The organism is Streptomyces sp. DH24 (assembly GCF_029813775.1).
Classification (GTDB): domain Bacteria; phylum Actinomycetota; class Actinomycetes; order Streptomycetales; family Streptomycetaceae; genus Streptomyces.
Genome location: NZ_JARVKW010000014.1, coordinates 113,736 through 162,016 on the forward strand (window position 1 = coordinate 113,736; position 48,281 = coordinate 162,016).

The 48,281-nt window shown below is 72.5% G+C and carries 43 protein-coding genes and 1 pseudogene (1 of these 44 only partly in view); 26 read left to right on the plus strand and 18 right to left on the minus strand.

Going from position 1 to position 48,281, the window contains the following annotated elements:
* On the plus strand, positions 1 to 691 hold the 3' portion of the coding sequence (locus QC282_RS14155; protein ID WP_279549719.1) for a glycerate kinase. 428 nt of this gene lie to the left of the window's left edge; 691 of the gene's 1,119 nt are visible here — the last part of the coding sequence; its start codon lies off the left edge, out of view; it ends in the stop codon at positions 689 to 691.
* 168 nt (positions 692 to 859) lie between these two features.
* Here QC282_RS14155 and pssA read toward each other — a convergent pair whose 3' ends face one another.
* The 9 genes from pssA to QC282_RS14200 all read right to left on the minus strand — a co-directional run bounded on the left by pssA (position 860) and on the right by QC282_RS14200 (position 11,812).
* Positions 860 to 1,678, minus strand: coding sequence for a CDP-diacylglycerol--serine O-phosphatidyltransferase (gene pssA, locus QC282_RS14160; protein ID WP_279549720.1), 819 nt, complete (start codon positions 1,676 to 1,678; stop codon positions 860 to 862).
* 22 nt (positions 1,679 to 1,700) lie between these two features.
* Positions 1,701 to 2,357 carry a phosphatidylserine decarboxylase gene (locus QC282_RS14165; RefSeq protein ID WP_279549673.1) on the minus strand — a complete coding sequence of 219 codons (657 nt, stop codon included), beginning with the start codon at positions 2,355 to 2,357 and terminating at the stop codon, positions 1,701 to 1,703.
* Positions 2,358 to 2,529: 172 nt separating this feature from the next.
* Complete coding sequence (locus QC282_RS14170) at positions 2,530 to 3,735, minus strand: acyl-CoA dehydrogenase family protein (protein ID WP_279549674.1); 1,206 nt, start codon at positions 3,733 to 3,735, stop codon at positions 2,530 to 2,532.
* A gap of 2 nt (positions 3,736 to 3,737) precedes the next feature.
* Positions 3,738 to 4,250: a MaoC family dehydratase gene (locus QC282_RS14175; protein WP_279549675.1), complete on the minus strand. Its 513-nt coding sequence runs from the start codon at positions 4,248 to 4,250 to the stop codon at positions 3,738 to 3,740.
* Between the two features lie 5 nt (positions 4,251 to 4,255).
* On the minus strand, positions 4,256 to 5,275 hold the full coding sequence (locus tag QC282_RS14180) for a CoA ester lyase (RefSeq protein WP_279549676.1): 1,020 nt from the start codon (positions 5,273 to 5,275) through the stop codon (positions 4,256 to 4,258).
* Complete coding sequence (locus QC282_RS14185; protein WP_279549677.1) at positions 5,272 to 7,299, minus strand: protein meaA; 2,028 nt, start codon at positions 7,297 to 7,299, stop codon at positions 5,272 to 5,274. The genes QC282_RS14180 and QC282_RS14185 overlap by 4 nt, the downstream gene beginning before the upstream one ends.
* Before the next feature lie 10 nt (positions 7,300 to 7,309).
* Entirely contained in the window at positions 7,310 to 8,647 is a 1,338-nt protein-coding gene (ccrA, locus tag QC282_RS14190) for a crotonyl-CoA carboxylase/reductase (RefSeq protein ID WP_279549721.1), read from the minus strand.
* Between the two features lie 413 nt (positions 8,648 to 9,060).
* Positions 9,061 to 9,870, minus strand: coding sequence for a TetR family transcriptional regulator (locus tag QC282_RS14195; RefSeq protein ID WP_279549678.1), 810 nt, complete (start codon positions 9,868 to 9,870; stop codon positions 9,061 to 9,063).
* Between the two features lie 136 nt (positions 9,871 to 10,006).
* Positions 10,007 to 11,812: a 3-hydroxybutyryl-CoA dehydrogenase gene (locus tag QC282_RS14200; protein ID WP_279549679.1), complete on the minus strand. Its 1,806-nt coding sequence runs from the start codon at positions 11,810 to 11,812 to the stop codon at positions 10,007 to 10,009.
* A gap of 364 nt (positions 11,813 to 12,176) precedes the next feature.
* Here QC282_RS14200 and QC282_RS14205 point away from each other — a divergent pair, with 364 nt between their 5' ends.
* Positions 12,177 to 12,752 (plus strand): adenylosuccinate lyase, encoded by a 576-nt coding sequence (locus QC282_RS14205; RefSeq protein WP_279549680.1) that lies wholly within the window; start codon positions 12,177 to 12,179, stop codon positions 12,750 to 12,752.
* Between the two features lie 22 nt (positions 12,753 to 12,774).
* Here QC282_RS14205 and QC282_RS14210 read toward each other — a convergent pair whose 3' ends face one another.
* The 3 genes from QC282_RS14210 to QC282_RS14220 all read right to left on the minus strand — a co-directional run bounded on the left by QC282_RS14210 (position 12,775) and on the right by QC282_RS14220 (position 16,115).
* Positions 12,775 to 13,173 (minus strand): RidA family protein, encoded by a 399-nt coding sequence (locus QC282_RS14210; RefSeq protein WP_279549681.1) that lies wholly within the window; start codon positions 13,171 to 13,173, stop codon positions 12,775 to 12,777.
* A gap of 143 nt (positions 13,174 to 13,316) precedes the next feature.
* On the minus strand, positions 13,317 to 14,894 hold the full coding sequence (locus QC282_RS14215) for an alpha/beta hydrolase (protein WP_279549682.1): 1,578 nt from the start codon (positions 14,892 to 14,894) through the stop codon (positions 13,317 to 13,319).
* Positions 14,895 to 15,032: 138 nt separating this feature from the next.
* Entirely contained in the window at positions 15,033 to 16,115 is a 1,083-nt protein-coding gene (locus tag QC282_RS14220) for an Rv2578c family radical SAM protein (protein WP_279549683.1), read from the minus strand.
* A 169-nt stretch (positions 16,116 to 16,284) separates the two neighbouring features.
* On the opposite strand from QC282_RS14220, the gene QC282_RS14225 reads away from it, so the two are divergent.
* The 11 genes and pseudogenes from QC282_RS14225 to QC282_RS14275 all read left to right on the plus strand — a co-directional run bounded on the left by QC282_RS14225 (position 16,285) and on the right by QC282_RS14275 (position 32,787).
* Positions 16,285 to 16,728, plus strand: coding sequence for an SRPBCC family protein (locus tag QC282_RS14225; RefSeq protein WP_279549684.1), 444 nt, complete (start codon positions 16,285 to 16,287; stop codon positions 16,726 to 16,728).
* A gap of 217 nt (positions 16,729 to 16,945) precedes the next feature.
* Positions 16,946 to 19,351: an MFS transporter gene (locus QC282_RS14230; protein ID WP_279549685.1), complete on the plus strand. Its 2,406-nt coding sequence runs from the start codon at positions 16,946 to 16,948 to the stop codon at positions 19,349 to 19,351.
* A 261-nt stretch (positions 19,352 to 19,612) separates the two neighbouring features.
* Positions 19,613 to 22,105, plus strand: coding sequence for a SpoIIE family protein phosphatase (locus QC282_RS14235; protein WP_279549686.1), 2,493 nt, complete (start codon positions 19,613 to 19,615; stop codon positions 22,103 to 22,105).
* A 188-nt stretch (positions 22,106 to 22,293) separates the two neighbouring features.
* Positions 22,294 to 23,024: pseudogene (locus tag QC282_RS14240) on the plus strand (class I SAM-dependent methyltransferase).
* A 127-nt stretch (positions 23,025 to 23,151) separates the two neighbouring features.
* Positions 23,152 to 23,985: a M55 family metallopeptidase gene (locus QC282_RS14245; protein WP_279549687.1), complete on the plus strand. Its 834-nt coding sequence runs from the start codon at positions 23,152 to 23,154 to the stop codon at positions 23,983 to 23,985.
* Complete coding sequence (locus tag QC282_RS14250) at positions 23,978 to 25,282, plus strand: M20/M25/M40 family metallo-hydrolase (protein ID WP_279549688.1); 1,305 nt, start codon at positions 23,978 to 23,980, stop codon at positions 25,280 to 25,282. Before QC282_RS14245 ends, QC282_RS14250 begins: the two co-directional genes overlap by 8 nt.
* A gap of 21 nt (positions 25,283 to 25,303) precedes the next feature.
* A complete protein-coding gene (locus QC282_RS14255; RefSeq protein ID WP_279549689.1) occupies positions 25,304 to 27,268 on the plus strand; it encodes a prolyl oligopeptidase family serine peptidase in 1,965 nt (654 codons plus the stop codon).
* A complete protein-coding gene (locus QC282_RS14260) occupies positions 27,265 to 28,188 on the plus strand; it encodes an LD-carboxypeptidase (protein ID WP_279549690.1) in 924 nt (307 codons plus the stop codon). Before QC282_RS14255 ends, QC282_RS14260 begins: the two co-directional genes overlap by 4 nt.
* Positions 28,189 to 28,372: 184 nt before the next feature.
* On the plus strand, positions 28,373 to 30,160 hold the full coding sequence (locus QC282_RS14265) for a CocE/NonD family hydrolase (RefSeq protein WP_279549691.1): 1,788 nt from the start codon (positions 28,373 to 28,375) through the stop codon (positions 30,158 to 30,160).
* Positions 30,161 to 30,189: 29 nt separating this feature from the next.
* Positions 30,190 to 30,741 carry a GNAT family N-acetyltransferase gene (locus QC282_RS14270; protein WP_279549692.1) on the plus strand — a complete coding sequence of 184 codons (552 nt, stop codon included), beginning with the start codon at positions 30,190 to 30,192 and terminating at the stop codon, positions 30,739 to 30,741.
* Between the two features lie 66 nt (positions 30,742 to 30,807).
* On the plus strand, positions 30,808 to 32,787 hold the full coding sequence (locus QC282_RS14275; protein WP_279549693.1) for a DUF5107 domain-containing protein: 1,980 nt from the start codon (positions 30,808 to 30,810) through the stop codon (positions 32,785 to 32,787).
* A 33-nt stretch (positions 32,788 to 32,820) separates the two neighbouring features.
* Here QC282_RS14275 and QC282_RS14280 read toward each other — a convergent pair whose 3' ends face one another.
* The 3 genes from QC282_RS14280 to QC282_RS14290 all read right to left on the minus strand — a co-directional run bounded on the left by QC282_RS14280 (position 32,821) and on the right by QC282_RS14290 (position 35,339).
* Positions 32,821 to 33,168 (minus strand): VOC family protein, encoded by a 348-nt coding sequence (locus QC282_RS14280; RefSeq protein ID WP_279549694.1) that lies wholly within the window; start codon positions 33,166 to 33,168, stop codon positions 32,821 to 32,823.
* Between the two features lie 94 nt (positions 33,169 to 33,262).
* A complete protein-coding gene (locus QC282_RS14285; protein WP_279549695.1) occupies positions 33,263 to 34,354 on the minus strand; it encodes an enolase C-terminal domain-like protein in 1,092 nt (363 codons plus the stop codon).
* A 22-nt stretch (positions 34,355 to 34,376) separates the two neighbouring features.
* On the minus strand, positions 34,377 to 35,339 hold the full coding sequence (locus QC282_RS14290) for an LLM class F420-dependent oxidoreductase (protein WP_279549696.1): 963 nt from the start codon (positions 35,337 to 35,339) through the stop codon (positions 34,377 to 34,379).
* Positions 35,340 to 35,612: 273 nt separating this feature from the next.
* Between QC282_RS14290 and QC282_RS14295 the strand changes: the two genes are divergently transcribed.
* The 13 genes from QC282_RS14295 (at position 35,613) to QC282_RS14355 (ending at position 45,539) form a co-directional block, all read left to right on the plus strand.
* Entirely contained in the window at positions 35,613 to 37,412 is a 1,800-nt protein-coding gene (locus QC282_RS14295) for an NAD(P)/FAD-dependent oxidoreductase (RefSeq protein WP_279549697.1), read from the plus strand.
* On the plus strand, positions 37,409 to 39,262 hold the full coding sequence (locus QC282_RS14300; RefSeq protein ID WP_279549698.1) for a transketolase: 1,854 nt from the start codon (positions 37,409 to 37,411) through the stop codon (positions 39,260 to 39,262). The genes QC282_RS14295 and QC282_RS14300 overlap by 4 nt, the downstream gene beginning before the upstream one ends.
* Positions 39,259 to 40,185 carry a non-homologous end-joining DNA ligase gene (ligD, locus tag QC282_RS14305; RefSeq protein ID WP_279549699.1) on the plus strand — a complete coding sequence of 309 codons (927 nt, stop codon included), beginning with the start codon at positions 39,259 to 39,261 and terminating at the stop codon, positions 40,183 to 40,185. Before QC282_RS14300 ends, ligD begins: the two co-directional genes overlap by 4 nt.
* A gap of 62 nt (positions 40,186 to 40,247) precedes the next feature.
* On the plus strand, positions 40,248 to 40,637 hold the full coding sequence (locus tag QC282_RS14310; RefSeq protein ID WP_279549700.1) for a gas vesicle protein: 390 nt from the start codon (positions 40,248 to 40,250) through the stop codon (positions 40,635 to 40,637).
* Positions 40,638 to 40,688: 51 nt separating this feature from the next.
* The gene (locus tag QC282_RS14315; RefSeq protein WP_279549701.1) at positions 40,689 to 41,117 is read left to right on the plus strand and encodes a gas vesicle structural protein GvpA; all 429 of its coding nucleotides are present in this window, start codon (positions 40,689 to 40,691) and stop codon (positions 41,115 to 41,117) included.
* Positions 41,114 to 41,887, plus strand: a complete 774-nt coding sequence (locus tag QC282_RS14320) for a GvpL/GvpF family gas vesicle protein (RefSeq protein WP_279549702.1) — start codon at positions 41,114 to 41,116, stop codon at positions 41,885 to 41,887. The genes QC282_RS14315 and QC282_RS14320 overlap by 4 nt, the downstream gene beginning before the upstream one ends.
* 4 nt (positions 41,888 to 41,891) lie before the next feature.
* Positions 41,892 to 42,152, plus strand: coding sequence for a gas vesicle protein GvpG (locus QC282_RS14325; RefSeq protein ID WP_279549703.1), 261 nt, complete (start codon positions 41,892 to 41,894; stop codon positions 42,150 to 42,152).
* Positions 42,149 to 42,853 carry a DNA primase gene (locus QC282_RS14330; RefSeq protein ID WP_279549704.1) on the plus strand — a complete coding sequence of 235 codons (705 nt, stop codon included), beginning with the start codon at positions 42,149 to 42,151 and terminating at the stop codon, positions 42,851 to 42,853. The genes QC282_RS14325 and QC282_RS14330 overlap by 4 nt, the downstream gene beginning before the upstream one ends.
* The gene (locus QC282_RS14335; protein WP_279549705.1) at positions 42,850 to 43,938 is read left to right on the plus strand and encodes an SRPBCC family protein; all 1,089 of its coding nucleotides are present in this window, start codon (positions 42,850 to 42,852) and stop codon (positions 43,936 to 43,938) included. Before QC282_RS14330 ends, QC282_RS14335 begins: the two co-directional genes overlap by 4 nt.
* Complete coding sequence (locus QC282_RS14340; RefSeq protein WP_279549706.1) at positions 43,935 to 44,306, plus strand: gas vesicle protein; 372 nt, start codon at positions 43,935 to 43,937, stop codon at positions 44,304 to 44,306. Before QC282_RS14335 ends, QC282_RS14340 begins: the two co-directional genes overlap by 4 nt.
* Positions 44,306 to 45,073, plus strand: a complete 768-nt coding sequence (locus QC282_RS14345) for a GvpL/GvpF family gas vesicle protein (protein ID WP_279549707.1) — start codon at positions 44,306 to 44,308, stop codon at positions 45,071 to 45,073. Before QC282_RS14340 ends, QC282_RS14345 begins: the two co-directional genes overlap by 1 nt.
* Entirely contained in the window at positions 45,070 to 45,258 is a 189-nt protein-coding gene (locus QC282_RS14350; protein ID WP_279549708.1) for a gas vesicle protein, read from the plus strand. Before QC282_RS14345 ends, QC282_RS14350 begins: the two co-directional genes overlap by 4 nt.
* Positions 45,255 to 45,539: a gas vesicle protein K gene (locus tag QC282_RS14355; RefSeq protein ID WP_279549709.1), complete on the plus strand. Its 285-nt coding sequence runs from the start codon at positions 45,255 to 45,257 to the stop codon at positions 45,537 to 45,539. The genes QC282_RS14350 and QC282_RS14355 overlap by 4 nt, the downstream gene beginning before the upstream one ends.
* Before the next feature lie 13 nt (positions 45,540 to 45,552).
* Here QC282_RS14355 and QC282_RS14360 read toward each other — a convergent pair whose 3' ends face one another.
* From QC282_RS14360 to QC282_RS14370, 3 genes are all read right to left on the minus strand, one after another.
* Positions 45,553 to 45,723 (minus strand): hydrophobic protein, encoded by a 171-nt coding sequence (locus QC282_RS14360; RefSeq protein WP_279549710.1) that lies wholly within the window; start codon positions 45,721 to 45,723, stop codon positions 45,553 to 45,555.
* Positions 45,724 to 45,766: 43 nt separating this feature from the next.
* Positions 45,767 to 46,588, minus strand: coding sequence for a methyltransferase domain-containing protein (locus tag QC282_RS14365; protein WP_279549711.1), 822 nt, complete (start codon positions 46,586 to 46,588; stop codon positions 45,767 to 45,769).
* A 123-nt stretch (positions 46,589 to 46,711) separates the two neighbouring features.
* Positions 46,712 to 48,208, minus strand: coding sequence for a bifunctional phosphatase PAP2/diacylglycerol kinase family protein (locus tag QC282_RS14370; RefSeq protein WP_279549712.1), 1,497 nt, complete (start codon positions 48,206 to 48,208; stop codon positions 46,712 to 46,714).
* Positions 48,209 to 48,281 lie beyond the last annotated feature (73 nt).

Below are 48,281 nucleotides of genomic sequence, written 5' to 3' on the forward strand. Positions count from 1 at the left end.
ACTGGGCGCCCGGTTCCGCACCGCGGACGGTGAGAGCGTGCCGCCCGGTGGCGGCGGCCTCGCCGAGCTGGCCTCGGCCGATCTGTCCGGCCTCGATCCGCGTCTCGCGGACGTCGAGTTCGTGCTCGCGAGCGACGTCGACAACCCGCTGACCGGCCCGAAGGGCGCACCGGCCGTGTACGGGCCGCAGAAGGGCGCCTCCGCGGACGACGTGGCCGCGCTGGACGCGGCCCTCGCGCACTACGCCAAGGTCCTGGAGGAGGCGGTCGGCCCGCGGGCCGCCGAGTACGCCGCGTCGCCCGGCGCGGGCGCCGCCGGCGGCATCGGGTACGGCGCGCTGCTGGTGGGCGCCCGCTTCCGGCCCGGCATCGAGGTGATGCTCGACGTGCTGGGCTTCGCGTCCGCGCTGGAGGGCACGGAGCTGGTGATCACTGGCGAGGGGTCCCTCGACGAGCAGACCCTGCACGGCAAGGCGCCGGCGGGGGTCGCCACGGCGGCGCGTGCGGCGGGCAAGGACGTCGTGGCGGTCTGCGGACGGCTGGCACTGCCGCCCCAGGCGCTGGGGCGGGCCGGGATCCGGCGGGCCTACGCGCTGACGGACATCGAGCCGGACGTCGCGAAGTGCATCGCGGACGCGGGGCCGATCCTGGAGCGGGTGGCGGAGAACATCGCCAGGGACTTCCTGACCTGACCCGACCGTTTCACGCCCCTGGGCCGGCCGCACCCAGCCATCCGGCGTTTCGAGGACGAGGGCGCCGGGCCGATACGGCGTCCGGGGCGGAGCCTCCAGGTGGGTACGGAAAGGGCCCCGAACCCGTCACCCGGGTCCGGGGCCCTGCCCTGTTCGGCTCACGTGCCGCTACGGCAGCTGCGCCGCCCGTGCCTCGCGACGGTTGTCGCGGAAGTTGTTCACCCGGCGGGCCGTCGCGAACAGCGGAATCACCGCGCCCATGACCAGCTGCAGCGCGCAGCCCGTCTGGAGCAGCAGCTGCCCGCTCGGCGCGTCGAACGCCCATGCCGCCAGCAGGCCCATGCTGAGCACGATCCACGACAGCATGGCCACGGCGAGACGGCCCCGCGGCTTCGGGTACTCCACGCGGCTCACCATCAGCCAGGCCGTCCCGAGAATGGCCAGCAGCGTCGCCACGAAGGGCAGCTCCAGCAGCACGATCGAGACGACCGTCAGCGCGCCGAACGGCGACGGCATGCCCTGGAACGTGCCGTCCTTCACCGTGACGCAGGAGAACCGCGCAAGCCTCAGCACCACCGCCAGCAGCACCACGATCGCGCCGACCGCCGCCACCCGCTGGTGCGCGTCGTCGGCGACCATGCCGTAGACCAGGACGAAGTACGCCGGGGCCAGGCCGAAGCTGATCAGGTCGGAGAGGTTGTCCAGCTCCGCGCCCATGGGGGAGGAGCGCAGCTTGCGCGCCACCAGGCCGTCGAACAGGTCGAAGACCGCGGCGCACAGCATCAGGATGACCGCGGTGGCCGCGCTGTGGCGGGCCATGCCGGTCTCCTGGCTGCCCGTGAGGTGCGGGATGAGGATGCCGGTGGTGGTGAAGTACACCGCCATGAAGCCGCACGTGGCGTTGCCGAGCGTCAGGGTGTCCGCTATCGACAGGCGCAGCGAGAGCGGCATCTCCTCCTCGTCGTCCGCCTCGTCGGCGTCGGGCACCCAGCCCGCCTGAGTCTCCGGATCAATCACGGTCAATGCGAGTCACCCCAGCCACGGTCTTCTGACCGACCTCGACCGCCACCTCCACGCCTTCCGGGAGGTACAGGTCGACGCGGGAGCCGAACCGGATCAGACCGATCCGCTCGCCCTGCTCGACCTTCGTGCCCTGCGGAACGTACGGCACGATGCGGCGGGCCACCGCGCCGGCGATCTGGATCATCTCGATGTCACCGAGCTCGGTGTCGAAGTGCCAGACGACGCGCTCGTTGTTCTCGCTCTCCTTGTTGAAAGCGGGAACGAAGCCGCCGGGGATGTGCTCGACCGACGTCACCGTGCCGTCCAGCGGCGCGCGGTTGACGTGGACGTTGAGCGGGCTCATGAAAATCGCGACGCGCGTGCGGCCGTCCTTCCACGGCATGATGCTCTGCACCACACCGTCGGCGGGCGAGATGACCCGGCCCCGGGTGATCTCACGCTCGGGGTCGCGGAAGAACCACAGCATTCCCGCCGCCAGCGCGGTGGCGGGGACGGCGACGGCCTTGGCCGCGCCCGAGCGGCGGGCGCGGGCCAGGCTGAGGGCTGCGGTGGCGACGGTCGGAAGAAGCCACGGCGATGCTCCGCGCGCGAGGCGTACGCCGAAACGGCTGTCGCGAGGTGCAGAGGTTTGGCTGTCGGGCATGGATGACCTTCGTAGCGGATGATGCCGCGCTTCTTACGGGGGGACGGCGGCTTTCCGGCGATCGTAGCGGCTCCGGGCCGCAACTGGGTAAGCCAGGAAGCCGAGTCGGCGGCCGAAGACTGCTGACGGGGTGTGATTCTCTTCCCAAAGAAAACACCCCGTATCCGGACATCTAGCCCTGGAATCGATACTCTTCGAGCAGCCTGCGGCCGATGATCATTTTCTGGATCTCGGCGGTACCTTCACCGATGAGCAGCATCGGCGCCTCGCGGTAGAGACGCTCGATCTCGTACTCCTTGGAGAAGCCGTATCCACCGTGGATACGGAAGGCGTCCTCCACGACCTCTTTGCAGTATTCGGAGGCGAGATACTTCGCCATCCCTGCCTCAAGGTCGTTTCGTTCCCCCGAGTCCTTTTTGCGTGCGGCGTTCACCATCATCGCATGAGCGGCCTCCACCTTGGTAGCCATCTCGGCCAGCTTGAACTGGATGGCCTGGTGCTGGGCGATCTGCTTGCCGAACGTGTGGCGCTGCTGGGCGTACGACACGCCCAGCTCGAAGGCACGCTGCGCGACGCCGCAGCCACGCGCCGCGACGTTCACCCGACCGACCTCGACGCCGTCCATCATCTGGTAGAAGCCGCGGCCGGTGACCCCGCCGAGCACCCGATCGGCGGGAATGCGCAGGCCGTCCATGATGAGCTCGGTGGTGTCGACACCCTTGTAGCCCATCTTGTCGATCTTGCCGGGGATGGTCAGGCCGGGCCGGACCTCACCGAAGCCCGGCTCCTTCTCCACGAGGAAGGTCGTCATGGACTTGTGCGGCGCCGTGCCCTCGGGGTGTCCTTCGTCACTTCGCACCAGTACGGCCACCAGGGACGAGGTTCCGCCGTTCGTCAGCCACATCTTCTGGCCCGTCAGGACGTACTCGTCGCCGTCCCTGACCGCCTTCGACGTGATGGCCGACACGTCCGAGCCCAGCGCCGGCTCCGACATGGAGAACGCGCCGCGGATGTCGCCGGCCGCCATCCTCGGCAGGAAGTGGTCCTTCTGCTCCTGCGTGCCGTGCTGCTTGAGCATGTACGCCACGATGAAGTGGGTGTTGATGATGCCGGACACCGACATCCAGCCACGCGCGATCTCCTCCACGCACAGCGCGTAGGTGAGCAGCGACTCGCCCAGACCCCCGTACTCCTCGGGGATCATCAGACCGAACAGGCCGAGCTCCTTGAGCCCGTCGACGATCTGCTGCGGGTACTCGTCGCGGTGCTCCAGCTCGGTCGCGACGGGGATGATCTCCTTGTCCACGAAGTCCCGGACGGTGGAGAGGATCTCCTGCTGGACGTCCGTGAGGCCGTGGGTCTGGGCGAGACGCGCCATGACTACTTCTCCTGCTCCCTGAGCTCGGGGCGGCCGGGCTGTTCGCCGCCGCGCTCCTTGATGTACGTCTCGGTCGGCACCATGACCTTGCGGCGGAACACGCAGACGAGCGTGCCGTCCTGCTTGTAGCCCTTGGTCTCCACGTGCACGATGCCGCGGTCGTTCTTCGACTTCGACGGCCACTTGTCGAGCACCGTGGTCTCGCCGTAGACCGTGTCGCCGTGGAAGGTCGGCGCCACGTGCCTGAGCGACTCGATCTCCAGGTTGGCGATCGCCTTGCCGGAGATGTCCGGCACGGACATGCCGAGCAGCAGCGAGTAGACGTAGTTCCCCACGACGACGTTCCTGCCGAAGTCCGTCGTCTTCTCCGCGTAGTTGGTGTCCATGTGGAGCGGGTGGTGGTTCATGGTGAGGAGACAGAAGAGGTGGTCGTCGTACTCCGTGACCGTCTTCCCGGGCCAGTGCTTGTAGACCGCCCCGACCTCGAACTCCTCGTAGGTGCGTCCGAACTGCATGGCCGTCACGCCTCCGGGATCTCGAACGTGCTGGTGCGCCGCATGCCGGCGGCGCGTCCCTTGCCCGCGACGACCAGCGCCATCTTGCGGCTGGCCTCGTCGATCATCTCGTCGCCGAGCATCGCGGAGCCCTTCTTGCCGCCCGCCTCGGACGTGTAGTACTCGTACGCGTCCAGGATCAGCTCGGCGTGGTCGTAGTCCTCCTGCGACGGCGAGAAGATCTCGTTGGACGCCTCGACCTGGCCCGGGTGCAGCACCCACTTGCCGTCGAAGCCGAGGGCCGCGGCGCGCCGGGCGACCTCGCGGTAGCCGTCCACGTTGCGGATCTGGAGGTAGGGGCCGTCGATCGCCTGGAGGTTGTTGGCGCGGGCGGCCATCAGGATCTTCATCAGGATGTAGTGGTAGGCGTCCGCCGGGTAGCCGGGCGGCTGCTCGCCGACCACCAGGGACTTCATGTTGATCGACGCCATGAAGTCGGCCGGGCCGAAGATGATCGTCTCCACGCGCGGGGAGGCCTGCGCGATCTCGTTGACGTTGTTCAGGCCCTGCGCGTTCTCGATCTGCGCTTCGATGCCGATGCGGCCCACCTCGAAGCCCATCGTCTTCTCGATCTGCGTCAGCAGCAGGTCGAGCGCGACGATCTGCTGGGCGTCCTGGACCTTCGGCAGCATGATGCAGTCCAGGTTCGGGCCGGCGCCCTCCACGACCGTCACGACATCGCGGTACGTCCACTCGGTCGTCCAGTCGTTGACGCGGACCACGCGCGTCTTGCCCGTCCAGTCGCCCTCGTTGAGGAACTTGACGATGGTGTGCCGCGCCTCGGGCTTGGCGAGCGGCGCGCAGGCGTCCTCCAGGTCCAGGAAGACCTGGTCGGCGGGGAGGCCCTGGGCCTTCTCCAGGAAGCGCGGGTTCGAGCCCGGTACCGCCAGGCAGGAACGTCGAGGGCGAAGGCGGTCGACAGCGGGCGGGGCCGCGGCGGAGCCGCTCGCTGACGGGGTGGTGGTGGGCGACGGGCGGGCGGTCATGCGGGGACCTCCAGGGGGTCGAGCTTGTTCGCTGTGCGGATCTCGTCGACGATGCGGCCGATGATTCCGGTGATGTCGAAGTCCTTCGGGGTGAAGACCGCGGCCACTCCGGCGGCCCGCAGCTGATCGGCGTCACCGTTGGGGATGATGCCACCGGCGATCACCGGTATATCTGTGGCACCGGCCACACGCAGCCGCTCCAGCACGTCCGGCACCAGCTGCGCGTGGGACCCGGACAGGATCGACAGGCCGACCGCGTGCACGTCCTCCGCGAGGGCCGCGTCCACGATCTGCTCCGGGGTGAGCCGGATGCCCTGGTAGACCACCTCGAACCCGGCGTCGCGGGCCCGCACGGCGATCTGCTCGGCGCCGTTGGAGTGCCCGTCCAGGCCCGGCTTGCCGACCAGGAACCGCAGCTTGCCGACGCCGAGGTCCCGGGCCGTCAGCTCCACCTTGCGGCGCACCTCGGCCAGCTTGGAGCCCTGCTCGGCGGGCACGGCCACCGGCGCCGACGACACGCCCGTCGGGGCGCGGAACTCGCCGAACACCTCGCGCAGCGCCCCGGCCCACTCGCCGGTCGTGACGCCGGCGCGGGCGCACTCCAGGGTGGCCTCCATCAGGTTGGCGGTGCCGCGCGCGGCCTCCTTCAGCCTCTCCAGCGCCTTGCACGGGCGCGGGTGGTTGAAGGGCGGCTGGTAGCGGGTGTCCCGCCAGTGCTGCAGCGAGGCGATGACGCGGGCCTCGACCGCCGGGTCCACCGTCTGGATCGCGGTGTCCAGGTCGGCGGTCAGCGGGTTCGGCTCGGTGCCCTCGAAGATGTTGACGCCGACGATCTTCTCCTCGCCGGACTCGATCCGGGCCCGGCGCTCCGCGTGCGAGGCCACCAGCTGCGACTTCAGGTAGCCCGACTCGACGGCGGCCATCGCGCCGCCCATCTGCTGGATGTGGTCGATCTCGGCGAGCGCCGCCCCGACCAGTTCCTCGACCTTCGCCTCGACCACCTTCGAGCCCTCGAAGATGTCGTCGTACTCCAGCAGGTCGCTCTCGTACGCCAGGACCTGCTGGATGCGCAGTGACCACTGCTGGTCCCAGGGGCGCGGCAGGCCGAGGGCCTCGTTCCAGGCCGGCAGCTGCACGGCACGCGCGCGTGCGTCCTTGGAGAGGGTCACGGCCAGCATCTCCAGGACGATCCGCTGGACGTTGTTCTCCGGCTGCGCCTCGGTCAGACCGAGGGAGTTGACCTGGACGCCGTAGCGGAAGCGGCGGTGCTTGGGGTTCTCGATGCCGTACCGCTCGCGTGTGACCTTGTCCCAGATGCGGCCGAAGGCGCGCATCTTGCACATCTCCTCGACGAAGCGGACGCCCGCGTTCACGAAGAACGAGATGCGGCCGACGACGTCGCCCATGCGTTCCTGGGGCACCTGGCCGCTGTCGCGCACGGCGTCCAGCACGGCGATCGCGGTGGACATCGCGTACGCGATCTCCTGCACCGGCGTGGCGCCCGCCTCCTGCAGGTGGTAGCTGCAGATGTTGATCGGGTTCCACTTCGGCAGGTGGGAGACCGTGTACGCGATCATGTCCGTCGTCAGACGGAGGGAGGGGCCCGGCGGGAAGACGTGCGTCCCCCGCGACAGGTACTCCTTCACGATGTCGTTCTGCGTCGTGCCCTGGAGCTTGGTGACGTCCGCGCCCTGCTCCTCGGCGACGACCTGGTAGAGCGCCAGGAGCCACATGGCCGTGGCGTTGATCGTCATCGAGGTGTTCATCTGCTCCAGGGGGATGTCCTGGAACAGCCGCCGCATGTCACCGAGATGGGCCACCGGCACCCCGACCCGGCCGACCTCGCCGCGGGCGAGGACGTGGTCGGAGTCGTAGCCGGTCTGCGTCGGCAGGTCGAACGCGACCGACAGACCGGTCTGGCCCTTGGCGAGGTTGCGCCGGTACAGCTCGTTGGACGCCTCCGCGGTCGAGTGCCCCGCGTACGTCCGCATGAGCCACGGACGGTCCTTCTGACGCTCTGTCATCTACCGGCCCTCAGACGTTCCGGAAGCGGTTGATGGCGTCGACGTGCCGGGCGCGCATCTCCGGGTCGCGCACGCCCAGGCCCTCCTCGGGGGCCAGGCACAGCACGCCGACCTTGCCCTGGTGGAGGTTGCGGTGCACGTCGTAGGCGGCCTGCCCGGTGTCCTCGAGGGAGTAGACCTTGGACAGGGTCGGGTGGATCTTGCCCTTGGCGATGAGCCGGTTGGCCTCCCAGGCCTCGCGGTAGTTGGCGAAGTGCGAGCCGATGATCCGCTTCAGCGACATCCACAGGTAGCGGTTGTCGTACTCGTGCATGTAGCCCGAGGTGGAGGCGCAGGTGGTGATGGTGCCGCCCTTGCGGGTGACGTAGACGCTGGCGCCGAAGGTCTCGCGGCCGGGGTGCTCGAAGACGATGTCGATGTCCTCGCCGCCGGTGAGCTCGCGGATGCGCTTGCCGAAGCGCTTCCACTCCTTGGGGTCCTGGGTGTTCTCGTCCTTCCAGAACCTGTAGCCCTCGGCGGTGCGGTCGATGATCGCCTCCGCGCCCATCGCGCGGCAGATCTCCGCCTTCTGCGGCGAGGAGACGACACAGATCGGGTTGGCGCCGCCGGCCAGCGCGAACTGCGTGGCGTAGGAGCCGAGGCCGCCGCTGGCGCCCCAGATCAGGACGTTGTCGCCCTGCTTCATGCCGGCGCCGTTGCGGGAGACCAACTGGCGGTAGGCGGTGGAGTTGACCAGGCCAGGAGCGGCGGCCTCCTCCCAGCTCAGGTGCTTGGGCTTGGGCATCAGCTGGTTCGACTTGACCAGCGCGATCTCGGCGAGGCCGCCGAAGTTGGTCTCGAAGCCCCAGATGCGCTGCTCGGGGTCGAGCATCGTGTCGTTGTGGCCGTCCGAGGACTCCAGCTCGACGGACAGGCAGTGCGCGACGACCTCGTCGCCCGGCTGCCAGGCGTTGACGCCCGGGCCGGTGCGCAGGACGACGCCGGCGAGGTCGGAGCCGATGATGTGGTACGGCAGGTCGTGGCGCTTGGCCAGCTCGTTGGTGCGGCCGTAGCGCTCCAGGAACCCGAAGGTCGACAGCGGCTCGAAGATCGAGGTCCACACCGAGTTGTAGTTGACCGAGGAGGCCATCACGGCCACCAGGGCCTCGCCCGGGCCCAGTTCGGGCACCGGAACCTCGTCGAGGTGGATCGACTTGCGCGGGTCCTTCTCGCGGGTGGGCATGCCCGCGAACATCTCCGTCTCGTCCTTGTGCACGGTGATCGCGCGGTACGACTCGGGGATCGGCAGGGCGGCGAAGTCGGCCGAGGTGGAGTCGGGCGACTGGATCGCGTCGAGGATGTCCTTCACGGTCACGGTGTTGCCTCCGGCGGTGAGCGCCCCGAGGGAAGGGCGCTGAGGGTTACGTCGGTGCTGCTGAGGGTTTTTTCGGGGTGCCGTCGGTTCGGCCGGTGGTGCTGTTCGGCAGCGCTTTGTGGCGCGGGAGGTTGCCTGTGACGCAGGCGTCCGGAGCGCGCGCGGGCGGGTGGGCCTGCTGGGACAGGCGCCCGGACTCCTTCAACGTATGACACCGCGTGTCAGCTGACAAGGCACTCAGTGCCAGAAGTTGCTCTCAGATGAAATCTTTACGTAACAAATGAGCGATGATCGATCGTATGGTGCCGCACGCCGCCCTCGAAAGACGGCAAAAACGGCCCGACATGCCAAAACGGCCACCCCGATGGGGTGGCCGTCCCGATCCGCCGTGCGTCCGGCGGCAGGGTTCAGCGGGTCTTCAGCGCCTCTTCGATGGTCCGCATGACCTCGTCCAGCGGCGCGTCCGTCCGCGCGACCGTCACCAGCACCTCGCCCCGCACGGAGGCGGTGGCCGGCGTCTGGCGGGGCGCACCGCTGCGCCCCGCCCCGATGCCCGTGCCGAACGTCTTGCGCACGATCGCGAAGGCGTGGTCGAGCTGGGCCTCCACGTCGCCCTGGCCGCCCGCCCGCAGCCAGCGCCGCAGGACGTGGTTGTGGGCGGTGACCACCGCGGAGGCGGCGACCTCGGCGAGCAGCGGGTCGTCGTTGGCGTCGTCGTCGTGCGCGTGCTCGTCGAAGTGGCCGAGGAGGTAGCGGGTGAAGAGGCGCTCGTAGCGGGCCACCGACGCGATCTCCGCCTCGCGCAGGGTGGGCACCTCGCGCGTCAGCTTGTAGCGGGCGACCGAGATCTCCGGCCGCGCCGCGTACATCTTCATGACTTCCTTGATGCCGCGGCACACCGTGTCGAGCGGATGCTCGTGGGCCGGCGCCGCGTTGAGCACCGCCTCCGCGCGGACCAGGGTGTCGTCGTGGTCGGGGAAGATGGCCTCTTCCTTGGACCGGAAATGGCGGAAGAACGTACGGCGCGCGACCCCGGCCCGGGCCGCGATCTCGTCGACGGTGGTCGCCTCGTACCCCTTGGTCGCGAACAGCTCCATCGCCGCGGCCGCCAGCTCCCGGCGCATCTTGAGCCGTTGGGCGGCGGCGCGGCTGCCGGCGGCACTTTCCGGCACGTCGGGCGCAGCTGGTGTACGTGAGGACTTGGCGGGCTGGGACATGCCCCGAACGTACTGCATGTGCGCAGCTGAATGCGCATGCACGGGGTGCCCCCCGCCCCTCGGGGACGGGGGATGCCCGGTGGGGTCCAGCAGTCCGCCCCAGTCCTCGCCGGGCCGGAACCAGTCGCCGGGCCGCTCAGCGGCGGGCATATTCGCGGAAGCCACGGCCCGTCTTGCGGCCGAGGCAGCCCGCGGCCACCAGGTGCTCCAGGAGCGGCGCCGGGGCGAGCCCCGGGTCGCGGAACTCGCGGTGCAGGACCTTCTCGATGGCCAGCGAGACGTCCAGACCGACCACGTCCAGCAGCTCGAACGGGCCCATCGGGTAGCCGCCGCCGAGCTTCATCGCCGCGTCGATGTCGTCCAGCGACGCGTAGTGCTCCTGCACCATCTTGATCGCGTTGTTCAGGTACGGGAACAGCAGCGCGTTGACGATGAACCCCGCACGGTCCCCGCAGTCCACCGCGTGCTTGCCGACCTTGGCGCAGACCTCGCGGACCGTCGCGTGCACGTCGTCGGCGGTCAGCACCGTGCGGACCACCTCGACCAGCTTCATCGCGGGTGCCGGGTTGAAGAAGTGCATGCCGATCACGTCCTGCGGACGCGAGGTGGCGCGGGCGCACGCGACGACCGGCAGGGACGAGGTCGTCGTCGCCAGGACGGCGCCCGGCCTGCAGACCTTGTCCAGCGCCGCGAACAGCTGCTGCTTGACCTCCAGGTCCTCCGCGACCGCCTCCACGGCCAGGTCGACGTCGGCGAAGTCGTCGTAGGTGCCCGTCGGCCTGATCCGCTCCAGCGTCTGCGCCGCCGCCTCGGCGGTCATCCGGCCCTTGTCGACGGAGCGGGCCAGGGACGTGCCGATGCGGGCCTTCGCGGTCCGCGCCTTCTCCTCGCTGCGGGCGGCGAGGACGACCTCGTGGCCGGCCTTGGCGAAGACCTCGGCGATGCCGGAGGCCATGGTGCCCGAGCCCGCGACACCGACCGAGCGGACCGGCCGGCCGGGGGCTTCTGTGCCCGCCTTCTGCGGGGTCTGCGCGTCGCGGACGACGGTCGCGCTGCCCGGCGCCTCGTACGTGTAGAAGCCGCGCCCCGCCTTGCGGCCCGTCAGGCCCGCCTCGCTGAGCTGCTTCAGGATCGGGGCCGGGGCGTGCAGCCGGTCGCGGGACTCGGTGTACATGGCCTCCAGGACCGTGCGGGCGGTGTCGATCCCGATCAGGTCGAGCAGCGCCAGCGGGCCCATCGGCAGACCGCAGCCCAGCCGCATCGCGGCGTCGATGTCCTCGCGGGAGGCGTAGTTCGCCTCGTACATCGCGGCGGCCTGGTTGAGGTAGCCGAACAGCAGGCCGTCGGCGACGAAACCGGGCCGGTCACCGACCGCGACCGGCTCCTTGCCCAGGTCGAGGGCGAGGTCGGTGACGGCGGTGACGGCGGCGGGCGCGGTCAGCACGGACGAGACGACCTCGACCAGCTTCATCGCGGGTGCCGGGTTGAAGAAGTGCATGCCGAGCACCCGCTCGGGGCGGGAGGAGTCGGCGGCCAGGCGCGTGACGGACAGGGCGTTGGTGCCGGTCGCCAGGAGCGCGTCGGGGCGCACGATCCCGTCCAGTTCCCGGAAGATCTGCTGCTTGACCTCGTACGACTCCGGCGCCACCTCGATCACCAGGTCGGCGTCGGCCGCCGTCCGCAGGTCGGTGGAGGTGCTGACCCGGGCGAGGAGGTCGGCGCGGTCCTGCTCGGTGAGCCGCCCGCGTCGCACGGCGCGTGCGGTGGAGGCCTCCAGGGCGGCGACGCACTTGGCGGCCTGGGCCTCGCTGATGTCGATGCCGAGGACCGTCCGGCCGGCCTTGGCGAGGACCTCGGCGATGCCGGTGCCCATGGTGCCGAGGCCGACGACGGCGATGGTCCGCAGAGGGGACAGGGGAGTGTCGGACAGGGGAGTGGCCATCGCGGGACTCCAGGAATGAGGGTGACGACTGGGAGCACGACCGGGTGCGCCGGGAAGGCGCACCCGGGTGCGTGAGGAGTGCGGGTGTTGCCGGGCTGCAGGCGCACACGCCCGGTGCCGCCGCCCGGGCGATGCACACGCCCGGCGAACGGTGATCCGACCGGCCCTGTCCCGGGGCCGAGCCGTACAGGTACGTCAGTACCGAACCGACTGCGCTCCCGACGGCCGCGTCACCAGACCGTCGTGAGAAAAAGCGAGGGGGTAACTCGCTCGTGTGAGCTTAACTCGCGGGTAACGAGCGCGCCAGTCCTCGTGTTTGTGATGTGCGTCCCGAGTCGCGCGCGACCGTCCTACCCTCGGTGCCATGGACGAAGAGTTGCGATCACTCACGGAGCGCTTACGGACGGAGTCCGGGGCGCCGGAGGCCTTCCGGCACCTGACCGCGACCGAGGACCGGGACGAACTGGCCGCGGTGCTGACCCAGCCGGGCCGGCCCCTGTGGGCCCGCGAACTGGCCGCCTTCCGGCTCGGCCTGGCCGGGGACCGCCGCGCCTTCGAGACCCTGATCCTGCTCCTCAACCACCGCGACCCGCCGCGCTGCGCCTGCGCCGCGTACGCCCTGGCCCGCCTCGGCGATCCCCGAACGGCCCGCGCGGCAGCCGCGCTCGCCACCAACGAACTGCGCGTCGCCTACGCCCTGCACCCCGTCCGCCTCCTGGTCGAACTGCGCGCCCCGGAGTCCGTCCCGGCCCTGATCACCACCCTGGAACGCCGCCTGCGCCCCCACGATCCCTACCGCCGCGTGGCCCTGGCCTGCGTGGAGGGCCTGGGCGCCCTGGCCGACCCGCGGGCCGGACGCGTCCTGAACGAGTCCCTGGCCCACCCGCCCCTGGCGGAGGCGGCGGCACGGGCCCTCAAGCGCATCCCGCACCAGCGGTGACGGGGCCGCCGACGGTGGGCCGTCAGCCGGGGAGCACCGCGTACGCCTCGATCTCCAGCAGGACGTCCGGACGGATCAGGGCCGACACCTGGACCGCCGACGCGGCCGGGAGACGGTCGTCGGGCAGGTGGGCGGCGCGGGCCGCGCGGACGGCCGGCATGTGGGCCATGTCCGTGACGAAGTAGGTGAGTTTGACGACGTCCTCGAACGTCGCGCCCGCCGCGGCCAGGCAGTGGTGGAGGTTGGCGAAGACCTGCCGGGCCTGGGCCGCCGGGTCGCCCGCGCCGACCAGCTCTCCCCGGGCGTCCAGGGGGAGCTGGCCCGAGATCGCGACGAACCGGCCGGTGCCCATGACGACGTGCGTGTACTGCGTGGCGGGGGCGACGCCGTCGGGGGCGGGGATTCTCGTCAGCTCGCTCATACGGCCATCATTGCGTACGGCACCGACAATCCCCGCCCCCGATCGGGGCAGTTCCCGCTTCCCACCGGGCGCGGCGGTTCGGTTCCGGCGGGTGTCGCGGTCCCGACCCGGTCGGACGCCGCCGCTTTTGTTCCGGCTCGGTCTCAGCCCCGCACGCCGAGGATGCCGTGCAGGGCCGATCCGCGCGCCGGACCCGATGCCGCCTTCGACGTGAGCGGCTTGGGGTCGGGCAGCGCCCGGCACACCGCGTCCACTTCCCCGTCGCCGCGCGGCACCGTGCCGTCCCTCAGATAGGCGGCGAGGTGCTTGTCCAGGCAGTCGTTCCCGCTCAGCGTGATCCCGTGGTTGCCGCCGCCCTCCTCGACCACCAGGCTCGACCGGGCAAGCATGTGACCCATCGTCACACCGCCCTCGTACGGGGTGGCCGCGTCGTTCGTCGCCTGGAACAGCAGGGCCGGCGGCAGCTCGTCGTTGGTGACGTCCACCGGCCGGAGCGAGCGCGTGGGCCAGAACGCGCACGGCGCGTTGTACCAGGCGTTGTTCCAGGTCATGAACGGCGCCTTCCCGTGCACCGCCCAGTTGTCCCCGCGCCACTGCCGCCAGTCGCGCGGCCAGGGAGCGTCACGGCACTCCACCGCCGCGTAGACGCTGTAGCCGTTGTGCCCGGAGGCGTCGACGGCGCCGAAGTTCTCGTACGCCTCGACCAGCGGGTCGGTGTTCCTGTCGTTCACGTACGCCGCGAACGCCTCCGCGAGGTAGGGCCAGTAGCCGTTGAAGTAGCCGCCCGGGATATAGGTGTCCTCCAGCTCGGCGGCCCCCACCTTGCCCTCGGCCGGCTCCTTCGCGAGCGCGGCCCGCATCCCGTACCACTTGGCCTCGATCGCGGCCGGGTCCGTGCCCAGCCGGTAGGTGCCGTCGTGCCTGGCGACCCATGCCATGAAGGCGCGGTGCCGGTCGTTGAAGGCGAGGTCCTGGGCGAGGTTGTCCTGGTACCAGACACCGGTCGGGTCCACCACCGAGTCCAGGACCAGGCGCCGCACGCGCTGCGGGAACAGCCTGCCGTAGACCGCGCCGAGGTAGGTGCCGTACGAGTAGCCGAAGTAGTTGATCCTCTTGGCGCCGAGTGCCGCGCGGACGGCGTCCATGTCCCGCACCGTGCTGACCGTGTCGATGTGCGCCAGCAGGTCCCCGTACTTCTCGCCGCAGGCCGCGGCGAACGCCTTCGCCCGTGCGACGTTGGCCCTCTCCAGGGCGCGGGTGCGCGGTACGGAGTCCGGGCGGACCGGGTCGAAGTGGCCGGGCCGGCAGTCCAGCGCGGGCCGGCTCGCGCCCACCCCGCGCGGGTCGAAGCCGATGACGTCGTACTGCGCGGCGACCGACTTCGGCAGCGCGGACGCGACGAATCCGGCCAACGTCAGACCGCTGCCGCCGGGGCCGCCGGGGTTGACCAGCAGCGGGCCCTGGTACCGCTTGGCGGTGTGCGGCACCCGGGACAGCGCCAGGGTGATCTGGCGCCCGCGCGGTTTCGCGTGGTCGAGCGGCACCTTCAGCGACGCGCACTGGAGCGTCGGGTAGTCCTTGGTTCCGCAGTCCTTCCAGGCCGGCTTCGTGACGGGCGCGGCGGGCGCGGTGCGCGGGGCGTTCGCCTCGGCCGGGACGGCCGTCACGCTCCCGGCCACGATCACGGCGGCGCCGCACAGCACGGCTGCGCGTTTCCTCATGTGGGGGCCTCCCAGGACGGAGGGGTGTCGGACCGCGAGGTTCACGGCCCTCGCCGCATCGTCCCGGAAAGCGACCCCCGAAGAACGCGTTGTGCGAAGACTTGACCCGATCGGGTCGAGGGATGCGCTCGGATGCTCCTAAATGAGCGTGAGTTGAATCGGTTCGGTCGCCGCCGGTCCCGTCGGTTCGAGCCCCGGTCCGGGTCCCGGCCCGGGCTCCGGCTCCGGCTCGTGAATCCTGCGCGGCATCCCCGCGCGCGTGGGGCCGATGCCGTACTCCCGCGCCAGATCGTGCACCTGACGGGTGATCCGGCGCTGGTACCACTTCGGGGCGTAGGTGCCGTCCGCGTACAGCCGCTCGTAGCGGCGCACCAGGTGCGGGTGGTGCTGCCCGAGCCAGGCCATGAACCACTCGCGGGCGCCGGGCCGCAGATGCAGCGCGAGCGGCGTCACCGACGTGGCGCCCGCCGCCGCGACGGCCCGCACCGTGGCCCGCAGTTGGGCGGGGTCGTCACTCAGGAAGGGGATCACCGGCGCCATCAGGACGCCGCAGCCGATGCCGTGCTCGCTCAGGGTGCGCACGACGTCCAGGCGGCGCTCGGGCGCGGGCGTGCCCGGCTCGACGGTGCGCCACAGCTCGGTGTCCGTGAAGCCCACCGACACGGAGATGCCGACGTCCGTCACCTGCGCCGCCCGCGTCAGCAGGTCCAGGTCGCGCAGGATCAGCGTCCCCTTGGTGAGGATCGAGAAGGGGTTGGCGTGGTCGCCCAGGGCGCCGATGATGCCCGGCATCAGGCGGTAGCGGCCCTCCGCGCGCTGGTAGCAGTCGACGTTCGTGCCCATCGCGATGTGCTCGCCCTGCCAGCGCCGCGAGGACAGCTGGCGGCGCAGCACCTCGGGCGCGTTCACCTTGACCACGATCTGGGTGTCGAAGCCGACGCCCGTGTCGAGGTCCAGATAGCTGTGCGTCTTGCGGGCGAAGCAGTACACGCACGCGTGCGTGCAGCCGCGGTACGGGTTGACCGTCCACTCGAACGGCATGCGGGAGGCCCCCGGCACCCGGTTGACGATCGAACGGGCCCGCACCTCGTGGAAGGTGATCCCGGCGAACTCGGGCGTGTCGAAGGTGCGGGTGGTGACCGCGTCCGCGCCGAACAGCGCGGCGTCGGCCCGGCCGTGCTCGGTGGTGCCGGACTCGACAGTGAGGTTCTCCCAGCGCATGACGCCTCCTCGGTAGCACTGGGCACAGAATAGAACACATGTTCCCTTGATCGTGCGAAGGTGTTTTCCGATCACTTCCGGCCGCCGCCGGTCCCCCCGATTTGGGCGGGCGGGCAGCGGGGTGATTGGCTGGCCCCCACCCCGAGAACCCAGGTGCTGGAGGAAGTCGATGGCGCAGGTCGAGGCCACTACGGAGCGGATCGTCGCGGCGGACGCGGAGACGGTGTTCGACACGCTCGCCGACTACAGCGGCGCGCGCGAGAAGCTGCTGCCCGAGCACTTCAGCGAGTACGAGGTCCGCGAGGGCGGCGACGGCGAGGGCACCGTCGTCCACTGGAGGCTCCAGGCCACCAGCAAGCGCGTCCGTGACTGCCTGCTGGACGTCACCGAGCCCACCGACGGCGAGCTCGTAGAGAAGGACCGCAACTCCTCCATGGTCACCGTCTGGCGGGTCACCCCGGCCGGCGAGGGCAGGTCCCGCGTCGTCGTGACCACGACCTGGACGGGCGCCGGCGGCATCGGCGGCTTCTTCGAGAGGACCTTCGCGCCGAAGGGTCTCGGCCGCATCTACGACGCGCTGCTCGCCAAGCTCGCCGCCGAGGTCGAGAAGTAGGCCTGCCGGGAAGTAGGTCTGCCGAGAAGGAGACCTGTCGAGAAACAGCCCTACGGGCGGTTTCCGGGCCAAGGCGCCGACATTCCAAGGGTGTTGGCGCCTTCACCGGATCGAGTGACTTCCGTTTCGACCGGCCCTATGCCGTAACTCGCCGTATCTGTTCGCAGTTGTCGCTTTGCGCGGGAATTGTGCGGCGGTGCGACGAGGGGAGCGGTACGTGGGCGGGATCACTCTGGTGCAGGGCGAACCGGCGGTCTTGCCACCCCGGGCGCCCGCGCCGCCACCGCCGTCCACGGCCGAACTCGGCCCGCGCCGGGTGCGGTTGGTCTTCTTCGGGCTGATGCTGGCGCTGCTCCTGGCCGCCCTGGAGCAGATGATCGTCGCCACCGCGCTCCCGAAGATCGTCGGTGAGCTGCACGGCCTGGACAAGATGTCCTGGGCGATCACCGCCTACCTGCTCACGGCCACCGTCGGCCTGCCGGTCTACGGCAAGCTCGGCGACCTCCTCGGCCGCAAGGGCGTCTTCCAGTTCGCCATCGTCGTCTTCGTCGTCGGCTCCGCGCTCGCGGGCCGCGCCCGGACCATGGACCAGCTGATCGCCTTCCGCGCGGTGCAGGGCGTCGGCGCGGGCGGCCTCATGATCGGCGTGCAGGCGATCATCGCGGACATCGTCCCGCCCCGGCAGCGCGGCCGGTACATGGGCCTGATCGGCGCCGCGTTCGGACTCGCCTCCGTCGCGGGACCGCTGCTCGGCGGCTACTTCACGGACCACCTCTCCTGGCGCTGGTGCTTCTACATCAACGTGCCCTTCGGCCTGCTCACCATGGCCGTCGTCGCCGCCGTCCTGAAACTGCCGAAACCCACCGCCAAACCCCGCTTCGACGTCCTCGGCACCCTGCTGCTGGCCACCGCCTCCACCTGCCTGGTCCTCCTCACCAGCTGGGGCGGCACCGAGTACGCCTGGGACTCGAAGGTCGTCCTCGGCCTCGGCGCGGGCGCCCTCGCCGCCACCGTCCTGTTCCTCGTCGCCGAGCGCTTCGCCGCCGAACCCCTCATCCCGCTGCGGTTGTTCAGGGACTCCGTCTTCAACGTCACCGCCCTGATCGGCCTCGTCGTCGGCGTCGCCCTGTTCGGTGCCGCCAGCTACCTGCCGACCTTCCTGCAGATGGTCGACGGGGCGTCCGCCACCGAGTCCGGGCTGCTGATGCTGCCGATGATGGGCGGCATCGTCGGCGCCTCGATCATTTCCGGACAGCTCATCAGCCACACCGGCAGGTACCGGCTCTACCCGATCCTCGGCGGCGCCCTCTCCGCCGTCGGCATGTGGCTGCTGTCCCGCCTCGAAATGGACACGCCCCGGCTGCACTACAGCATCTGGATGTTCGTCCTCGGCGCCGGCATCGGCATGGTGATGCCCGTCCTGATCCTCGCCGTGCAGAACTCCGTGCGCCCCGCGGACCTCGGCACCGCCACCAGCGCCAACAACTACTTCCGGCAGATCGGCGGAAGCGTGGGCGCCGCCGTCTTCGGCACCCTCTTCGCCGACCGGCTCGCCGACGCGCTGCGGGACCGCGTCCCCGCGCGCGCGGGCGGCGCCCTGCCCGACCCCGAGTCCCTCACCCCGCAGGTCGTCCACGCACTGCCCCCGGCGCTGCGCGACGGGTACATCCGGGCCTACGCCGACGCCATGCCCCGGATCTTCCTCTACCTCGTACCGGTGCTCGTCCTCGGCCTGCTCATCGCCTTCTTCCTCAAGGAGACCCCCCTGTTGAACACCGCAGCGTCCCACAACGCCCACGCCCCCGACCCCGCGACCGCACCCCTGACCAGCACCGGAATTCCGCAGGCCCGTTCCTCCCACCTGGGCGGCATCCCCGTGTGCGGCACCGTGCAGCACCCCGACGGCACCGCCGTACCGCGCGCGGCGCTCACCCTCATCGACGTCTCCGGGCAGCAGATCGGACGGGGCGCCAGCGGCGACGACGGCCGGTACGCGCTGGCCACGCCCGGCTCCGGGGCCTACGTTCTGATCGCCGCGGCGGGCGGCCACCAGCCGCAGGCCGTCTCCGTGACCGTCGGCGAACGGCCCGTCGAACTCGACGTCGTCCTCGGTGGCGCCGGACGCCTCGCCGGCAGCGTGGTCACCGCCGACGGCACACCCGTGCGGGACGCGGCGGTCACGCTCACCAACGTGCACGGCGAGGTCGTCGCGAGCACCCGCAGCGGACGCGAGGGTGGCTACGTCATCTCCGAACTCGTGGCCGGCGAGTACACCCTCGCCGCGAGCGCGCCCGCCTTCCGCCCGGCCGCGCTGCCCGTCACCGTGCAGGCCGCGCGGGAGACCCGCCAGGACGTCGAACTCGCCGGCGGCGCCGTCCTGCGCGGCGTCGTGCGCGCGAGCGGCGGCCGGCCCGTGGAGGAGGCGCGCGTGACGCTGCTCGACGCGGCGGGCAACGTCGTCGACACCCTCCGCACCGGCGCCGACGGGGCGTTCCGGTTCGTGGACCTGTCGTCCGGCGAGTACACCGTCATCGCGGCCGGCTACCCGCCGGTGGCGACCGTCCTCCAGGTGGCCGGCGGCGGACGCACCGAACGCGACCTCCAACTGGGGCACGAGGACTGAGGCGGCCTCCCCACGCGGCTCCGCGGAGGACCTCCCCACGCGGTCACGCGGGCGGCACGCCACCTCCCGCGGTCTCCCTCGGCAATTGTGCACGCGGCCCGTCCGCGCGGCCCGTGCGCGGGCTCGCACGCCGGTGCGGAGCGCGCCCGGGGGGGGCGGCCCGTGTAATTCCGGGATTGCCGCACACGGCGACCGGAGGGCGCCGTACCGTGGTCGCGGCGGCACAGATCTTGCGGAGCCGTGGGGAGAGAGGCCTGGTTCATGGACCGTGGCACCGACAGTGACGCCGGTCCCGGTCGCGTGACCGGGACCGGCGCACACGCGGGCTACACCACGGCGGGCCGCGTCCCGCTGGCCGTCGTCGTCGTGGACCGCGACGGCCTCGTGTCCCACTGGAGCACCGGCGCGCGCCGGCTGTTCGGCGTCGGCAAGGAGAGCGCGATCGGCCGCCCCGCGGTCGACCTGCTGCCCGTCTCCGGCGTCCTGAACGACGACGTCGCCGCCTACGCGTCGTACCCGGTGGACGACAACCTCGGACCCGGCCTCGAGTCCTCCCTCGGCGGCGGCCTGTCCTGCCCGGCGGCGGGCCGCGCCCGCCTCACCGTGCCCGAGCCGGACGGGACGGGGGTCTGCCCGCCCGCGGAGGGCGGAAGGGAGCGCGCCGACGTCCTGTGGTGGGCCTACCCGCTCGTCGGCCCCGGCCGGGAAGGCCTGCTCGTGCTGGCCGCCGACGCCGACGGACTGCGCCCGGACCCGTCCGGCGGGCCACCCGAGCGCATCGCGCCCGGCTTCGCCCTGCACACCGACTTCCCCGGCGCCGACGAACTTGCCCGCAGGCTCCCCGAGATCCTGCCCAGCATGAGCGTCGAAGACAGCGCCCGCATCGTCGGCCAGGTCCTCGAACTGGGCTACCCCGTCCTGGAGTTCAGCCAGAACGACCGGGTGCCCGTCACCAACGACTGGGGCGTGCCCCGGCGCGCCGAGCGCAGGGCGCGCCGCGAACGCGCCGCCCGCGCCGCGGCGAACGGCGAGCCGCTGACCGCCGACCCGCGCGACGAGACCGAGGACCTGGAGTACGCCGCCGTGCGCGAACGCCTGGAGTTCCTCAACGAGGTCAGCTCCCGGATCGGCACCTCGCTCGACCTCGCGCGGACCGTCGTCGAGGTCAGCCGGGCCGTCGTGCCCCGCTTCACCGACGTCGCCGGCACCTACCTGCGCGAACAGGTCGTCGCCGGGGAGGGGTTCCCGGACGGCGTGCCCGACACGACCACCATGTGGCACCGGGTCGCCGTCGAGCACACCGACGAGCCCGGCCGCTGGGACGACGTCGTGCCGGTCGGCGAGGCCATGCCGTTCCCCGCGCACACCCCGTTCTTCCAGTGCATGACCAGCGGCGAACCCGTCCTCGTGCCGCGCATCAGCGAGGAGATGGGGCACGCCATCGCCTCGCAGTTCGAAAAGCGCGACATCCGGCCGCTGATCACCGGCCGCTCCATGCTGGTCGTCCCGCTCAAGGCACGCAACGTCGTGCTCGGCTTCATGATCCTGCTGCGCCACCCGGAGCGGCCCGTCTTCAACGACATGGACCGCGTCACCGGCGCCGAACTCGCCGCCCGCGCGGGCCTCGTGCTGGACAACGCGCGCATGTACACCTTTCAGGAGAGCGTCGCCGAGACCCTCCAGGACAGCATGCTGCCGCACATCCCGCCGCGCATGGCGGGCTGCGACATCGCCACCCGCTATCTGCCGGGCACGCTGCTCGGCCGGGTCGGCGGCGACTGGTTCGACGCCGTGAAACTGCCCGGCGCGCGCACCGCGTTCGTCGTCGGCGACGTCATGGGGCACGGCCTGAACTCCGCCGCGATGATGGGCCAGTTGCGGACGGCCGTGCAGACCATGGCCGCGCTCGACCTGCCGCCCGCCCAGCTGCTGCGCAACCTGGACGACCTCGCCCAGCGGCTCGGCGACACCTACCTCGCCACCTGCCTGTACGCGGTGTACGACCCGATCGCCCGCGAACTGCGCCTCGCCAACGCCGGGCACATCCCGCCCGTGCTGGTCCGTGCCGCCGACGGCCGCAGCGAGCTGCTGGACCTGCCGACCGGCGCGCCCATCGGCGTCGGCGGGGTGCCCTTCGAGGCGGTACGCGTACGCGTGGCGCCCGGCGACCGGCTCGTGATGTGCACCGACGGTCTGGTCGAGGTGCGCGGTGAGGACATCGGCGTCGGCCTCGCGACGCTGTGCGAGTCCGCCGCGCACCCGGCGGCGTCCATGGACGACGCCTGCGACACGATCATCCGCGCGCTCAACACCCGCGGCGGCCGCAAGGACGACGTGGCCCTGCTGATGGCCCGCCTGGGCGGCATCGAACCCGAGGACGTCGCCGAATGGCGGCTGCCCGTCGACGCGCGCGAGGTCGGCCATGCCCGCGCGGTCGTCCGCGAGCAGCTCCACGTCTGGGGCCTGCCCGGGATCGCCGACACCACCGAGCTCATGGTGAGCGAACTCGTCACCAACGCGGTACGGCACTCCCACCGCCGGCCCGTCGAACTGCGGCTGGTGCGCGGCGACACCCTGCTGTGCGAGGTGGACGACGACGACCACGAACTGCCGACGCTGCTGAGCGCGGGCCCCGGCGACGAGGCCGGGCGCGGGCTGCGCGTCGTCAGTGCCCTCGCCCGGGAGTGGGGCACCAGCCGCACCGCCGCGGGCAAGACCGTCTGGTTCGAGGCGACCCTGCCGCGCCGCCGCTGAGGCCGAGGCGCGGGGCGTGGGCGCGAAGCCGCGCTGCGGTGGGGCGCACGACGGCTCACGACGGCGTGCGGCGGCGGCGAGCGAGCCGTGAAGGAACGCGCCGGGCGCTTGTAGCGGATGACCGAGGCGCGATAGACCGTACTGGCCCGTCACTTCGGCGGGCCGCCGCCGCACCCCGGGAGTTGGGCATGAGCGTGACGAGTGGCGGTACCGCCAGGCCTGGGAGGGCTTCTGGAGCGAGGCGCCCGACGAGCCCGGCGCCGTGATCTGGGACGCCGAACCGGCACTGACCTCGGCCCTGCACCTGGCCCTGTTCGAGCCGTACCTGTCCGACCCCGCCCTTCCGATGGTGGACCTCGGCTGCGGCAACGGCACCCAGACCCGCTTCCTGGCCGGCCGCTTCCCGCGCGTCCTCGGCGTCGACCTGTCCACCGCGGCCGTCGCGCGCGCCCGGCACGCCGACCTCGCCGGGCAGGCGTCCTACCGGGCGCTGGACGCCGCCGAGAAGACCGAGGTGGAGTCGCTGCACGCGGAGTTCGGCGACGTCAACGTCTACATGCGGGGCGTCCTGCACCAGAGCGAGCCCGACGACCGTCAGCCCCTGCTGGACGGTCTCGCGGCGCTGCTCGGCGAACGCGGGCGGGCACTCCTGGTCGAGCCCTCCCAGGCCGCCAAGGCGGTCCTGCTCGGCCTGGCCCGGGGTCCCGGAGGCCCCCCGGCGAAGCTCGCCCCCGTCTTCCGGCACGGCCTGGCGCCCGGCGAGGTCGCCGACGAGGCGGTGCCCGAGCTGCTGGGTTCGGCCGGCCTGACGGTCCTGGCCGTCGGCGAACTGCCCCTGACCACGACCGAGTACGGCCCGGACGGCACCCGCGTCGAACTGCCGGCGCGATGGCTGGTCACCGGCCGCACCACGGGGTGACCCCGGCCCGCCGACCTGCCCGCACGAACCCGTGACGGCTGCGGCCCGGTCCGCCATTGGTCTGGGCCGGTGAGAGTTTTCCACAGGCCTGGCAGGGATTCGCCGCGACCGCGTAGCGTGAGGCGGCATGAAGATCCTCATCAGCGCCGACATGGAGGGCGCCACCGGCGTGACCTGGCCCGCCGACGTGCTGCCGGGGACCCCGCAGTGGGAGCGGTGCCGTTCGATGTTCACCTCGGACGTCAACGCCGCCGTGCTGGGCTTCCTGGACGGCGGCGCCGACGAGGTGCTGATCAACGAGGCGCACTGGACCATGCGCAACCTGCTGCTGGAGCAGCTCGACGAGCGCGCCCAGATGCTCACCGGACGGCACAAGTCCCTGTCCATGGTGGAGGGCGTGCAGCACGGCGACGTGGACGGCATCGCCTTCGTCGGCTACCACGCGGGCGCGGGCATGGAGGGCGTCCTCGCCCACACCTACCTGGCCAACTCGATCACGGGAGTGTGGTTGAACGACGTCCGGGCGAGCGAGGGCCTGCTCAACGCGCGCGTGGTCGCCGAGTACGGAGTGCCGGTCGTCCTCGTCACCGGCGACGACGTGGCCTGCGAGGACGCGCTCGGGTACGCGCCGGAGGCGCTGAAGGTCGCCGTCAAGGACCACGTGTCGCGGTACGCGGCCGTGTGCCGAACCCCGGCCAGAACCGCCGCGGACATCCGCGCCGCCGCCAAGGAGGCTGCGGCCCTGGCCGTGCGCCACGAACCGGTCCGTGAGGGACCGTTCACGATCGCGTTGGAGTTCGACGCGGAACATCTGGCGATGGCCGCCACGGTCGTACCGGGCGTCGCCCGTGTCGCCGAGCGGAAGGTCGCCTACACCAACGACACCATGTACGAGGGCATCCGCACGTTCAAGGCGGTCACGACGATCGTCTCGGCCGCGGTGGAGGAGCAGTATGGCTGACCCGCAGGCACTGGACGAGGTCGTGACGTTCACGTCCGAGCTCATCCGCATCGACACCACCAACCGGGGCGGCGGCGACTGCCGTGAGCGCCCCGCCGCCGAGTACGCCGCCGCCCGGCTCGCCGAGGCGGGCCTGGAGCCGGTACTGCTGGAGCGCACCCCCGGCCGGACCAACGTCGTCGCGCGCGTCGAGGGCACCGACCCGGCCGCCGACGCCCTGCTGCTGCACGGTCACCTGGACGTGGTGCCGGCCCGGGCCGACGACTGGAGCGTCCACCCCTTCTCGGGGGAGATCCGCGACGGGGTCGTGTGGGGGCGCGGCGCCGTCGACATGAAGAACATGGACGCGATGATCCTCGCCGTCGTGCGCGCCTGGGCACGGCAGGGCGTGCGGCCCCGGCGGGACGTCGTGATCGCGTTCACCGCGGACGAGGAGGACAGCGCCGCCGACGGCTCCGGATACCTCGCCGACCGGCACGCCGACCTGTTCGAGGGCTGCACGGAGGGCGTCAGCGAGTCCGGGGCGTACACGTTCCACGACGGCGACGGCCGCCAGATCTATCCGATCGCCGCGGGCGAGCGCGGCACGGGCTGGCTGAAGCTGACCGCGCGCGGGCGGGCCGGACACGGCTCCAAGGTGAACGGGGAGAACGCGGTGTCGCGGCTCGCGGCGGCGATCGCCCGCATCGGCGACCACGAGTGGCCGACGCGCCTGACCCCGACCGTGCGGGCCGCCCTCACCGAGCTGGCCGCGCTGTACGGCATCGACACCGACCTGGACGACGTCGACACACTGCTCGGCAAGCTCGGCCCCGCCGCGAAGCTGGTCGAGGCCACGGTCCGCAACAGCAGCAACCCGACCATGCTGGACGCCGGTTACAAGGTCAACGTGATCCCGGGCGAAGCCGTCGCGTACGTCGACGGACGCTTCCTGCCCGGCGGCGAGGACGAGTTCCGGGCCACGCTCGACCTGCTCACCGGGCCGGACGTCGACTGGCAGTTCCACCACCGGGAGGTGGCGCTCCAGGCACCGGTCGACTCGCCGACGTTCGCCGGGATGCGGGCCGCCGTCGAGGAGTTCGCCCCCGAGGGGCACGTGGTGCCGTTCTGCATGTCCGGCGGCACCGACGCCAAGCAGTTCTCGCGGCTCGGCATCACCGGCTACGGCTTCACCCCGCTGAAGCTGCCCGAGGGCTTCGACTACCAGGCCCTCTTCCACGGCGTCGACGAGCGCGTCCCGGTGGAGGCCCTGCACTTCGGGGTCCGTGTCCTCGACCGCTTCCTGCGGTCGGCCTAGAGAAGACCGGAGGACGGGGAGTTGGGGGAGAACGTGCAGACACTGCCGTACGGTGCGTGGCCCTCGCCCGTGGACGCGGCGCTCGCCGCCGCACACGACGGGCGGCCCGAGTACGTGGGCTTCGTCGGCGACGAGGTGTGGTGGACCGCGCCGCGCCCGGCCGAGGGCGGCCGGCGCACCCTCGTGCGCAGAACGGCCGACGGCACGGAGGAGTCGCTGCTGCCCGCCCCGTGGAACGTGCGCAGCCGTGTCATCGAGTACGGCGGCCACCCGTGGGCCGCGCTGCCCGGGGCCGGCGGTCCGCTCGTGGTGTTCGCGAACTTCGCCGACCAGCGGCTGTACCGGTTCGAGCCGGGCGGCGAGCCGCGTCCGCTGACCCCCGTGTCCCCGATGGGCGGCGGGCTGCGCTGGGCGGAGCCGCTGATCCGCCCGGACCTCGGCGAGGTGTGGTGCGTGCTGGAGGAGTTCACCGGCGAGGCACCCACCGACGTGCGCCGGGTGCTGGCCGCGGTACCGCTGGACGGCTCGGCGGCAGGCGACCGGGACGCCGTGCGCGAACTCACCGACGACGCCCACCGGTTCGTCAGCGGCCCGAGGATCTCGCCGGACGGGCGGCGCGCGGCCTGGCTCGCCTGGGACCACCCGCGCATGCCGTGGGACGGCACCGAACTGCTCGTCGCCGACATCCGCCCCGACGGCACGTTCGGACCGGCCGGCACCGTCGCCGGAGGCCCCGAGGAGTCGATCGCGCAGGCCGACTGGGCGGCCGACGGCTCGCTGCTGTGGGCGAGCGACCGCACCGGCTGGTGGAACCTCTACCGCGACGGACAGCCGCTGTGCCCGCGCGAGGAGGAGTTCGGCGGGCCGCTGTGGAAGCTGGGCCTGCGCTGGTTCGCGCCGCTGGAGGGCGGCCTGATCGCCGTCGTGCACGGCCGGGGCGGCACCGCGCTCGGCGTGCTCGACCCCGAGACGGGCGAGCTGTGCGACGCGGCCGGGCCCTGGACGGAGTTCGCGTCCACCCTCGCGGCCGACGCCGAGCGCGTCGTCGCCGTCGCGGCCGGCCCCCGCACCGGGTCCGAGGTGGTCGAGCTCGACACCCGCACCGGCCGCACCCGCGTGATCGGCGCCGAGCACCACGACCCGGTGGACCCCGCCTACTACCCCGAGCCGCTGGAACGCACCTTCACCGGCCCCGGCGGCCGGGAGATCCACGCCCACCTCTACCCGCCGCGCAACCCCGGCTGCGCGGCGCCCGACGGTGAACTGCCGCCGTACGTCGTGTGGGCGCACGGCGGGCCCACCGGCCGCTCGCCGCTCGTGCTCGACCTGGAGATCACCTACTTCACCTCGCGGGGCATCGGCGTCGCCGAGGTCAACTACGGCGGCTCCACCGGACACGGCCGGGAGTACCGCAACCGGCTGCGCGAACAGTGGGGCGTCGTCGACGTCGAGGACTGCGCCGCCGTCGCCCGCGCCCTCGCCGACGAGGGCACCGCCGACCGCGCCCGCCTCGCGATCCGGGGCGGCAGCGCCGGCGGCTGGACCGCGGCCGCCTCCCTCGCCACCACCGACGTCTACGCCTGCGGCACGATCATCTACCCCGTCCTCGACCTCACCGGCTGGAGCACGGGGGAGACCCACGACTTCGAGTCGCAGTACCTGGAGACCCTGGTCGGGCCCTACGCCGAGGTCCCCGAGCGGTACGAACAGCGCTCGCCCGCCACGCACGCCGACCGCGTCACAGCGCCCTTCCTGCTGCTCCAGGGCCTGGACGACGTGATCTGCCCGCCCGCCCAGTGCGAGCGGTTCCTCGCCCGCATGCGGGGCCGGGGCGTGCCGCACGCCTACCTCACCTTCGAGGGGGAGGGGCACGGCTTCCGGCGCGCGGACACCCTGGTGCGCGCCCTGGAAGCCGAACTCTCCCTGTACGCCCAGGTGTTCGGCCTGAAACCGAGCGGTGTCCCGACCCTGGAGCTGACTCCGTGAAGCCACTGGTCCGGCCGGCCCGGCTCGCCCCCGGTGCCCGGGTGGCCGTCGTCGCGCCCAGCGGGCCCGTGCCCGAGGAGCGGCTCCAGGCCGGGCTCGACGTGCTGCGCGGCTGGGACCTCGACCCCGTGGTGGCACCCCATGTGCTCGACAGGCACGGCACGTTCGACTACCTGGCGGGCACGGACGCCGACCGGGCGGCCGACCTCCAGGCCGCCTGGTGCGAGCCGTCGGTCGACGCGGTGCTGTGCGCGCGCGGCGGATACGGGGCGCAGCGCATGGCCGACCTGCTGGACTGGGAGGCGATGCGGGCGGCCGGACCGAAGGTGTTCGTCGGCTTCAGCGACATCACCGCACTGCACGAGGCGTTCGCGACCCGCCTCGGCCTCGTCACCCTGCACGGGCCGATGGCGGCGGGCCTCGACTTCGTGAAGAACGCCCGGGCTCAGGAGCATCTGAGAGCCACCCTGTTCGCGCCGGAGACGGTCCGCACCCTGGCCTCCGGCGGCGGCGCCCTGGTCCCCGGCCGGGCGCGCGGCGTCACGCTCGGCGGGTGCCTGTCCCTGCTCGCCGCCGAACTGAGCACCCCGCACGCCCGGCCCTCGGCGCGCGGCGGGCTGCTCTGCCTGGAGGACGTCGGTGAGGAGGCGTACCGGCTGGACCGCTACCTCACCCAGCTCCTGCGCGCGGGACGGCTCGACGGGGTGCGCGGGGTGCTGCTCGGCTCGTGGGTGGACTGCGACCCGTACGACGAGGTGCGCGCGATGCTCGCCGACCGGCTCGGCGGTCTCGGGGTGCCCGTGGCGGAGGAGTTCGGATTCGGGCACTGCGAGGGCGCGCTGACCGTTCCCTTCGGGGTGGCGGCCGAACTCGACGCGGACGCGGGGACGTTGACGCTGGACGAGCCCGCCCTGCGCTGATGTCACGGCGGACGGAGGCGGCGCGCGGGCCGGGCACCGGGGGCGGACCTCCACTGAATCTCCGTCAAGAAATCCCCGTGACGGTCATTGACGGGGTCTGACACGTGTCACAGCATGACTTCGGCCAGTACTTACTGGTCGGTATGCAGGGCAGTCCCCAGCGCGCCTCAGTGTGGAGGTCTCCGTGTCCCGTCGTGTGCCCAGATCCCGTGCCGCCCTCGCTCTCGTGCTGGGGGCCGCGCTCACCGCGCCCCTCGTGCAGGCCGCGCCGGCCGCGGCGAGCGGTGAGTACACCGTCACCGCCCTGAAGTTCACCGTACGGGCGGGCGGCCGCACCTGCGCCGTCGACGCCGACCTGTACCGGCCCGCCGGTGTGGACCGGAACCGCCCGGCACCCGCCGTCCTCGCCACCAACGGCTTCGGCGGCAGCAAGTCCGACGGCTCGACGGACGCCATCGGCAAGGCCTTCGCCCAGCGCGGCTACGTCTCCCTCGTGTACTCCGGGCTCGGCTTCGGCCGCAGCGGCTGCCTCATCTCCCTGGACGACCCGGCGATCGACGGCGTGGCCGCCTCGCAGCTGGTCGACTTCCTCGGCGGCGGGCGCGCCGCCGACGACGGCACCACAGCGGACTTCGTCACCCTGGACGGGGCCGACGACCCGCGCGTCGGCATGATCGGCGGCTCCTACGGCGGCGCCGTCCAGCTCGCGACCGCAGCCGTCGACCGGCGCGTCGACGCCCTCGTCCCCATGATCACCTGGCACGACCTGGCGTACTCGCTCGTCCCCAACAACGCCGTGGGCGGCGAGGACGTGCCGGGCGCCTTCAAATGGCAGTGGGCCAACGGCTTCTACCTCATGGGCGAGGGCCAGCCCCTGCTGCAGCCCAGTCTGGACCCGTCGCGCATCAACTCGGTCGACTGCCTGCACTTCGTCACCCGGGCCTGCGAGACGGTCCGCACCCTCAACTCCGGCCGGTTCCCGGCCGAGGAGGCGAAGGACATGCTCGCCTACGCGCGCAGCGTGTCGCCGGTGTCGTACCTGAGCCGGGTGAAGGCGCCCACGCTGCTCGTCCAGGGGCAGGCGGACACGCTGTTCAACCTCAACGAGGCGACGGCGACGTACCGGACGCTCACGGCGCAGGGCACGCCCACCAAGATGATCTGGCAGTCCTGGGGCCACAGCGGAGGCCTCACCGACCCCGCCACCGGCGAACTCGACATCGCCGAGGGCAACCTGGAGACCAGCTACGTCGGCCGCCGCGTCCTGGCCTGGTTCGACCGGTACCTGCGGGCGCGGCCGGACACCGACACCGGCCCCGCCTTCGCCTACCACCGCGACTGGATCACCGACCCCGCCGACGCGTACGCCACCGCCTCCCGGCCGCCCGCCCTCAACCGGGCGCTGTACCTGTCCGGCGACGGCAAACTCGTCGACAACCGCGCCAAGGTGGCCCGCGGCAGCCGCACCTACACCAACGCCCTGGTGCCGACCAGCCACTCGGAGACCTCACTGGCCGGGATCATCGGGCAGCCCGACCCGGCGCCGTACGACACGCCGGGCACCCATCTGGCCTGGACGAGCGCACCGCTGGAGCGCCCCCTCGACGTGGTGGGCGCCCCCACGGCCCGGCTGAAGGTCGTCTCACCGCAGGCCGAGCTGACCCAGGACTCCGGCGATCACGCCGACCGGCTGGTGCTGTTCGCCAAGCTGTACGACGTGGCGCCCGACGGCACGCGGACGCTGGTGCACCGGCTGGTCGCGCCGGTCCGGGTGCCCGACGTGACCGAGAGCTTCACTGTGACGCTGCCCGGGATCGTGCACCGCTACGAGCCCGGCCACCGGCTGCGGTTCGTGATCGCCGCGAGCGACGGCGCGTACGGCGGGAACCGCGGCGTCAAACCGGTGACCGTGGTCAGCGCGCCGGACGACACGGGGGTGCTGCGGCTGCCGGTGGCCGGGGCGACCCCCTGAGCGGCCCGGCGGCGTCGTAGGGTGGCGGGGTGCCGCACGACGCTTCCCGCCACCTCGCCACGGGCCCACGGGTGGGCATCCGCCACTTCACGTACGCGGACGGCGCCGAGTTCACCGCGCGCGTCCGGGAGAGCCGGGACCTGCACCACCCGTGGCTGTTCCCGCCCGACGACGCGGACGCCTACACCGCGTACACGAGGCGGGTGACCGAGGACCCCACCAAGGCGGGGTTCCTGGTGTGCGAGCGCGGCAGCGGCGCCATCGCCGGGTTCGTCACCGTCAACAACATCGTGCGGGGCGCCTTCCACAGCGGCGCCCTCGGCTACGGGGCCTTCGCGCACGCGGCCGGGCGGGGGCTGATGAAGGAAGGGCTGAACCTGGTGGTGCGGTACGCGTTCGGCCCGATGCGGCTGCACCGGCTGGAGATCAACGCCCAGCCCGCCAACGCCGCCTCCGTCGCCCTGGCCGCCGCCTGCGGGTTCCGGCTGGAGGGCTTCTCACCGAAGATGCTGTTCATCGACGGGGCCTGGCGCGACCACGAACGCTGGGCGATCACCGCCGAGACGGTGAACGACGCCTGACACGCCCGGCGCCGCGCAAAACCCGAGGCGCGGCGCCCCTGTTCAGCTCACCGGCGAGCGGCTTCCATGGTGATCGTGACGACGATCCGACGCGAGGTACTGACACTGCCCGCCGCGCCGCTGGGCCCCGACAACCCGCTGCCGCCGCTGCGGCCCCTCGACGAGACGCACCGCATCGAGGACCGCGACAAGGAGGGCATGCCGCGCGACATGGCCCGCCAGATCGGCCACGAGCCACTGCGCAGCCTCCTGCCCGAGCCCGTCCGCGACGGCTACGACCGCACCCGCGCCCCCCGTGGCATCGACGCCCTCGTCATCGAGAACGACCGGCTGAGAGCCACCGTCCTGCCCGGCCTCGGCGGCCGGATCGCCTCCCTCTTCCACAAGCCCACCGGCCGCGAACTCCTCTACCGCAACCCGGTGTTCCAGCCCGCGAACTTCGCCCTCAACGGCGCCTGGTACTCCGGCGGCATCGAATGGAACATCGGCGCCACCGGCCACACCACCCTGTCCTGCGCACCCCTGCACGCCGCCCGCGTCCCCGCACCCGACGGCACGGACATGCTGCGCCTGTGGGAATGGGAACGGCTGCGCGACCTGCCCTTCCAGGCCGACCTGTGGCTGCCCGACGGCTCCGACTTCCTGTACGTCGGCGTCCGCGTCCGCAATCCCCACGAACGGCCCGCGCCCCTGTACTGGTGGTCCAACACCGCCGTGCCCGAGGACCGCCGGGTACTCGTCCCCGCCGACACCGCCTGGCAGTTCAGCTACGAACGCAGGCTGCGCCGCGTACCGGTCCCCGTGTCCGACGGCATCGACCGCACCTACCCGGCGAACAGCACGTACGCCGCCGACTGGTTCTACGAGGTGCCGGACGGCCGGCGCCGCTGGATCGCCGCCCTCGACGCCGACGGGCACGGGCTGGTGCAGACGTCCACCGACGTGCTGCGCGGCCGGAAACTGTTCGTCTGGGGCACCGGACCCGGCGGACGGCGCTGGCAGGAGTGGCTCACCGAACCGGGCACCGGCGGCTACTGCGAGATCCAGGCCGGACTCGCCCGCACCCAGCTGGAACACGTACCGCTGGACGCGGAGAGCGAGGTGTCATGGCTGGAGGCCTACGGGCCGCTCCACGCGCCGCCCGCCGGACAGTGGCACGCCGTGCTGAGCGAGGCCGAGGCCCGGCTGGAGACCGCGCTGCCGCGCGCTGACGTCGACGCCGCGTACGCCGCCTGGCTGCCGCACGCCGACACCGACACCGGCGAGCCGCTCGCCACCGGCTCCGGCTGGGGCGCGCTCGAAGTGCTGCGCGCCGGCTGGAAACTGCCCGGCACGCCCTTCCCGGAGAGCACGCTCGGCGCCGCCCAGGAACCCTGGCTGCACCTGCTGCGCGCCGGGTCCGTGCCCGAACCCGACCGCGCGGAGCCGCCCGGCCCGACCCTCGTCGCGCCGCACTGGCGGGACATGCTGGAGACCGCGCCCGCCACCCCGCACACCGAATACCACCTCGGCGTCGCCCAGTGGCACGCCGGCGACCGGGCGCAGGCCGAACGCAGCTGGGAACGCGGCCTGCGGCACGCCCCCACGGTGTGGCCGATGCTGCGCTGCCTCGCCGTCGCCGACCAGGAGGGCGGCAACCCCGAGCGGGCCGCCGACCGGTACGCCGAGGCCTTCGACGACCTGTGCCGGGAACGGGGCGACGTCGGCGGCGACGTCCACGAGCGGTGGGTGGCGGCCACCGCGGCGCTGGGCCGCGAGGCCGTCGGGGCACTGCTCGCCGTCGGGCGGACCGCCGACGCGCGGGCCGTGTGGCGGCGGCTGGACCGGGCGACGCGGGCGCGCGGCCGGTTCCGGCTGACCGAGGCGGGGCTGCTGCTCGCCGAGGGGCGGCGCGAACAGGCCCGCGCCGTGTTCGACGCGGGCTTCGAGGTCGCCGATCTGCGGGAGGGGGCCGAGGACATCGCCCTGCTGCGGGCGGGCGTCGGCGGCGACGAACCGCTGCCGGCCCGGTACGACTTCCGGATGCGGCCCGACCCGGGCCCGTGACGGGCGGGGCCGGGCGCTCCCCGGGGTGCCGGTCTACTGGCGGCGGTCCACGTACTCGTACACCGCGCCGTCCGGATGCATCGCGATCAGGTTGCGGCCCGCGGGCGTCGCCACCGGGCCCGCGACGATGCGGGCGCCCAGGTCGCTGAGCACCTGGTGCACCTCGTCGACGTCCGTGACGGCGATGGTCGCCGCCACCTTGCGCAGCACCTCGAGTTGGGCCTTCGGGCCGCTCATCAGCAGAAAGCACCCGACCGCCGCCACCTGTACGCCGCCGCGCTCGAAGCGGTGCGCCGTGCCGCCCGCGAGGCGTTCGTAGAAGGGGACCGCGGTCTCCAGGTCGTCGACGCAAACGCGCAGCGTGGCTCCCAGAATGTCCATGCGGACGAGCCTAGTTGGGGACGGTCCGGGACGGTGATCGTTTCACACGATCCCCGTCGACCTCCCCGGCCCCGCCGCCGGGCCGCGCGGCGGTTCACGCCACCCGGAACCCGGCGATCTCCTCCGCCCGCAGCGTCAGCCCGTGGCCGAGGCCCGCCGACGGGGAGACCGTGCCGCCCGTGGGGTCCAGGGCGCCGTCGAAGAACATGTCCTCGATGCGGACGTGGTCGTGGAACCACTCGATGTGCCGCAGGTTGGGAACCGCCGCGGCCAGTGCGGCGTGGGCGTGCGGGGCGCCGTGCGCGGACACGTCGAGCCCGTGCGCCTGAGCCAGCGCCGCCGCCCGCAGGAACTCCGTGGGACCACCGCAGCGCGTCGCGTCGATCTGCAGGCAGTCCACCGCCCCGGCCGTGATCAGGCGCGCGAAGGACGGCAGGTCGTAACCGTACTCACCGGCCGCCACGTCGCACACCAGCGCGTCCCGGACCAGCCGCAGCCCCGCCGGGTCGTCCGGCGGCACCGGTTCCTCGAACCAGCCGACCCCGTGCTCGGCGAGCGCCAGGCCCACCCGCACCGCCTGCTTGCGGGTGTACGCGCCGTCGGCGTCGACGTACAACTCCGCCTCGTGGCCGATCACTTGGCGGGCCGCGCGCACCCGGGCCAGGTCACGCGTCACCTCCCGCCCCCGGCCGCCGCCGATCTTCATCTTGACGCGCGGGATGTGCTGCCCGTGCACCCAGCCGTTCAACTGGGCCGCCAGGTGCGTGTCGTGGTACGTCGTGAACCCGCCGCTGCCGTACACCGGGACCCGCTCGCGGCAGGCGCCCAGCAGCCGCACCAGGGGCAGTTCGAGCAGCCGGGCCTTGAGGTCCCACAGGGCGAGGTCCAGCGCCGAGATCGCGCCGGCGGCGATGCCGGGCCGGCCCGCGTTGCGGACGGCGCGGCACATCGCCTCGTGCGCGGCCGGGACGTCCAGGGCGCCGCGGCCCTCGACGAGCGGCGCCAGACACTCCGACAGGAAGTCACCGACCGCCGCCGGACCGTACGTCCAGCCCGTGCCGGTCGCGTGGCCCGCCGACACCTCGACGATCACCACGGTCGTCGTGTCCCAGGCCAGCGTGCCGTCGGCCTCCGGCGCGTCGGTCGGCACCGTGTAGACGGACACCGCCGGTCGGCGCAGCCTCATCGTCACCCCCTGGTTCCCGCGCTCAGGCGTCCCGCTGGAGCTGCGGCAGCACTTTCGTGCGGTAGAAGTCGAAGAAGCCGCGCAGGTCGGGGCCGATCTGGTTCACGTAGATCCGGTCGAAGCCGGCCTCGGCGAACCGCCTGAGCTCCGCCACGTGCTCGTCCACGTCCGCGCCGCACACCCGGCTCTCGCGCACCATGTCCTCGGTGACCAGCGACTGCGCCTGTTCGAAGTGCTTCGGCGAGGGCAGCACCTGGCCCAGCTCGCCGGGCAGCTGCTCGTTCGCCCACAGGCGGTGCACGGTGCGTACCGCCGCGTCGCGGTCCGTGTCGTAGCAGACCTTGGTGCCGCCGCTGACGGGTTTCCCGCCGCCCCCGCCCTTGCGGTACTGCTCCACCATCGTCGGGTCCGGCATCATCGTGATGTAGCCGTCGCCGACCCGGGCCGCCAGCTTGGTCGCCGCGGGGCCGAAGCCGGAGATGTCGACCGGGACGGGCTCGTCGGGCACGGTGTAGAGGCGGGCGTTCTCCACGGTGTAGTGCGTGCCGTGGTGGTTGACCTCCTCGCCCGTGAACAGCCGGCGCATCACCTGGATCGCCTCCTCCAGCATCTCCAGGCGCACATGGGCGGGTGGCCAGGCGTCGCCGAGGATGTGCTCGTTGAGGGCCTCGCCGGTGCCGACGCCCAGCCGGAACCGGCCGCCCGTCATCACCGCGCTCGTCGCGGCGGCCTGCGCCACGACCGCCGGGTGCATCCGCACGGTCGGGCAGGTCACGGCCGTCTCGACCGGCAGGGACACGGCCTCCGACAGCGCGCCGATCACCGACCACACGAACGGGCTCTGGCCCTGCTCGCCGTTCCAGGGGTGGTAGTGGTCCGAGATCCACAGCGACTGGAAACCGGCCTGCTCGGCCATCCGGGCCTGCTCGATCAGCTCGGCGGGACCGTACTGCTCGCACGAGAGGAAGTAGCCGTATTCGGGCATGGGGGTGCGCCTCCGAGGTGACGGGCTCCCCCTGCCCGGGTCCGAGCCCGGCGAGGGGGCGGGGGTGGAACCTCCGAGTACCCGGCGTCGGAGCGGGAAACCGGCCGGTCGGGGCGTCGGGGAGGGGCCGGTGCCCGGCCTGCCGAGGGCCGGGCGACGTTGGTCCGACCGGGCCTGGCGACGTCGGGCCCACCGGGCCGGGCGACGTTTGGCCCACCGGGCCGGGGGGACGCGGAAGGCTCCCGAGGTACGCGACAGCCCCGGAGGCGAACCGTGAGTCGACCCCGCATCGTGATCGTCGGTGCCGGTTTCGCCGGGTACCGTACGGCCCGCGCCCTGTCCCGGCTGACCCGGAACCGTGCCGACATCACCCTGCTGAACCCGACCGACTACTTCCTGTACCTGCCCCTGCTGCCCCAGGTCGCCGCCGGGATCCTGGAACCGCGCCGGGTCACCGTGTCGCTCTCGGGCACCCTGCCGCACGTCCGGCTGGTGCTCGGGGAGGCCGACCGCGTCGACCTCGACGGACACACCGTGCACTACACCGGCCCCGAGGGCGAGGGCGGCACCCTGGCCTTCGACCGACTGGTCCTCGCCGCCGGCAGCGTCAACAAGCTGCTGCCCGTCCCCGGCGTCGCCGAGCACGCGCACGGCTTCCGCGGCCTGCCCGAGGCGCTGTACCTGCGCGACCACGTCACCCGCCAGGTCGAACTGGCCGCGTCCGCACCCGACGCGCAGAGCTGCGCCGCCCGGTGCACCTTCGTGGTGGTCGGCGCCGGGTACACCGGCACCGAGGTCGCCGCGCACGGGCAGTTGTTCACCGACGCGCAGGTCCGCAAGCACCCCCTGCGGCGGGGCATGCGGCCCCGCTGGATGCTGCTGGACGTCGCGGAGCGCGTGCTGCCCGAGCTGGACGAGAAACTGTCCCGCACGGCCGAGCGGGTCCTTCGGCAGCGCGGCGTCGACGTGCGCATGGGCACCTCCGTGAAGGAGGCCACGCACGACGGGGTGCTGCTGACCGACGGCGAATCCGTGAACACCCGCACCCTGGTGTGGTGCGTGGGCGTACGGCCCGATCCGCTCGCCGAGTCCCTCGGGCTGCCGATGGAACGCGGGCGGCTCCTGGTCGACCCGCACCTGCAGGTGCCGGGCCGGCCCGAGCTGTTCGCGTGCGGGGACGCCGCTGCGGTGCCCGACCTGGAGAAGCCCGGCCAGTACACGCCGATGACGGCGCAGCACGCCTGGCGGCAGGGCAAGGTGTGCGCCCAGAACGTCGCCGCCTCGCTCGGCCTCGGCGAACGGCACGCCTACCGGCACCGTGACCTCGGCTTCGTCGTGGACCTCGGCGGCGTCAAGGCCGCCGCGAACCCGTTCGGCGTCGCCCTCTCCGGCCCGGCGGCGGGCGCGGTGACCCGCGGGTACCACCTCGCCGCGATGCCGGGCAACCGGGTCCGGGTCGCCGCGGACTGGCTGCTGGACGCGGTACTGCCCCGCCAGGCCGTCCAGTTGGGCCTCGTACGCTCCTGGTCGGTACCGCTGGACACGGCGTCGCCGGAACTGGCCCGGGTACCGGGAGGACGACAGACCGGGGCGGCCAGGGCGGAGGCGGGGGAGGGCCGTTCGGACACCGAACCCGCCAACAGCAGGAGCAGTAGGGGCGGGGGGCCCGCCGGCAGTCGTACGGGCGGAGTCCCCGCCAACAGCCGCACGGGCGGAGCCCTCAACGGCCGCACGGGCGGAGAGCCCTCCGACAGCCGTACTGGTGGTGAGCCCGCCAACGGCCGTACTGGTGGTGAGCCCGCGACATCGCAGCCCGGTGAGCCCGCCAGGAATCAGCCCGGCGGTGAGCCCGCCAAAGACCAGCCCGGTGGTGAGCCCGCCAAGAACCAGCCCGGTGGTGAGCCCGCCCGCAACCAGCCCGTTCCCGCCGAACCGCCGACGCATCAGCCGCCACCGGGACCCGACGTCGCCCCCGGCCCCGTGAGGCGCACCGACGCGCCCGGCGGCCCCGATGACAGCGGCACCCCCGGCACCCCCGGCACCCCCGGCGACCCCGCAGAAGGAGACTCATGAACACCGGTGAACTCGTCGAACTGGGCCAGCAGTTGCGCGTGGACGGCATCCGGGCCTCGGCCACCGCGGGCTCCGGGCATCCGACGTCGTCGATGTCCGCCGCGGACCTGATGGCCGTCCTCCTCGCGAACCACCTGCGCTACGACTTCGACCGCCCCGCCCACCCCGGCAACGACCGCTTCGTCCTCTCCAAGGGGCACGCCTCGCCCCTGCTGTACGCCGCCTACAAGGCGGCCGGCGCCATCGACGACGCCGAACTCCTCACGTACCGCACGCTCGGCAGCCGCCTCGAAGGGCATCCCACGCCGCAGCGCCTGCCGTGGGTGGAGACGGCCACCGGCTCGCTCGGCCAGGGGCTGCCGGTGGGCGTCGGCATCGCCCTCGCCGGCAGCCGGCTGGACCGCGCCGACTACCGGGTGTGGGTGCTGTGCGGCGACAGCGAACTCGCCGAGGGCTCCGTGTGGGAGGCCGCCGAGCACGCCGGACACGAGCGCCTCGACAACCTCACCGCGATCGTGGACGTCAACCGGCTCGGCCAGCGCGGCCCCACCCGGCACGGCCACGACCTCGACGCCTACGCCCGCCGCTTCCAGGCGTTCGGCTGGCACACCGTCGAGATCGACGGGCACGACGTCGACGCGATCGACCGCGCCTACGGGGAGGCCGCGTCCACCAAGGGCCGGCCCACCGCGATCCTCGCCCGCACCCTCAAGGGCAAGGGCGTCGCCGACGTGGAGGACCGCGAGGGCCTGCACGGCAAGCCGCTGAAGAACGCCGACGAGGCGATCGCCGAACTCGGCGGGCCCCGCGACATCCGCGTCCGCGTGCAGGAGCCGCCGGCCACCAGGATGCTGCACTCCGTGAGCACCGGGGACCTCGTGCTGCCCCGCTGGGAGAAGGGCGCCGAGCAGGGCGTCGCCACGCGCGACGCGTACGGGCAGGCGCTCGCCGCGCTCGGCACCGCACGCGGCGACGTCGTCGCCCTCGACGGCGAGGTCGGCGACTCCACACGCGCGGAGACGTTCGCCAAGGAGCACCCCGAGCGCTACTTCGAGTGCTACATCGCCGAACAGCAGATGGTCGCCGCGGCCGTCGGGATCGCGACGCGCGGCTGGGTGCCGTACGCCGCCACGTTCGCGGCGTTCCTCACGCGCGCGTACGACTTCGTGCGCATGGCGTCGGTCAGCGGCTCCGGCATCAACCTCGTCGGGTCCCACGCGGGCGTCGCGATCGGCCAGGACGGGCCCAGTCAGATGGGCCTGGAGGACCTGGCGATGATGCGCGCGGTGCACGGCTCGACCGTGCTCTACCCGTGCGACGCCAACCAGACCGCCCGGCTCGTCGCCGAGATGGCCGGCCTGGAGGGCGTCCGTTACCTGCGCACCTCGCGCGGCGAGAGCCCGGTGATCTACGGCCCCGACGAGACGTTCCCGGTCGGCGGCAGCAAGGTGCTGCGCTCCTCGGGCCGGGACCGCATGACCCTCGTCGCGGCGGGCGTCACCGTACCGGCGGCGCTGGCCGCCGCCGACGCCCTCGACCGGGAGGGCATCCAGGTCCGGGTGATCGACCTGTACTCGGTCAAGCCCGTCGACCGCCTCACCCTGCGCCGTGCCGCCGAGGAGACCGGCTGCCTGGTGACCGTGGAGGACCACCACCCGGAGGGCGGCCTCGGGGACGCGGTCCTGGACGCCTTCCTCGACGGGCGGCCCGTGCCGCGCCTGGTGCGGCTCGCCGTGCGCACGATGCCCGGCTCGGCCGACCCCGACGAGCAGTTGCGCGCCGCCGGCATCGACGCCGACTCCATCGCCGCCGCGGGCCGGCTGCTGGTGGAGCAGGCGGTGGTGCCGTGAGCGCGGACGACCGGCGGACCGTGCGGGCCGGCCGCCGCACGGTCGAGCTCCACCGGCCGGACAAGGTGCTGATCCCCGGCGACGGCACGGCGAGGGACGTCACGAAGGCCGACCTCGTCGCCCACTACCGGTCGGTCGCGCCGTACGTGCTGCCCCACCTGCGGGGCCGTCCCCTGATGCTCGAGCGGTACCCGGACGGCCTGGACGGCCCCCGGTTCATGCAGAAGAACACCCCGGACCACTACCCGGAGTGGATCACCCGCGCCGAACTGGCCAAGGAGGGCGGCACCGTCCGCCACACGGTGTGCGGCGACACGGCCACCCTGCTGTACCTGGCCGACCAGGCCGCCCCCACCCTGCACCGCTGGCTGTCCCGCACCGACCACCCGGACCGGCCCGACCTGATGGTCTTCGACCTCGACCCGGCCGGCGACGACTTCGCCGCGGTGCGCGAGGCGGCCGGGCTGCTCCGCGCACTGCTGGATCAACTGGGCCTGCCGTCGGCCCTCATGACCACCGGCTCCCGCGGCCTGCACGCCGTGGTGCCGCTGAACGGCCGTCACGGCTTCGACGAGGTAAGGGAGTTCGCGCGCGACGTCGCCGACACCCTCGCCGCCGCCCACCCCGACCGGCTCACCACCGCCGCCCGCAAGAAGGACCGCGGCGACCGGCTCTACCTCGACGTGCAGCGCAACGCCTACGCGCAGACCGCGGTCGCCCCGTACACCGTGCGGGCCCGGCCCGGCGCGCCCGTGGCGATGCCCATCACCTGGGAGCAACTCGACGACCCCGGGCTGCACGCCCGCCGCTGGACGATCGCCGACGCCGCCGACCAGGCCCGCACCCGGCCGTGGTCGGCGATCATGCGCCGGCGCCGCGCCCTGGGACCGGCGCGGCGCCGGCTCTCCGAGTTGCGCGGATGAACGGCGTGTGCTCCTGAAGGTTTGGCCAACGCCGCTGCGGCCACCCGACGTGAGAGGTGGCCATGTCGAACACAAACAACACGCAAGAGACACAGAATTCACGCAACCCGCAAGAATCGCACACTACGGATACTTCGGACACTTCGTCCGGGCGTGCGGACGACGCCACGGCGAACGACCGGCCGAGCCCCGTCGAGGTGCTGCGCCAGGCGCGCGGCCAGCTCGCGGAACTCACCGGAATGGACGCCGAGTCCGTCTCCTCCTTCGAGCAGACGGACGAGGGCTGGGCCCTGGAGATCGAGGTCCTCGAACTCCAGCGGGTCCCGGACACGATGAGCCTGATGGCGAGCTACCACGTGGACCTCGATCCGCGCGGCACGCTCACCGGCTACCGGCGCGTCCGCCGTTACGAACGCGGGAGGGCCGACACACGCAGGCCCGGCGGCCAGTAGGCCGCCCCCGCACCACACGCACCCGAGAGCGGAAGGGGAGGAACGGACGACATGACGGTCGTACCGGCACAACAGACCAGCGGCGGAGGCGGAAGCAGCGGCCTCTACGACGTGCTCGAGCTCGTTCTGGACAGGGGGCTCGTCATCGACGCATTCGTGCGCGTGTCCCTGGTGGGCATCGAGATTTTGAAGATCGACGTGCGCGTCGTCGTCGCCAGCGTGGACACGTACCTGCGCTTCGCCGAGGCGTGCAACCGGCTCGACCTGGAGGCCGGGCCCCGCAAGAACCCGGGACTGCCCGACCTGGTCGGCGAGATCACCGAGTCCGGCGCGCGCGGCAAGTCCAAGGGCGCCCTCTCCGGCGCCGCCGAGACCATCTCCGGGGCCTTCAAGCAGGCTCGTGACGAAAGCGGATCCGAGGAGCCGCGGCGCGCCCGCAAGACCACCTCGGCCCGCAGCAGGAAGGAGGAGCAGGAGTGAGCACGTACGTCTACGGCATCACGGCGAGCTCGCACCCCGCGCTCCCCGAGGGCATGGGCGGCGTCGGCGACCCGCCCCGCCCGGTGCGGATCCTCACCGAGGGCGAGTTGTCGGCCCTGGTGAGCGACGCCCCCGAGGGACTGCGGCCCAAGCGCAGGGATCTGCTCGCCCACCAGAACGTGCTGAGCGAGGCCGGCGCGGCCGGCTGTGTGCTGCCCATGAGGTTCGGCAGCGTCGCCCCGGACGACGCGTCGGTCACCGGCGTGCTCGCCGAGCGCGTCGAGCACTACCGGGAACGCCTGCGGGCCCTGGACGGCTGCGTCGAGTACAACATCAAGGCCAGCCACGTCGAAGAGGCCGTCCTGCATCAGGTGATGGCCGAGAACGCGGAGCTCCGCGACCTCGCGGAGGCCAACCGGAAGGCCGGTGGCGGCAGTTACGAGGACAAGCTGCGCCTCGGCGAGGCGGTGGCGGCCGCCGTCAAGGCCAAGGAGACCGAGGACGGCGTCGCGATCCAGCGCGCCCTCGAACCGGTCGCCGAGGCCGTGGGCGTGGGCCCCGACTCCACGGGCTGGCTCGCCAACGTGTCGTTCCTCGTGCCCCGGGACTCCGCGGAGGAATTCCTCGCCGCGGTGGAGCGCGTCCGCGCGGAACTGCCCCACCTGGAGGTGCGGGTGAACGGCCCGCTCCCGCCGTACAGCTTCGTCGAGCCCGGCCCCGCCGAGCCCGCGGGCGCCACGGCCGGCGGTGCGGACACCGGGGCGGGGTGACGCCATGGGCCTGGTCACAGAGGTGCTGCTGCTGCCGTTCGCCCCGGTGCGCGGCAGCGCCTGGGCCATCAGGCAGGTGCTCCAGGAAGCCGAACGGATCTACTACGACCCCGCCACGGTACGGGCCGAACTGTCCCGTCTGGAGGAGCGGTTGGAGTCCGGGGAGATCACCGAGGACGAGTTCGACCGCGCCGAGGACGAACTCCTCGACCGGTTGGAGGCCGCTGAGCGCATGAGCACACGGACAGGCGGGACCGCACGATGAACCGACTGGCACTCGGCCTGGCGGTGGGGGCCGGATACGTCCTCGGACGGAGCAGGAAGGCGAGGGTGGCGCTCGTCGTCGGCGGCCTGGTGGCCGGCAAGCGGATGAACCTCTCCCCGAAGGCGGTCGGCGAGCTGGTCTCCCGTCAGCTGCGGGAGAACCCGCAGTTCAAGGAGATCGGCGACCAGTTGCGGCAGGACCTGAGCGGCATCGGCAAGGCCGCCTCGGGCGCCCTGGTGGAGCGCCGGCTCGACTCGCTCGCGGACCGCCTCCACGGCCGCACCGCCCGGGTGCGCGACCGGCTCGCCGGCACGACCCCCGAGGTGCCCGGCGCCCGCCGCGGCGCCGACGAGGACCCCGACGCGTACGACGAGCCGGGGGACGACGAGGACGGCCCCGAGGCGCGTGACGAGCGCGGGACCGCCGAGGACACCGAGGCCGCCGACCGCGAGGCCACCGAGGGCACCGACGAGACGGGGCGGCGCGGTAAGGCACCGGCGAGGAAGAAGCAGACGGGCAAGTCCGCGCCCGTGAAGAAGACCCCGGCCAGGAGGGCGACGGCGAAGAAGGCCTCCGCCGGGACGGCGGCGGCGAAGAAGGCCACGGCGGCCGGAAAGCCCGCCGCCAGGAAGGCGAGCGGCACGCGACGCGGCGCCGAGGGCGCCCGGGGCCGCCGGACGAAGGGGAGTGGTGACCAATGACCGACGCCCCCGGACCGGCGGCCCCGACCGCGCGCGGCGCCGCCACGAGGAACCCGCTCGGCGACGTCGCCCACAGCGAGGCCGCCGACCGGCTCAGGGCGGAACTCTTGGAATACCTCGCCGCCCAGACGCATCGGCTGCTGGTGGGCGTCGGACGCAAACTCGGTGAGACCACCGTCAGGCTGACCGACATCGCCGAGGGCAGGAGCGAGGGCCTCCGCCGGCTCGCCCTGGACACCGGCCGCAGGGTCACCCGGGGCAGGGGCCCGCTCCGCTCCGTCCTGGAGGCCGGCGCCACGCACGCCAAGGACAACGTCCTCGGCACGCTCAAGGGCCTCGGCGACAAAGGCAGGAAGAACAACGACGAGGGCGGGGAGAAGGCGGACGAGGGCGGGAAGAACAAGAAGGGCGGCGGGGGCAGGCCCACGGTGATCGTCGAGCACATCGACGTCGGTGTCCCGCTGCGCACCGCCTACGACCAGTGGACGCGGTACCAGGACCTCGGCACCTTCGCCGAGGGTGACAAGAGCGCGAGCCGGGGCGACGACACGCACACCGCGCGGCAGGCCAAGGTCTGGTGGGCCGAGCGCAGTGGGAAGGCGACGACCACCGAACAGGTGCCGGACGACCGCATCGCCTGGTCGTCCGAGGGCGCCAAGGGCACCACCAGGGGCGTCGTCTCCTTCCACCGGCTCGGCGACAACCTCACGCGCGTCATGCTGGTGATCGAGTACTACCCGTCCGGGTTCCTGGAGAAGACCGGCAACCTCTGGCGTGCCCAGGGCCGCAGGACCCGGCTGGACCTGAAGGACTTCGCCCGCTTCACCACCCTCACGGGCGAGGCGGAGGACGCCTGGGAGGACCAAGAGCCCGAGGAGCCCGCCGAACCGGAAGAGTCCACACAGACCCAAAGGGCCGAAGAGGCCGAAGGGGCCGAAGGGGACCTTGAGGAAGAAGAGCCGGAGGAAGAAGAGGAGGCGGTACCCGAGGACGCATACGAGTACGAGGACGACGAGGACGACGACGAAAACGCGTACGAGACCGACGAGAACGGCACGTACGCCGAGGACGGGAGCCGTCGATGACGACAGCCGGCCGACTGCCCGACCCCTACGGCCGCGACTCCGGCGCCAACCTGGCCGACATCCTTGAACGGGTGCTCGACAAGGGCGTGGTCATCGCGGGCGACATCCGCATCAACCTGCTGGACATCGAACTGCTGACGGTGAAGCTGCGGCTCATCGTCGCGTCCGTCGACAAGGCCAAGGAAATGGGCATCGACTGGTGGGAGACCGACCCGGCCCTGTCCTCGCGCGCCAGACGGGACGAACTCGCCCGGGAGAACGCCGAGTTGCGCGAGCGCCTCGCCGCGCTCGATCCGGACCGGGCGGAGAGTGTGGAGCCCGGCCGGGCCGGAAGCCTCGACCCGGGCCGGACGGAGAGGAACGCCTGATGACGACCGGACTGCGCTACGTCTACGCCGTCTGCCGCCCCTTCGGCGCCGCCCTGCAGTCACAGGTCGCCGGGGTCGCCGGGGCACCGCCGGGACTGCTGACGCACCACGGCCTGGTCGCCGTCGTCAGCACGGTGCCGGAGCGGGACTTCGCCGAGGAACCGCTCCGGCGGCACCTCGAGGACCTGGACTGGCTTACCGCGACCGCCCGCGCCCACCAGGGTGTGATCGACGCGCTCACCACGGTCACCACGCCGCTGCCGCTGAGGCTCGGCACCGTGTTCCGCGACGACAGCGGCGTACGCGTGATGCTGGAGCAGCGCGAGGACGAGTTCCGGCGCACCCTGGAACGGCTCGACGGCCGGGTGGAATGGGGCGTGAAGGTGTACGCCGAGGCCGAGGCCGAGACGGACACGCGGGCCGAGGAGACTCCGCAGCGGCCCGCGTCGGGCCGCGACTACCTCGTGCAGCGACGCCGGCGCGCCCGGGCGAGCGAGGACATGTGGCAGCGGGCGGAAGCGTTCGCGAGCCGGCTGCACGAAAGGCTTTCCGCCCGCGCCGAGGAATCCCGGCTGCACAATCCCCAGAACTCGGTGCTTTCCGGGGCGGCCGGACGGAATGTACTCAACGCCGCCTATCTGGTGCCGCGTGCCGAGTCCGAGGAATTCGTGGAACTGGTCGACCGCACGAAGGACGAGGAACCGGGAATGCGCGTGGAACTCACCGGCCCGTGGGCGGCCTATTCGTTCGTTCAGGAGGACGTGTGACCGTCGTGGAACGCCGTGAGGTCGCCCTGGTGGACCTCCTCGACCGGCTGCTGGCCGGCGGGGTCGTCATCACGGGCGACATCACGCTGCGCATCGCGGACGTGGACCTCGTCCGCATCGACCTCAACGCCTTGATCAGCTCCGTGAACGAGAACGTGCCTTCGCCGTGGGAGGAGTTGACGTGACGACCCGCCGCAACCGGCTGGACCTCGAACCCGACACCGTGGAGCGGGACCTGGTCAAACTCGTCCTGACCGTCGTGGAACTGCTCCGCCAGCTCATGGAGAGGCAGGCCCTGCGCCGCTTCGACACGGGCGACCTGAGCGAGGAGCAGGAGGAGCGGATCGGGCTGACGCTGATGCTGCTCGACGAGCGCATGACAGAACTCCGGGACCGCTACGGACTGCGGCCCGAGGACCTCAATCTGGACCTCGGGCCGCTCGGACCGCTGCTGCCCCGGGACTAACGCCCGGCGCCGCTCACCACCGGTACCAACGGCCCCTGCCTCCGGCTGCCGTGGTGCCACGCACCAGGAAACCCAGCAGCCACAGCACGAGCACCGCTATCGCGATCCACCAGAGGATCTCGACGGCGAATCCGGCACCGAAAAGAATCACTGCCAGAAGCAGGACGAGCAGAAGTGGAACCATAGTGTGATACCTCCTGCTCCCCGGGTGTCCCGAAAAACTGAAATCAGGCCTGTTTCCGGCAGAGGATTTCCCCGTGCAGAACGGCGAACCAGCCGTCCTCCCGCGCCCCCCATTCCCGCCAGGATTCCGAAACGCGCCGCAACCCCTCTTCGGTGACATGACCGCCCTCGACCGCCCTCACCGCGTACGAGGACGCCAGGGTGCGGTCCGCCCACAGACCGCTCCACCACCGGCGCTCCTCGGGCGTGGCGAAGGTCCAGGTGCCGGAGGTGGCGACGACGTCGGTGAAGCCGGCTCGCAGCGCCCAGGACCGCAGCCGCCGCCCGGCGTCCGGCTCGCCGCCGTTGGCGCGCGCGACCCGGCGGTACAGGTCCAGCCAGTCGTCCAGCCCCGGGACCTCGGGGTGCCAGGTCATCGCCGCGTAGTCGGCGTCCCGGACGGCGACGTACCCGCCGGGTTTCGTCACCCGCCGCATCTCGCGCAGCGCCGCCACCGGGTCGCCGACGTGCTGGAGCACCTGATGGGCGTGGACCACGCAGAACGTCTCGTCCGGGAAGTCCAGGGCGTGCACGTCCCCGACGGCGAAGTCGGCGTTCGTGAGTCCCCGCCCGGCTGCGGTGGCGGCCGCCTGCGCCAGGATTCCCGGCTCCCGGTCGAGCCCGGTGACGTGCCCGTCGGGAACCAGCGCCGCCAGATCGGCGGTGATCGTGCCCGGCCCGCAACCGACGTCCAGGACCTTCATGTGGGGCCGGATCGAACCGAGCAGGTACGCAGCCGAGTTGGCGGCGGTGCGCCACGTGTGCGAACGCAGCACGGACTCGTGGTGTCCGTGCGTGTAGACGGCGGTCTCCCGCGTTTCCGGCATGACGGCGCTCCCCTTCGAACGGCACGGCTGGGCGGGATGTCGTACTCCCGCCGAGGTGATCGCAACGATAGAGCCGCGAACCGAATAATGAGACCGCCGTATTACGATGTGGACTGACGGGCGTCAGTGAGCCCCCTGCAGGGGCCGGTAGACGACGAGGGCCTCGGGCAGCTTCTCCAGCGTCACGCGCCCCTCGACCTCGGTGACCTCCCCGTCGTAGGCGAGGAGCGTGCCGGGCGCGACGCCGTCGAGGCGCAGCCGGCCCACCTGGACGGCGGCGTGGGCGGGGGAGCGGGTCAGCGGTCCGGCCAGCGCGGCGGCGAGCAGCCGGACGGCGGGCTTGCGGCCGCCGTGCACCACGCGCACGTCCAGCTGCCCGTCCGCCATGTCGAGGCGCCGCCCGGGGGCCAGGCCCATCCGGTGGTAAGTGCCGTTCCCGGCGAACAGCAGCCACAGCGGCCGGGTCCGGCCCTGCCGCGCGACCTCCAGCGGATGCCGCCCGCCGTGCAGCACCCGCAGCGCGGCGAGGACGCCGGCGGGCCAGCTGCCGATGCGGTGCGACCACCGGTCCCGCTCCCGCACCAGCTCGGGGTAGACGCCCAGACTGCACGTGTTCACGAAGACGCCCTGCTTGCCGCCGCAGGCGAACCGGCCGACGTCGACCCGCACGGCCTCGCCGCGCTCCAGCGCGGGTGCCAGGTCGCGGGCGTCCTCGACGCCGAGGTCGTAGGCGAAGTGGTTGAGGGTGCCGCCGGGCAGCACCGCGAGGGGCACGTCGTGCCGAAGGGCGATCTCGGCGGCGGCGTTGACCGTGCCGTCGCCGCCGCACACGCCGAGCACGACGGCGTGAGTGGCGGCCTTCTCCAGTTCGGCCCGCACGTCGGCCGCCTCGCACTCGACGATCTCGGCGCGCGGCAGGGCGTCCCGCAGCGAGCGGACCCGGTCGGCGCTGCCCGCGGCCGTGTTGGCGACGAGCACCAGTCCGGCGCCCTCCGGGAGCGCGGGGGCGTCCGCGCGGGGGCGGGCCGGCGGGGTCAGTTGGGCACGTGTCGGCACCATGCCCCGTACGGCGAACGCGGCGCCCGCGCCGAGGGCGGCACCGGCGAGGACGTCGCTCGGGAAGTGGACGCCCGTGTAGACGCGGGACAGGGCGACCGACGCGGCCACCGGGGCGACGGCCGCGCCCCACGCCGGGGACTCCAGGGCGACACCGGTCGCGAAGGCGGCGGCCGACGCGGAGTGTCCGGACGGGAACGAGGTCGTGATGGGCTGCCGCTTCAGCTGCCGGACGACCGGGACCGCGTCCAGCCCGGGCCGGGGGCGGCGCACGGTGCGCTTGCCGAGGGTGTTGATCGTCAGGGACGCCAGGCTCAGGGAGGCGAGCCCGCGGGCCGCGGCGCGGCGGGCGCGCGGGGTGCGGGTCGCGGCGAGCCCGGCGGCCACGGCGAACCACAGCACGCCGTGGTTCGCGCTGCGGCTCAGCCGGGGGAGCACGCGCTCGGCCCCGGGCCAGTGCCGGGCGGCGGCGGCCTCGAACAGACGGCAGTCCAGGGCGAGGAGGCGGTCCCGCAGTACGTGGTGACCGGGTTTGAGGGCGGTGAAGTCTACGTCCGGGCTCATGGGAGGCGTGTACCCGGCCGGGGCGGATTCCTGCCGTTCGGGTCAGTGGGGGGGGGCGTTGCCGTCGACGTGG

Coding starts and splice junctions, on each gene's coding strand:
- QC282_RS14325 (WP_279549703.1), top strand. CDS start 41,892: ATGGGCCTGGTCACAGAGGTGCTGCTGCTGCCGTTCGCCCCGGTGCGC.
- QC282_RS14365 (WP_279549711.1), bottom strand. CDS start 46,588: ATGCCGGAAACGCGGGAGACCGCCGTCTACACGCACGGACACCACGAG.
- QC282_RS14210 (WP_279549681.1), bottom strand. CDS start 13,173: ATGAGCGAGCTGACGAGAATCCCCGCCCCCGACGGCGTCGCCCCCGCC.
- QC282_RS14195 (WP_279549678.1), bottom strand. CDS start 9,870: ATGTCCCAGCCCGCCAAGTCCTCACGTACACCAGCTGCGCCCGACGTG.
- QC282_RS14245 (WP_279549687.1), top strand. CDS start 23,152: ATGAAGATCCTCATCAGCGCCGACATGGAGGGCGCCACCGGCGTGACC.
- QC282_RS14185 (WP_279549677.1), bottom strand. CDS start 7,299: ATGACAGAGCGTCAGAAGGACCGTCCGTGGCTCATGCGGACGTACGCG.
- QC282_RS14235 (WP_279549686.1), top strand. CDS start 19,613: ATGGACCGTGGCACCGACAGTGACGCCGGTCCCGGTCGCGTGACCGGG.
- QC282_RS14175 (WP_279549675.1), bottom strand. CDS start 4,250: ATGCAGTTCGGACGCACCTACGAGGAGTTCGAGGTCGGGGCGGTCTAC.
- QC282_RS14220 (WP_279549683.1), bottom strand. CDS start 16,115: ATGCGCTGGGAGAACCTCACTGTCGAGTCCGGCACCACCGAGCACGGC.
- QC282_RS14205 (WP_279549680.1), top strand. CDS start 12,177: ATGGACGAAGAGTTGCGATCACTCACGGAGCGCTTACGGACGGAGTCC.
- QC282_RS14200 (WP_279549679.1), bottom strand. CDS start 11,812: ATGGCCACTCCCCTGTCCGACACTCCCCTGTCCCCTCTGCGGACCATC.
- QC282_RS14275 (WP_279549693.1), top strand. CDS start 30,808: ATGGTGATCGTGACGACGATCCGACGCGAGGTACTGACACTGCCCGCC.
- QC282_RS14290 (WP_279549696.1), bottom strand. CDS start 35,339: ATGCCCGAATACGGCTACTTCCTCTCGTGCGAGCAGTACGGTCCCGCC.
- QC282_RS14280 (WP_279549694.1), bottom strand. CDS start 33,168: ATGGACATTCTGGGAGCCACGCTGCGCGTTTGCGTCGACGACCTGGAG.
- QC282_RS14330 (WP_279549704.1), top strand. CDS start 42,149: ATGAACCGACTGGCACTCGGCCTGGCGGTGGGGGCCGGATACGTCCTC.
- QC282_RS14165 (WP_279549673.1), bottom strand. CDS start 2,357: ATGCCCGACAGCCAAACCTCTGCACCTCGCGACAGCCGTTTCGGCGTA.
- QC282_RS14250 (WP_279549688.1), top strand. CDS start 23,978: ATGGCTGACCCGCAGGCACTGGACGAGGTCGTGACGTTCACGTCCGAG.
- QC282_RS14285 (WP_279549695.1), bottom strand. CDS start 34,354: ATGAGGCTGCGCCGACCGGCGGTGTCCGTCTACACGGTGCCGACCGAC.
- QC282_RS14360 (WP_279549710.1), bottom strand. CDS start 45,723: ATGGTTCCACTTCTGCTCGTCCTGCTTCTGGCAGTGATTCTTTTCGGT.
- QC282_RS14215 (WP_279549682.1), bottom strand. CDS start 14,894: ATGAGGAAACGCGCAGCCGTGCTGTGCGGCGCCGCCGTGATCGTGGCC.
- QC282_RS14310 (WP_279549700.1), top strand. CDS start 40,248: ATGTCGAACACAAACAACACGCAAGAGACACAGAATTCACGCAACCCG.
- QC282_RS14370 (WP_279549712.1), bottom strand. CDS start 48,208: ATGAGCCCGGACGTAGACTTCACCGCCCTCAAACCCGGTCACCACGTA.
- QC282_RS14340 (WP_279549706.1), top strand. CDS start 43,935: ATGACGACAGCCGGCCGACTGCCCGACCCCTACGGCCGCGACTCCGGC.
- QC282_RS14315 (WP_279549701.1), top strand. CDS start 40,689: ATGACGGTCGTACCGGCACAACAGACCAGCGGCGGAGGCGGAAGCAGC.
- QC282_RS14180 (WP_279549676.1), bottom strand. CDS start 5,275: ATGACCGCCCGCCCGTCGCCCACCACCACCCCGTCAGCGAGCGGCTCC.
- QC282_RS14225 (WP_279549684.1), top strand. CDS start 16,285: ATGGCGCAGGTCGAGGCCACTACGGAGCGGATCGTCGCGGCGGACGCG.
- QC282_RS14300 (WP_279549698.1), top strand. CDS start 37,409: ATGAACACCGGTGAACTCGTCGAACTGGGCCAGCAGTTGCGCGTGGAC.
- QC282_RS14345 (WP_279549707.1), top strand. CDS start 44,306: ATGACGACCGGACTGCGCTACGTCTACGCCGTCTGCCGCCCCTTCGGC.
- QC282_RS14335 (WP_279549705.1), top strand. CDS start 42,850: ATGACCGACGCCCCCGGACCGGCGGCCCCGACCGCGCGCGGCGCCGCC.
- QC282_RS14170 (WP_279549674.1), bottom strand. CDS start 3,735: ATGGCGCGTCTCGCCCAGACCCACGGCCTCACGGACGTCCAGCAGGAG.